We start from the raw sequence: 55,983 nt of genomic DNA, 5'->3' as shown, positions 1-55,983 counted from the left end.
CGGCTTCAAACCTGCGGCTGTTCATGCCGATCAGTTGCAACAGCAGGCATCGCATGATTTGGGACGAGCCGAAGCGTCGCTGGGAATTCTCGCGCTCCAGTGGTTCAAGCAGCGCTTCAATCGGCGCAAACCCGTCCCCCGGAAAACAGAAATCGAGGTATTCCTGAAACAGGAAAGACGCCAGTTCAGGTGCCGTGGAAAGTAGAACCTCCTCAAGGTCCAGCGGATCGACATCCAGGCCAGGCCGCAGGAACCGCTGCGCCATGTCGATGATGGCGTAGCGCGAACCTTCGGAATGGGCATTGACAAGCACGCGACAAGGCAGGATGAAACCGAGGCAAGCCCTGCAAAAAGCCGCCCCGTGCCGGCCACATTCTGCTCGGCATCGCCCTGGAGGCTGACCTGTATCTGGAAGTATTCATGCCGGTGCGGACGAACCAGCGGCGGACGCACGCATTGCGACCGGATGTCGAAGTCGAGGTGGTCGGCACGCTCGGACATGCCATAGGTCTTGATGTCGGTCATGCCCTGCGTTCGCTGGTCTGGCAACGGCCTGCGCCTCAGTGCGCCTGTTCCCAGTTCGGGCCAAAGCCGATCTCGGCCAGCAGCGGCACCTTCAGCGCGGCCACGCCGGCCATGAGGCGCGGAATCTCGGTGCGCACCCATTCGACCTCGGCCTCGGGCACCTCGAACACCAGTTCGTCATGCACCTGCATGATCATGCGGGTAGTCCGCTGTTCATCGTCGAGCACCTGCTGCACCCTGACCATGCTGAGCTTGATCAGGTCGGCCGCCGTGCCCTGCATCGGCGCATTGATGGCGGCCCGTTCGGCGCCGGCGCGGCGCGGGCCGTTCGGCGAGTTGATCTCGGCCAGGTACAGGCGCCGGCCGAACACCGTTTCGACATAGCCCTGCTCCTTGGCCAGCTGGCGCGTCGAGTCCATGTAGTGCTTCACGCCAGGGTAGCGCTGGAAATAGCGGTCAATGTAGGCGGCAGCGGCCCTGGTCTCGATGGCCAGGTTTTTGGCCAGGCCGAAGCTGCTCATGCCATAGATCAGGCCGAAGTTGATCACCTTGGCATAGCGGCGCTGCTCGCTGCTGACGGCTTCGAGCGCTACGCCGAACACCTCGGCGGCCGTCGCCCGGTGCACGTCCAGCCCGGCGGTGAAGGCATGCAGCAAGGCCTCGTCGCCGCTGATGTGCGCCATGATGCGCAGTTCGATCTGCGAATAATCGGCGCTGGCGATCACGCTGCCGGCGGGCGCCACGAAGGCTTCGCGCACGCGCCGGCCTTCAGCCGTCTTGACCGGGATGTTCTGCAGGTTCGGGTCGTTGCTCGACAGCCGGCCGGTCACGGCCACGGCCTGCGCATAGTGGGTGTGGACCCGGCCGGTGCGCGGCAGCGCCAGTTGCGCCAGCTTGTCGGTGTAGGTGCCCTTGAGCTTGGACAGGCTCCGGTGCTCCAGAAGCTTGGCGGGCAGCGGGTAGTCTTCGGCCAGTTTTTCAAGGACTTCCTCGTCGGTGCTGCGCGCGCCGCTGGGCGTTTTCTTGACCACCTTCATGCCCAGCTTGTCAAAGAAAATCTCGGCCAGCTGCTTGGGACTGCCCAGATTGAAGGGCTGGCCGGCGATTTCATACGCTTCGGTCTCCAGCTGCAGCAGGCGCTGGCCGAGTTCATGGCTTTGCCTCGCCAGCATAGTCGCGTCGATCAGCACGCCATTGCGCTCGATGCGGTAGAGCGATTCGCTGCTGCGCATTTCCAGTTCATAGATGAACAACAGTTTGTCGCTGGCCTGAACCTGCGGCCACAGCACGCGGTGCACGTCGAGCGTCTGGTCGGAGTCTTCGCATGAATATTCGGCCGCCTTGGCAATCTCGACCTGGTTGAACTTGATCTGGTTCACCCCCTTGCCACACAGGTCTTCGTAGTGGATGCCGCTGCGTCCCACGTGCCGCTCGGCCAGGCTGGACAGCCCGTGCGGCTTGTGCGCTTCGAGCACATAGCTTTGCAGCATGGTGTCGTGGGCATAGCCCTGCACCTCGATGCCGTGGTTGGCGAACACGTGGCGGTCGTACTTGACGTTCTGGCCGAGCTTGGCATGGGCCGGGTTTTCCAGCCAGGGCTTGAGGCGCGCCAGGACTTCGTCCATCGGCAACTGCACCGGCGCATCGGGGTAGTCGTGCGTCAGCGCAATGTAGCCGGCCTCGCCGGGCGTGACGCTGAAGCTGATGCCGACGATCTGCGCCCGCATCTCGTCAAGCGAGGTGGTTTCGGTATCGACCGCCACCAGATCGGCCGCTTCGATTTTTGCCAGCCAGGCGTCGAACGCGTCCCAGGTCAGGATGGTGTCGTAAAGCAGGTTGCTGGCGCGCCCGGCCGGCGGCGCGTCAAGCAGCGAGGCTTCCTTGTCCTTGACTTCGTCGTCGTCAAACAGCCCGGGCGAATCCGCAGGCGCCACCTTGGGGCGCGGCTTGCGGCGCTCGGCACCACCGACCAGTTCGGGCGGCGTGCTTTCGACGTCGATCTGGCCGGCCAGCCCCTTAAAACCGTATTTAAGATAAAAAGTCCTCAACGCGCTTGTCTGCTGGGCGCCTATAGCTACTGATTCCATAGCAGGCAGGCCATCGACGTATTCGGCCAGGTCACAGTCTTTCTTGATGGTCAGCAACTCGCGGCCCTTGGGCAGCCAGTCCAGCGACTTGCGCAGGTTCTCGCCGACGATGCCCTTGATCTCATCCGCGCGCGCGACCAGCGCATCGAGCGAGCCGTATTCGAGCAGCCACTTGACGGCGGTTTTCGGTCCGACCTTGGGAACGCCCGGCACGTTGTCCACCGCGTCGCCGACCAGCGTCTGGTAATCGACCATCAGGCGCGGCGGCACGCCGAACTCGGCCTCGACGCCGGCCAGGTCACGGCGGCGGTCGTTCATGGTGTCGATGACGGTGATGTGCTCGTCGACCAGCTGGCTCAGGTCCTTGTCGCCGCTGGAGATGATGACCTCGATCTGCTGGGCAGACGCCATGCAGGCCAGCGTGCCGATCACGTCGTCGGCCTCGACGCCGGGCACGGCCATCACTTTCCAGCCGAGCAGTTGCACCACTTCATGGATCGGCTCGACCTGGCTGCGCAGGTCGTCCGGCATCGGGGAACGCTGGGCCTTGTACTCGGGATACAGCGCATCGCGAAAGGTCGGGCCTTTGGCATCGAACACGCACACCGCGTAGTCGGCCCGCACGTCCTTGCGCAGTTTTTGCATCATGTTGACCATGCCGCGGATCGCGCCGGTGGCCGGGCTTGCCGGGTCGCCAGGGTTGACGCGCAAATCGGGCATGGCATGGAAGGCGCGGTACAGGTAGCTGGAGCCATCGACCAGCAGCAAGGTTTTTTTGTCAAGGGTCATAGGGCGAGATTGTCGGGGATATCGGCCAGATGCTTGTGGCCCGGGAGCGCCGCCCTGCGGAGGCCTTTTGGCAAGGGTTTGGGGCTGGCCTTCAAAGACCATTTTGCAAGGAGAAATGCCCTTTTATTCCTGCCGGGGCCAGGCTTCGCACGCCTACAATGCAGGCATGAAAACCGCTCTTCGCCTTCTCTTTGTCGCTGCCCTTGCAGCGCTGCCGCTGGCTGCGGCCGTGGCTCAGACGCTGGCACCCGCCGAGGCAGGGGTCCGGGAAAAACCAGCCCGTCCCGACAAGAAGATCGAGCGCATCCGCACCGAAGATGCCGGCACCCGCATCGACGAGTTGCGCGTCGGCGGCGAAACCCAGCAAATCACGGTCCAGCCCAAGACCGGCGGCGCCGCCTACGAGGTCAAGCCTGCCGAAGGCGCCCGGGGCACGGCACCTGCGGCCACCAGCAACGACACCAACGGTTCGCGCGTCTGGAACGTGCTGAAGTTCTGATTTCGAACTCCCGCCTCCTTTCTTTTTTCCAGCACAGGGCTCAGTTTCACGCATGGCCGTATTCACCGAGGTCTCGTTTGACGAGGCTGCAGCGTTCTTGCGCTTTCTAGATTTGGGTCAACTGCAGCACCTCAAGGGCGCATCAGGCGGCATCGAAAACACCAACTACTTCGTCGATACCGATCAAGGCCAGTATGTGCTGACGCTGTTCGAGCGCCTAACGTTCGAGCAGTTGCCGTTTTACCTGCACCTGATGAAGCACCTGGCGACACGCGGCATTCCCGTGCCCGACCCGGCGCCCGACGCCAAGGGCAAGCTATTGCACCGACTCAAGGGCAAGCCCGCCGCCGTGGTGAACAAGCTGCGCGGCCACAGCGAACTTGCGCCCACGCCAGCCCATTGCGCCGGGGTAGGCGACATGCTGGCACGCCTGCACCTGGCCGGCCTCGACTATGAGCGCCAGCAGCCCAATCTGCGCGGCCTCGCCTGGTGGAACGAAACCGTGCCGGTGGTGCTGCCCTGCCTGAACGAAGACCAGCGTAGCCTGATACGGAGCGAACTGGCGTATCAAAACCATGTTGCCGCGTCGTCCGCCTACCGAAGCCTGCCGCGCGGCGTCATCCATGCCGACCTGTTTCGCGACAACGTCATGTTCGACAACGGGCAGCTCACTGGCTTTTTTGATTTTTACTTTGCCGGCTGCGACACCTTTTTGTTCGACATCGGCATCTGCCTGAACGACTGGTGCCTTGCGCTGGAAACTGGCAGGCTTGACACGGCGCGCGCCGATGCCTTCATGGCGGCCTACCAGAAGGTCCGACCCCTGACGGCGCAGGAACGCACGCTGCTGCCGGCCCTGCAGCGCGCCGGCGCGCTGCGTTTCTGGGTGTCGCGGCTGTGGGATTTCCACCTGCCGCGCGATGCCACCATGCTGAAAGCCCATGACCCGGGCCATTTCGAGCGCGTGTTGCGCGAACGGCTGGCACAGCCCTATCTTTTGTAGTCCCACGCCATGAAATTGAATATTGTTCCTGCCCGCACCGGCCTGACCTGGGTCAAACTGGGCATCACGACCTTCATCCGGCAGCCGCTGGCCATGGCGGGCCTGTTCTTCATGTTCATGGCGATGCTGTCGGTCGCCACGCTGGTGCCCTTCATCGGCGCGGCCCTGGCACTGGCGCTGCTGCCCGCCGCCACGCTGGGCCTGATGGCGGCGACCCAGGAAGCCACCAAGGGCAAGTTCCCAATGCCGTCGATCCTGGTCAGCGCCTTTCGCGCGGGCCAGCAGCGCCTGCGGGCCATGATGGTGCTGGGCGCGCTGTATGCCGCCGGTTTCCTGGCGCTGATGGGCATTTCTGCGCTGGTCGATGGCGGGCAGTTTGCCAGCCTGTACCTGGTGGGCGGAAAGATCACCGAAGAGCTGGTCATGCAGGACAGCTTCCAGATGGCGATGTGGGTGGCAATGGCGCTGTACCTCCCGCTGTCGCTGCTGTTCTGGCATGCGCCAGCGCTGGTCCATTGGCATGGCGTGTCGCCGGTCAAGAGCCTGTTTTTCAGCGCCATGGCCTGCTACAAGAACTTTGGCGCCTTCACCATTTTTGGTCTGGCCTGGACCGGTGTGTTCGTGCTGGCGGCCATCGCAGTGTCGCTGATTGCCACGCTGCTGGGCAACCCGATGCTGGCCACCGTCGCGATGTTTCCGGTGGCGCTGGTGATCGTCGCCATGTTCTTCACCTCGATCTACTTCACCTTCCGCGACTGTTTCTCGGAAACGGACGAGCCGCTTCCCGACGAACACGCCTGATTCCAAAGCGTCCGGCGCTAAATCACCGTCAGCTTGGCGACGCTCAGCGCCAGCCATTTCACGCCATGCCGGGTGAAATTGATTTTTGCCCGGGCGTCATCACCCGTGCCTTCGAGCATTTCCACCCGGCCTTCGCCAAACTTGGCATGAAACACATTCGTTCCGCTTTTCAGCCCATGCGAAGGCGTGCTCTTTTGCGCGGGCACGGGCGGGCCGGCCAAACGCTCCGCGCTGCCGGTGTTTGAAGCAAATACGCTGCTTGCCCAGTCGGCACGGCCACTGCCCGCTCCTGAATTGCCAGCACCACCCCGGTTTCCCGAACCTGCGCCCAGGCCGGAGGAAAACCCCTGCTGCTTAGGCGTGATCCATTTGAGCGCCGCCTCGGGCAGTTCGTCATAAAACCGGCTCTTGGCGTTGTAGCGCGTCTGGCCATGCAGCATGCGGGTCTGCGAATGGCTGAGGTACAGGCGCTTTCTGGCGCGCGTGATGGCGACATACATCAGCCGGCGTTCTTCCTCGATGCCGCCGGCGTCGCTCAAGGCGTTTTCATGCGGAAAGATGCCATCTTCCAGCCCCGTGATGAACACGCAGTCGAATTCCAGCCCCTTGGACGAATGCACCGTCATGAGCTGCACCGCATCCTGGCCGGCCTGCGCCTGGTTGTCACCGGCTTCCAGCGCGGCATGGGTCAGGAAGGCGACCAGCGGCGACAGCGTTTCGCCGGTCTCCAGGTCAGGCGCCAGCCCTTCGGACGAAGGCTGCTCAAACACCGGCGCGTTCAGGTCCAGCCCCTGGCTGGCAGGCGACTGGCTCAAGTCGGCGCCCAGTTCATCGACCGGCAGCGCCACCGCATCCCGGCCAAAGCCTTCATGGCTGACGAAGGCTTCGGCAGCATTCACCAGTTCGGCCAGGTTTTCCAGCCGGTCCTGGCCGTCCTTGTCGGTTCTGTAATGTTCCTCCAGGCCGCTGTGCTGCAGCACGAGTTCAATGATTTCGCGCAGCGTGGCGCCTTCCGTCTGCTCGCGCACCACATCAAGCCTGGCGACAAAGGCACCCAGGTTGGTGCCGGCCTTGCCCGGCACGGCGCTCACGCCGTCATGTAGCGAACAGCCCGAGGCGCGTGAAATGTCCTGCAGCTGCTCAATGGTCCGGGCGCCAATGCCACGCGGCGGAAAGTTCACCACGCGCATGAAGCTGGTGTCGTCGTTCGGGTTGTCAAGCAGGCGCAGGTAGGCCAGCGCATGCTTGATTTCGGCGCGCTCGAAAAATCGCAGGCCGCCATAGACACGGTAAGGAATGGCGGCATTGAACAGCGCGGTTTCCATCACCCGGCTTTGCGCGTTGCTGCGGTACAGCAGCGCAATTTCCTTGCGCTCGGTACCGTCCTGCACCAGTTGCTTCACCTCATCGACAAACCACTGCGCTTCGGCAAAGTCACTGGCCGATTCATGCACCCGAACCGGTTCGCCCGGCCCGGCCTCGGTGCTCAGATTCTTGCCCAGGCGCTTGGTGTTGTGGCTGATCAGTTCATTGGCTGTGTCCAGGATATTGCCGAAGCTGCGGTAGTTGCGCTCCAGCTTTATCTGGTGCGTGACCTCGAACTCGCGCACGAAGTCGGCCATGTTGCCCACGCGCGCGCCGCGAAAGGCATAAATGCTCTGGTCGTCGTCGCCGACCGCCACTACCGAGCCGCCCGGCATGCCCTGCACGCCGTGCCCGGCCTCGTCGCCCTGCCCGGCCAGCATCTTGATCCAGGCATATTGCAGCTTGTTGGTGTCCTGGAACTCGTCGATCAGAATGTGCCGGAAGCGCCGCTGGTAATGCTCGCGGACCGGCGGGTTGTCCCGCAGCAGCTCGTAGCTGCGCAGCATCAGTTCGCCAAAATCGACGACACCTTCGCGCTGGCACTGCACTTCGTACAGCGCGTAAATCTCGGCTTTCTTGCGGCTGTCTTCGTCACGCACCGGCACGTCCTTGGCGCGCTGGCCGTCTTCCTTGCAGGCGGCAATGAACCACTGCAGCTGCTTGGGCGGAAAGCGCTCGTCATCGACATTGAACTGCTTGCACAGCCGCTTGATGGCCGACAGCTGGTCCTGCGTGTCCAGGATCTGGAAGGTCGAGGGCAAATTGGCCAGCTTGTAGTGCGCCCGCAGGAAGCGGTTGCACAGGCCGTGAAAAGTGCCGATCCACATGCCGCGCACATTGATCGGCAGCATGGCCGACAGGCGGGTGAGCATTTCCTTGGCCGCCTTGTTGGTGAAGGTCACCGCCAGGATGCCGCTGGGCGATACCTGACCGGTCTGCAGCAGCCAGGCGATGCGCGTGGTCAACACACGCGTCTTGCCCGAGCCGGCGCCCGCCAGGATCAAGGCATGCGTGGCCGGCAGGGTGACAGCCGCGAGTTGCTCCGGGTTGAGGTTGTGCAGCAGGGGCGATGGGGGCAATGAGGAAGAGGCTTCTGAGAACATCGCTTATTGTAGAAAGTCCCTTGCCGGCCGGCTGGCCTGCTTTTTATCGGAAGGCTACTTGGACGCTTCCAGAATCACGTCCACATGCCGGTTGGTCGACCGGCCCTGCGCCGTGTCGTTGGACGCAATCGGCCGGGTGTCCGCATAGCCGGTCGCCCGCATACGGCCCGCCTCGATTCCCTGGCCCTGAAAATGGCGCACCACACTGGCAGCCCGGCTGGTGGAGAGTTCCCAGTTGGACGGAAAGCGCTCGGTCTGGATCGGCATGTTGTCCGTATGCCCCTCGACCACGACGCGGTAGCCAGGGGCCTTGCCCAGGGTCGGTACGAGCCGGCTCATCACACTGCGTCCCGCCTCGCTCAGCGTCGCCTCGCCTGAGTTGAACAGCACCTCGCTGCTGATGCGAAAGCTGACCGTTCCCTTGTTCACAATCACCTCGATGTTCTTGTCCAGAGGGTCCAGCGCCAGACTCACCAGCACATCAGTTTCGGGCGGCATTTCGGGCTCGGGCACAGGCTCGGAGCTCGCCGGCAGCATCGGCACCGGAAGCGGTATTGGTGCGGCGCTGCCGGGAATGCCGATAACCGGGATGGCGCCCGATGCCGGCAAATGCCCCGTTGCGGCCGGTCCGTTGACAGGAACCCCGTGCGCGCCGGAACCGGCAAAGGCCAGCATCACCACCATCATCACCAGCAGCAAGGTGATGACATCCAGATACGTCAGGAGCCAGCCCTCTTCCTCGGCGACGGGGGCGGTTTCGAGGTGCCAGCGCGCAAAGCGGCCCTTGCGCAGCTTTGCACTCGCCCCCGCAGGCTTGGTCGGCACGGGTGGAGGCAGCACCCTGGAACGCGGTGCCTGCCTGTCGCCGTCATTCCTTTGCTCACCGGCCGGCGGTGCGCCCGGGCTGTCGTGAAGCGACATGTCGATGTATCCGGCCCTCGCCATGCTCAACGGGCCGGACCGGGCACCACCACCCGTTTTTTGCCATTTTTCCCGGGCAGCCGGCCGTCAAAGATTTCATCCTCGTGATGCGCCATGAAGGACTTGAGCGTTTCGCGCATGAGCGCCGGGCTGCGCCGCTCGCACATCATCGAGATGCCCTGCAGCACCATGTTCATCAGCACCACCCGGGTTTCAGTGCGGCGCTCCAGCTTGACCGCCACGGGCTTGAACACCAGGTTGGCCAGCAAAATGCCATAAAACGTGGTCATCAGCGCGACCGCGAGCTGCTGGCCGATGGCCCGCATGTCGCCGCCCAGCAAACTCATCAGGTTGATCAGTCCGACCAGCGTTCCGAGCATGCCAAAGGCCGGGGCAAAATTCGCCATGACGCGAAACAGCTGCGCTTCGGCAGCCTCGCGCGCGCGCAGGCGTGAGATACGCCACTGCATCAGGTCCAGGATGTCGTCTTCCGGCGTCTGGTCAATCACCAGCTGCACCCCCGTTCGCAAGAAGGGGTTGGTGACGTTTTCCAGCGCCCGCTCAACCGCATGCAGGTCGCCGTTGATCCACAGCTTTGAAATCCGCACCAGTTCGTCGATGTCGTTCTGCGTGTACATGCGCTCATTGCGCATCACCGTGGCCATCAGGTTGAACACCCGGAACACCTCCTTGAGCGGATAGCTCAGGAATGTCGCCGCCAGCGTACCGCCCAGCACAATGCCCAGGCTGGGCCAGTCGACGTACATGCGGGGATCGTCGGCCGAAAAAAACAGCACGATCCCCAGCAGCAACACGCTGGCCAGCATGCCGATCAGCGTGGAAGGGTTCATCCGCTTGACCATGGGCGTGGGCGCTCAGGCCTGAAGCTGGCGCTTGCAGGCAACCGGCGCAGGGCTTTGCAGCGCAGGCCAGCAAGATGTGTCAAAAACAAGAATGATGGCGCGACTCCTGAAAACATACCCCAGTTTAAAAAGCCCCTGACCAATCCTTTGTGCCCATGACAACCCTTTCAACTCCTCTCTTCGCGCAATTGCTTGTTGCGGCGGCCCTGGCCGCTTCCCTGTCTCCTGCGCGGGCGCAGTCGTTTTGCGCCAGCGATGGCCAGAGCCGGCCGGTCCAGCTCATGGAGCGTTTCATCAATGCCGACTGCGACACCTGCTGGACTGACCCGGCCACACCAGTGCCGGCAAAAAATGCCGTCGTGCTGGACTGGGTCGCACCGGGCGGCAAGGGCGACGACGCGCCGCTGTCGGCCGTGGCCACGCGCGATGCGCTGGTCCGACTGGAGACACTCAGGCAAGGCGTGCCCGCCAGAAGCCAAACGCTTGTGCATGCGGCCAAGGGCATCCAGGGTGCGGGGCTGCGCGTGGCCCACGGCTTGCCCGTCGCCGACTACCTGGGCGCCTCCATCGAACTCAGGCCGGTATCGCCGACAGCCAGGCAGCCCTTGACCGCCTGGCTGGCGCTGGTGGAAACCCTGCCGGCCGGCCTTGAAGGCTCGCCCGTGGAACGAAATCTTGTCCGAAACGTGCTTTCGCGCAATTGGGACGGGCGCAATCAGCTATTAAAAAGGGAGCAAAACAGGTTATTTGAAAGCCGCTCCATGAGCATTGCCCCGGGGGCAAATTCGGATCGCCTGCGCGTCATCGGCTGGGTCGAGGATGAAAAGGGCCGCGTGCTGCTGGCGGCGCAATCACGTTGTATCGCACCTTGAAGCACCCGCCAAGCAAGGATATTGCGGCCAATGCCATTCAGCGGGCCGCCAAGCCCCTAGAATCAGTCACCGGGCCCAAGCAATTGCGCCCGGTTTTTTTTTGGAAGTTTCACACTTGCGGTGAAGGTTCTACCAAAAACCGGCCAGTCCAAGCGCCTCCTGTTCATCAACAACAGTCTCTTGTCTAGAGCTTGGGGAAAATCATGGAAATATTCGACTACGACAACATCCTGCTGCTGCCGCGCAAATGCCGTGTGGAAAGCCGCTCTGAATGCGATGCCAGCGTGACGCTGGGCGCGCGCAGCTTTCGCATTCCGGTGGTGCCGGCCAACATGAAGACGGTGGTCAACGAAGACATTTGTGTCTGGATGGCGCAAAACGGCTACTTCTACGTGATGCACCGCTTTGACCTGGACAACCTGCAGTTTGTCCGCGACATGAAGGCGCGGGGCGCGTATGCCTCGATCTCGCTGGGCGTGAAGCAGCCCGACTACGACACCGTTGACCAGCTGGTGGCCGAAGGCCTGGCACCGGAATACATCACCATCGACATTGCCCATGGCCATGCCGACACGGTGCAGAAAATGATCCGCTACCTGAAGGACCAGCTGCCAGAATCGTTCGTGATCGCCGGCAACGTCGCCACGCCCGAGGCGGTGATTGACCTGGAAAACTGGGGGGCCGATGCGACCAAGGTCGGCATTGGCCCCGGCAAGGTCTGCATCACCAAGATGAAGACCGGCTTTGGCACCGGCGGCTGGCAGTTGTCGGCGCTCAAATGGTGCGCCCGCGTGGCGACCAAACCCATCATTGCCGACGGCGGCATCCGCGAGCATGGCGACGTTGCCAAGTCCATCCGCTTTGGCGCGACCATGGTGATGATCGGCTCAATGCTGGCGGGCCTCGAAGAAAGCCCGGGACAGACAGTGGAGGTCGATGGCCAACTGTTCAAGGAATACTACGGCAGCGCCTCGGACTTCAACAAGGGCGAATACAAGCACGTCGAAGGCAAGCGCATCCTGGAGCCGATCAAGGGCAAGCTGGTCGATACGCTTCGCGAAATGGAAGAAGACGTGCAAAGTGCCATCAGTTATTCAGGCGGCACCCGGCTGATGGACATCCGCAAGGTCAACTACGTGATTCTGGGCGGCAAGAACTCCAACGAAGACCTGATGATGTGAACCAGGCCGCGCGGCGTTTCAGCGGCGTGGCACCTCAAGGCCGAGCAGTTCAAACGCCAGCCTGTGCAGGCGGTGCGAAGGTTCTGTCAAGGCTTCAAGAATGCTGAAATGGTTCAGACCCGGCAGCGATTCGCAAACCGGTACGGTTTCAAGACCCCAGGCTTGCTGGATCAGCCGGTTCTGCCGGAGGAACTCATCGCTTTCGTCGCCCCCTGCCACGCTGAAAAGCGTGCCTTGCGGCGGACGCGGCAGCAACACGGGGCTGGCTTGCCTGACCTGCCCGGGCGTCAACTGCAAATCCTGGAGGAATGGCGTCTGACGAATCGGCGCCAGGTCGTACAGGCCCGAGATCGACAACGCATTCTTGACCAGGGCTTGCGGCAAATCGGGCGCATGCGCTGACCAGTCGCACGCCAGCAGCATCGCAGCCAGGTGTCCGCCCGCAGAATGGCCGGCCACCGTGATGCGCGCAGGGTCACCCCCCTGCCCGGCAACATGCCGCCACGTCCATACCAGCGCCTTGACTATTTGCCTGACAATGTCCGGAATCGTCACCGCCGGGCACAAGGCGTAGTTGAGCACCACGACGCAGGCTCCGGCCTGTGCGAACGCGGGCGCAATGAAGGAATGATCAGCCTTGTCCAGCGCACGCCAGTAGCCACCATGGATGAACACCAGCACCGGCGCGCCTTTGCCCTGGCTGACGCCGTTGGCCGGAAAAATATCCAGTGTTTCTGCAGGCTGCTCGCCGTAATCCACGTCAAGCTGACAAGGCAGCTGTTGGCGCGCACTTTGCGAGTCCGTCGCCCAGCGCGTGAAGTGTGCCGCATGACCCGGCACCAGCAGCCGGTTGTTGTACATGCTGTCCAGCCATTGCGGATTCCACGTTTGTGCTTCGTTGTTCATGGGTGTTTTGTTTGAGGGTCTACGAAAACCGTATCTTGGCACAGGTCTTTTCCGGAGCGCCAAAAAAAGGCCGCTGCGCACCTTTCGGTGGGCAGCGGCCTTTTGGCTTGCGGGCTGATCAAAAAATAATCAGCAGCTCACACCATGCTCAGTCGCGGAAAGGCTTGGTGAACTTACCGCCCGGCTTTTTGGCCGCATCGCGTGGCACGAACACCTTACCGGCGGGACGGGCAAAAGCAGGCTTGCGGTCTGCAAAATCACCACGGGGCGCAAAGCCTTCGTTGCCACCGCCAAAGTTGCCACGGTCTTCACGCGGTGCAAAGCCGGCGTTGTTGTTGCCACCGCCAAAGCCGCGGTCATCCGGGCGACGGGCGTTGCGGTCATTGAAGCCCGAACGGTCGGCGTAGTTATTGCCCTGCGGCGCTGGAGGACGGCCCTGGAAAGCACCACCACGGTCATCACGGTTGCCGCCGAAGCCGCCACCGGAATTGCCGCCAAAGCTGCCTGCATTGCCGCCGCCAAAACCGCCACCGGCTGGCTTGCGGCCGCCGAAGCCGCCACGGTCGCCGCCACCGCCGCCGAAGCTGCGGCCGCCACCGCGGTCATCGCGGCCACCACCGAAATTGCCACGTGGACGCTCGGACGTTGGCGCGAAACGCTGCTGGGGCTCCAGACCGGGAATCGTGCTGGCCTTCAGGTTTTGCTGTGTGTAGTGCTCGATGTCCTGGATCTTGCGACGATCGCGGAATTCGGCAATCGTGATCGCCTGGCCTTCGCGGCCGGCACGGCCGGTACGACCAATGCGGTGAACGTAATCTTCGGCTTTCATCGGCAGGCCGTAGTTGATGACGTGGGTGATGGTCGGAACGTCCAGACCACGGGCAGCCACATCGGTCGCTACCAGAATCTGCACACGGCCGTCACGGAACGCCATCAGGCGACGGTTGCGCAGGCCCTGGCCCAGCGCACCGTGCAGTGCCACGGCGCTGAAGCCTTCTTGCACCAAATCATTGGCCAAGCCGTCACATTCCACCTGCGTGCAGGCAAAAACGATCGCCTGGTTGATGGTGGTGTCGCGCAGCCAGTGGTCCAGCAACTTGCGCTTGTGGGTCATGTTGTCGGCCCACAGCAAAGACTGGGTGATCGACGCATGTTTTTCGTGCGGCGAGTCAATCTCGACACGCTGTGGCTGACGCATCACGCGGGTGGCGAGTTGCATGATGCGCGGCGCAAACGTGGCGCTGAACATCATGGTCTGCTTGCGCTCGATGGTGAGCTGGTTGACTTCAGTCAGGTCGTCGGCAAAGCCGAGGTCGAGCATACGGTCGGCTTCGTCAACGACGAGGAATTGCACCTGGTCGAGCTTGATCTGCATGCTGCGCTGCAAGTCAAGCAGACGGCCGGGCGTGGCCACGACGAGGTCGGCGTTTTGCAGCTTGGCAATTTGCAACTGGTAAGGAATACCGCCAACGACGTTGGCAACGCGCAGGCCGCGGCAATGGCGAACCAGGTCGATCGCGTCAGCACAAACCTGTTGGGCCAGCTCACGCGTTGGGCACAAGATCAGGGCGCCAGGGGTGGCGGCCTTGAAGTTGCGCATATTGGTCGGGTCCTTGCGCTTGGGCTTTTTCATCGGCGCTTCACCGCGGGCAACCGCTTCGGCGCTCAGGCGTTCGAATTCGGCACGTTCAAAACGCTCGGCTTCTTCCTGCTGTTTCAACAGGGTGTGCAGCACGGGCAACAGGAACGCAGCGGTCTTGCCGCTACCGGTCTGGCTAGAAACCAGCAGGTCGGTGAATTTGGGCGCTTTCGGGTCGGCGTCCAGGGCTTGCATGGCCTTGGGGATGGTGGCCAGCTGCACCGAGGTAGGTTGGGTAAAGCCCATGTCGGCAACTGCTTGCAGCAGTTCCTTGGCCAGGCCGAGCTTCACAAAGCCGTTAGGCTCGGCAACAACGGCTTCCAGCGAGGTTGCCATGGCAACGGGCTCGTCGGACGAGAAATCGGGAATCACGTGGATGTCCAGATCGGAGATGGTTTCGGTATTGTCGGACGCAAAGTCGCCGCGAGTCTCAAAAGAGTCAGTCATGTTTTCTTCTCACTAATCCCCTGTCCGCTTCGTTTGTGGCGAATGAACAGGAAACTCCACCCCCGCGATGCGGAAGGCTTCGTTCATGGTTAATAAAACATCAACCATCAAACGAATATACGGACCAAGAGCAGAATTGCCTTGATACGGTGACTCTGAAAATAGAGTCCAAAAGTGTGAGGTAGATGTACAAATGCGGTTGGCACGGCGTGCAACTGCAAGCCCGCTATTATGGCATGGTTTGCGGGTTTCTACCAGTTACCCTTAATGAATCAATGTTACTACCGTTCATCGTCAAGTCAAAAAGTGAGTCCGGACAGGCGAATCAACTATATTTTCAAGAGCAACGATTGCCTGCCGGCTATGCGCAAAATGCCGGAAAGCTAGGAGTTACTTCAAAAAATGCTCACGGTAATGCAGCAATTCGTCAATCGATTCATGCACGTCAGCCAGCGCCGTGTGGAGTTGCCGCTTCTTGAACGCGCTGTACACCTCGGGCTGCCAGCGCTTCGCCAGTTCCTTGAAGGTACTGACATCGATATTGCGGTAATGGAAAAAAGTTTCCAGCCTTGGCATGTACTTGACCAAAAAGCGCCGGTCCTGTCCGATGGAGTTGCCGCACATCGGCGCCTTTCCTTTAGGAACGTACTTTGCCAGGAAGGCGAGCAATTGCACCTGGGCATCTTCTTCGTTCAACGTGCTGGCCTTGACCTTGTCGATGAGGCCGCTGCGGCCGTGCGTGCCCTTGTTCCACTTGTCCATCTGCTCCAGCAAGGCGTCGGACTGGTGGATGGTCAGCACCGGGCCTTCGATGCGCGGCGTGAGTTGCGGGCCGGTCACGACCACGGCAATTTCAATAATGCGTTCCTTTTCCGGGTCCAGCCCGGTCATTTCGCAGTCCAGCCAGACCAGGTTCTGGTCAGATTTCTTCAATAAGGGTTCAGTCTCTAACATCTTGCGATTCTCGCCTATCGCCTAAACTCATCCCCATGATTGACCCCTCTTTTGTATTCACACTGCTGTTCACAGGCCTGCTCATGCTCGGGCTGCTGACGAAGTTCTACCTGGCCACGCGGCAGATTCGCCATGTTGCACGGCATCGAAACCAGGTGCCGGCCGCTTTTGCTTCCACCATCAGCTTGCCCTCGCACCAAAAGGCGGCGGACTACACGATTGCCAAGACACGCCTGGGCATGCTGGAAATGGCATTCGCCGCTGCACTGCTGATGGGCTGGACGCTGTTGGGCGGCATTGACACGTTGAACCAGGCCTTGATGCGCTCGGGCCTGGCCGACTACGGCGCGCTGGTGCCTCAACTGGCGCTGCTCGCTGCATTCGGCCTCGTCAGCGGCCTGCTCGACCTGCCGTTCACGCTGTACAAGACTTTTCGGCTTGAGGAGCGCTTTGGCTTCAACCAGATGACGCTCAAGCTGTGGCTGGCCGACCTGGTCAAGTCCACCATCGTTGGCACGGTCATCGGCCTGCCCATCGTGGCGCTGATCCTGTGGCTCATGGGCAGCGCAGGTACGTTGTGGTGGCTGTGGACCTGGGTCGCATGGATGGGCTTCAACCTGCTGGTGCTGGTGCTTTTCCCGACGGTGATTGCGCCTCTGTTCAATAAGTTCAAGCCACTAGACGACGAAGCGCTGAAGGCGCGTGTCACGGCGCTGATGCAGCGCTGCGGCTTTGCCGCCAAAGGTCTGTTTGTGATGGACGGCAGCCGGCGTTCGGCGCATGCCAATGCGTACTTCACCGGCTTTGGCGCAGCCAAGCGGGTGGTGTTCTACGACACCTTGCTCAAGCAGCTCAATCCGGCGGAGGTCGATGCCGTGCTGGCGCATGAACTGGGCCATTTCAAGCACAAGCACATCATCAAGCGCATCGGCGTGATGTTTGCCATGAGCCTGGTGGGGTTTGCACTGCTCGGCTGGCTGTCCACCCAGGTCTGGTTTTACACCGGACTCGGCGTGCGACCCAACCTGACGGGCAGCAACGACGCGCTGGCGCTGCTGCTGTTCCTGATGGTCGTTCCGCTGTTCAGCTTTTTTATTTCCCCGCTCATGGCGCTGTCGTCGCGCAGGCACGAGTTCGAGGCGGACGCCTACGCCATCTCGCAAACCGACGGCGGGGACCTGCAAAGTGCCCTGCTCAAGCTCTACCAGGACAATGCCAGCACGCTCACGCCAGACCCGGTGTTTGTGAAGTTCTACTATTCCCATCCGCCGGCCTCCGAGCGGCTGGGACGCATGGCCCCCATGACCCCTTCTCCTGAAAGCGCTGCCGCATGAGCAACCCGATCCATCAAAACCGACGCGCCCTGAGCGCCACCGAAATCGTCACCCATTTGAGCAAGCTCAACGGCGAGCAGGCCCTGGGCTGGCGGCTGATCGAGGGCGCGCTGGAGAAAACCTACAAATTCAAAAACTTTTACGAAACCATTGGTTTTGTGAATGCGGTGGCATTCATTGCCAACGCAGAAGACCACCATCCCGACCTCGAAGCCAGCTACGGCCAGTGCAAGGTGCGTTTCAACACGCACGATGTCAAGGGCATTTCCGTCAGCGACTTTTTCTGTGCGTCGAAAGCTGACGCCTTGCTGGCTTGAGCAAGCCCTTGCGTTCGGCGCGTGCCAGCGAAACGACGCCTGCAGGCACACAATCGGGTCTGGTGGTGGCCGGCTTTGGCCGCCATGTGATGGTCGAAACCGAATCCGGCGAGCGCGTGATCTGCCATCCCCGCGGAAAGAAAAGCCAAGTGGTCGTTGGCGACCGCATTCGCTGGCTGCCGTCTCAGGACGAAGGCACCATCGAAAAAATCGAGGAGCGCAGCAACCTGTTCTACCGCCAGGACGAAATGCGCACCAAGTCGTTTGCCGCCAATCTGGACCAGGTGCTGATCCTGATCGCGGCAGAACCCGAATTCTCCGAAAGCCAGCTGACGCGCGCCCTGATCGCGGCAGAAGCCGAGCGCATCAAGCCCATCATTGCACTGAACAAGAGCGATCTGGCCGAGCCCTTCGGCCGGGCCTGGGCCAAGCTGGCACCCTACCGGACCATGGGCTACCAGATGCTGCCACTGGCGATCAAGCCAAAAGCCGCGACGGCGCCTGAAGATGCGGAGCAGACCCGAGAATTGATGGAACTTTTGAGCAGAAAGAAAACCCTGGTGCTCGGCCCGTCCGGCGCCGGCAAAAGCAGCCTGACCAACCTCCTGGTGCCGCAGGCCAAGGTGTTGACCGCCGAGATTTCGCAGGCGCTGAACTCCGGCAAGCACACCACCACCAGCACGACGCTTTACTGGGTCGATGAAGCCAGGACGACGGCGTTGATCGACTCGCCGGGCTTCCAGGAATTCGGCTTGCACCACATCGACCCGATGCAACTGGCCAACTACATGCCCGACTTCAAGGCGCATGCGCAGGACTGCAAGTTCTACAACTGCACCCACCTGCATGAACCGGGTTGCGGCGTTATTTTAGAGGTCAAATCCACCGTTTCCGCAAGCAGCATCAGCACTAATCGCTATCGTTTGTATAGCGAACTGTTTGCAGAGCTTTCACAGACCCGGTATTGAAAAAGGCAAGCGGCTGTCCGGCTATCCCAGCAGCCGGGCCAGCGTCAGCAGCGCCAGCAGCACCATCCACAGCACCACAGAACGCCAGACCAGGCCCACGACGCTGCGAAGGTGGGCCACCTCGGGCTCGCGGCAGGTCGCTGGTGCCGTGACGGCGGCATCGTCAATATCGGCCAGTCCACCCACCTCGAATTCCTGCGAGACAGTGGCGACCAGCACGGGATTGAGTGCCGCGCCTCCAAGCTGCACATTCACCGCGCCCGAAGTAGCAGCCAGGATCAGCCCGTCGTTGCGGCCGGCCGTGGCGAGGGCTGCACCAGTGGGAAAGCGTTGGGTGTAATTGCGCCACGAGTCGATGGCATCCTCAAAACTGCCGACCACGGCAAAGCCCAGCGACGTGATGCGCGAAGGCACGAAATCAATGTTGCCCCAGACAAGGTTGGCCACATGCTGCAGGGCCGGGCTGGCGCCCTCCCCCGGCGTTCGGCTCTTGTAGCTCCAGTAGCGTGCGACAAATTCGCTCATCCGGTAAAGCACCGCACCGGCGGGTCCGAATCCAAAAGCGGCCAGCACTGAAAACCAGCCGAGTACGCCAAACACATGGCGGTGTGCGGCAAGCACTGAATATTCGATCACATGGCGAACGATTTCGCTGCGCGGCAGTTCGCTGGCATCGACCTGACGCCATTCGGCCAGCAATTCGCGGGCCAGGTCTTCGTTGCCGTCGTCCAACGCATTGCGAATGTCGGTGAAGTAATGGCTGAACTGGCGGAAACCCAGCGTGACATACAGGACCGCCACGCTCCAGGCAAAGGCCAGCAAGACATTGACCTGCCACAGCAGCCAGTGCACCAGCAGCGTCAGCAGCGTGGGCACCATGACGGCAAAAACCCAGGTGATCCATCCATGATGCGGCTTGCCAGCATCCAGGCTGCGGTGGCCCCAACGCGCCCAGCCCAGGAAAGTGGCATGAATCCAGTTGCCGCGGGCCAGGGGACGGGCCTGCTCCAGGATCAGTGCAAACAAAACGGCAAAAAAGCTCATGGCAAATCATAACGGACCCCCACGGTCGCCCACTGCGTATGGCTCCCTGCCCCCGAGGGGGCTGCTGCGCCTGCGGCCCTTGCTGGTATTGAAAGCCCCATGGGCACTTTGGCGCTATTGCTCCCCGCTGCGTTTGGTTTGCTGCCATGCGGAGGTGGGGAGTTCAGGCGCTGAGAAAACGGTAGAAGTTTCGCAGCATGCCCGCCGTTGCACCCCAGATGTAGCGTTCCGTGATTTCACTGCCCGCCGTCTGGCTCATCGGATCACTGTAAGGCATGGACAGCCACTGACGCAGCACGCCGTTGAACTCTGTTTCATGGCGCCGGTGGTGCGCAGGGTTCATCAGAAACCTGAGCGGCACTTCAAACACATCGGCCACTTCTCCCGGGTTGGGATGCAGCTGAAAGCCCGGCCTGACCAGCGCCACCACCGGCGTGATGATGAAAGCTGAACCCGTGACATAGGTCGGCAAGGTGCCCAGCACCTCGACATGGTGGCGCGGCAAGGCTATTTCCTCATGCGCTTCCCGCAACGCGGTATCGACCGCGTCCTGGTCGGTGTCGTCGGTGCGGCCGCCCGGAAAGGCAATCTGGCCTGAGTGCGTGGACAGGTTGGTCGAGCGCTCGGTCAGCAACAGCGTGAGTTCGTCGCGCATCACCAAAGGCAACAAGACTGCAGCCAGCGCTGGCGTCCGGCCGGAGAAGCTCGTTTCCACGCTGTGCTCGGGCACCCACATCGGAGGATGCCTGAAACGGTCACGCAGCGCTTGCGGCGTGAGCCGATCAGGGGCGACGCCAGCCAGGTGGCTGTCGATGCCCAGCACGGGAATGGAACGCGGATCAAAAACTGGCAAGGAAGAGGACTTGACGGGTTTCATGGCGGGACAGGATAACAAGCATAAAAAAAGCCGCTCGTTAAAGCGGCTTTTCGAAAGCGACAGGTGCTTGACAGGTGTTTTTACACAGCCTGTGCGGGCTCCACGGCCTTGAGAGCCTTGACAGCCTTGACGCCCAGCTTTTCCTTGATACGTGCCGACTTGCCGCTGCGGCTGCGCAGGTAGTACAGCTTGGCACGGCGCACATCACCCTTGCGCTTGACTTCAATCTTGGCAATCAGCGGGCTGTACACCTGAAAGGTGCGCTCGACGCCTTCGCCATTGGAGATCTTGCGAACGATGAAGCTGGAATTGAGGCCGCGATTACGCTTGGCAATCACGACACCTTCAAAAGCCTGCAAACGCTTGCGCGTACCTTCAACCACGTTCACGCTCACGATGACGGTGTCGCCAGGCGCGTAAACCGGAATGGTCTTGTTCAAGCGGGCAATTTCTTCCTGCTCAAGAGTCTGAATCAGATTCATGATTTTTCCATCTAACTAATTTCGCTCATGCACGCGCTGCGCTAAAGACCGCAAATCCAGGGATTGATTCAAAAAAATCAAATGGTTGCAGTGGCCGCCAGAGGATCGAAAAGCCTATGATTATAGCAATTCAGACGTCCGGGACAGGATTTTTTGGAAAATTAATCAGGAAAGCTTCGTCACCCTTGCTCAGGTATCCAGCCCTGCGTGCTGCACGGACCAGTTCGGGTCGCTGGCGCTGCGTGAGGGCCAACCGCTGCTCGCGCCGCCAGCGCTCGATGAGCGAATGGTTGCCGGACATCAGAACCGGTGGCACGGATTGGCCACGCCAGGCTTCAGGGCGGGTGTAGTGCGGGCAGTCCAGCAGGCCATCGAGCGCCGGATTGAAACTGTCCATCTGGTGGCTGCCTTCGTCGTTCAGCACGCCCGGCTGCAACCGGGCGACTGCATCCAGCAGGGCCATGGCAGCGAGTTCACCGCCCGAAAGCACGAAGTCGCCCAGACTGATTTGAAGATCGACATGGGTGTCGATGAAGCGCTGGTCCAGCCCTTCGTATCGGCCACAGATCAGCACTGCGCCACTGCTGCCGGTTGACCAGCGCTCGACGCCGGCATGGGTCAGCACGTCGCCAACGGGAGAAAAAAGAACCGTGGGCGCATCGGGCGCAGCGCTGGCCAGCCGGTCGGCGCGCAGGCTTTCAAGGCAAAGCGTCAGCGGCTCGGCCAGCATGACCATGCCCGGGCCGCCGCCAAAAGGCCGGTCATCGACACGCCGGTAGCGGCCCTCGGCAAAGTCGCGCAGATTCCAGAGCCGGACCTCGACCAGGCCGGATTCATAGGCGCGGCGGGTCACGCCACTGGTCAGGAAGGGCGTAAAAATCTCGGGAAACAGGGTGATGACATCAAAGCGCATGAAAAACTACTTTGAAGGCCGGAGAACACGAAGAGCCGGATGCAGCAGGGCACATGGCCCTACAGCCGCATCAAGCGTCAATAATCGGGCTGCCAGTCAACGGTGATGCATTTGCCGGCGATATCGACCTTGTCGACATAGGCCGCGACAAACGGAATCATGCGTTCGGCTGCGGCACTGCTGCCGTCTTCCTGCGTGCTGCTGTACTCGATGCACAAGACCGACTGCGGACCGGTCGTCATCAGGTCGCGGACGCAGCCCAAGGCAACGCCTTCGCGGTTGACGACGTTCAGGCCTATCAAATCGACCCAGTAATATTCATCGGACGAAGCGGCTGGAAAGCTGCTGCGCGAAAGGAATATCCGGGCGCCGCGCAAGGCTTCGGCAGGCGTGCGGTCATCAAGACCGGCAAACTTGACCACTACCGAGCCGGAATGGATTTTGGACTCGTCCACCTTGAGGGAAACGGTACCGGAGAAAAGACTGAAACCGGGCCGGAACTTGGCGTCGGGCGCCTGCAGGTACCAGGTTTCAGCGGCAAGAAGCGCTTCCGGGTCGTTGCTGTGGGGCAGGACCTTGAGCCAGCCCTTGACACCCCACGCATCCAGAATGCGCCCGACCTCAATCGCATCTTCAGGCAGCTTTGACGGTGTCAAACCCGCAGACGGTTGAAGGCCAGGCATCATTGAAAAGCAGCTAAATCAGGCTGCTGCGACGTCAGCAGGCAGCTCAGCGGCAGAAACTGCAACCGAAGCGCCACCTTGCTTGATCAGGCGCAAAACGGTCGGCGACGCTTGGGCGCCAACGCCGATCCAGTGGGTCAGGCGGTCCTGCACGATGCGCAGGCCTTCTTCGCCGCCTTTGGCAATCGGGTTGTAAAAACCGATGCGCTCGATGAAGCGACCATCGCGGCGAACGCGCTTGTCAGCCACAACGATGTTGAAAAATGGACGGTGCTTAGAACCGCCGCGTGAAAGCCGGATGACGACCATGATTTATCCTTGGGTGGCGGGGTAAAAATAACCCCAGTATTCCTGCAGCGCTTGAGACACACGACATGGCCACCCGGCCAGCGAAATGCTGCAAAGCCTGCGATTATAGCTTGCGCTCCAGGTTGCTTCGCGTGCCAGGCCGTTTTCCATGGAAAATCCTTCCCCTGATCGATGCCGCCAATGGCAAGACCGAAAACTTCTTCTCTTTGTTATGCATGCCACTCCTACGTCCCAGCCGCGACGAAGACATCGCCGCCATCACCGCCATTTATGCCCACCATGCCCTGCACGGCACCGGCACTTTCGAAGCCAATCCACCCAGTGCCGGCGACATGGCGGCCCGACGTTCAGATGTGCGGTCCAAAGGCCTGCCCTATCTGGTGGCCGAACAGGACGGAAAGATTCCGGGCTTTGCCTATGGCAACTGGTTCAAGCCGCGTCCGGCCTAACGGTATTCGGTCGTGGACTCGGTTTATTCTTGCGCCAGGTCTGGACCGCAAGGGCCTGGGCCGTGGCCTGCTGGACGAACTCCTGGCGCGTTGCGAAGCGGCGGGAATTCGCAAGGTCATGGCCATCATCAGTGATTCGGCCAATGCCGGGTCGCTCGGCGTTCACCTTGCGCTGGGTTTCAGGCGGGTTGGCATCGTCGAGGCCTGCGGCTGGATATTCGGCGCCTGGCGCGATATCGTGATCATGCAAAAGACCCTTGGACCTGGCCGTTCAGAGCGGCCAGCCGAGCTCCCCGCCCCATAATCCAGCCCATGCATTCACCCCATCAGAAAAACAAAACACTCGCCGCCTGGCTGGCCTTCATTGGCGGCCAATTGGGGCTGCACCGCTTTTACCTGTATGGCTGGCGGGATCTTTGGGCCTGGGCGCATCCCCTGGTCGCGGCATTGGGCTGGTGGGGAGTCCACAGGGTGCAGTCATACGGCCAGGACGACCACATGGCCTGGGTGCTGATTCCCCTGCTGGGTTTCACGCTGGCGGGCACGGCGCTGACAGGAATCTATTACGGCTTGATGGCGTCTGAGAAATGGAATGTGATCCACAATCCTGCCTCGACCGATGCGCGCGCCGGCAATACCAGCTGGCTGACAATTGGCGCCGTTGTGTTTGCCTTGCTGTTTGGCACCATCTCACTGATGTCGAGCATTGTTTTCAGTTTCCAGCGCTACTTCGAGTACCAGGTGGAAGAGGCGAGAAAAATCAGCCAGTAGCGCGACCCAATAGTCCGACTTCAAGGCGTCCTGGCACAGCCGCGACACCTTTGGCGAGAATCTAGCACATGACATCCTTCCGCACCCCCAAAGACCGCTGGCTCAGCGCTGCACTTGGCCGCATTGAGGCTGACTTCCAGCGCAGCGCCGACACGCACCTGATTGCCCTGCCGCTGCCGGAATTTGCGGCACGGGGCGTTGACTTTTACCTCAAGGACGAATCGACGCACCCGACCGGCAGCCTCAAGCACCGCCTGGCGCGGTCGCTTTTTTTGTATGCGCTGTGCAATGGCTTCATCCATGAATCCTCGACCATCGTCGAGGCGTCCAGCGGCTCCACGGCGGTAAGCGAAGCCTACTTTGCCCGTCTGCTGGGCCTGCCTTTCGTGGCCGTGATGCCGCACAACACCTCGCCTGAAAAAGTGACGCAAATCACCTTCTATGGCGGGCGCTGCCACTGGGTTGACAGCGCCGCACAGGTGCATGAGGCAGCCCGTCAACTGGCCATTGACACCCAAGGCCATTACATGGACCAGTTCACCTACGCCGAACGCGCCACCGACTGGCGCGGCAACAACAACATTGCCCAGAGCATGTTCAGCCAGATGGCGCATGAACGCCATCCGGTGCCGCGGTGGATCGTGGTGGGCGCCGGCACGGGCGGCACCAGCGCCACGATAGGCCGCTATGTGCGCTACCAGCGCCACGCCAGCCAGCTGTGCGTGGCCGACCCGGCCGGCTCGGTCTTTGGCGAATACCACCGCACCGGCAACGCCCATCTGACGGGCGCAGGCTCGCGCATCGAAGGCATTGGCCGGCCACGCGTGGAAGCCAGCTTCATCCGCACCGTCATCGACCGGATGCTCGAAGTGGCCGACACCGACTCGCTGGCCGCCATGCAAGCGCTTGGCCAGCTGCTGGGCCGTCGCGTCGGCCCGTCCACCGGCACCAGTTTTTTTTGCATGCTGACGCTGGCCCACGAGATGCTGGCACGCGGCGAGCAGGGCTCGCTGCTGTCGCTGCTGTGCGATTCGGGCGAGCGCTACCTGCCGACTTACCACGACGCCGACTGGGTACTTGACCAGGTGGGCAATTGCGCAGCGCCGCGTCAGCGCATCGAGCGGCTGATGCGGCCCGTGCTGGAGTGCTGACATGGGCGCCAATCCGACCGTCTGCCTGCCAATGCCGCCCCGCAGCGCGCTGCGCCGCCGCCTTCTGATGGCCAGCGTGGCAGGACTGGGCGGCGCCGCCTTCAACACGCCCGTTCTCGCCCTGCCCGCCAAAACGCTGGTGTTCCCGCGCGACCGCGGAGCGCACCCCGACTTTCGCACCGAATGGTGGTACATCACCGGCCAAGCCAGCACCGACGCAGCCAGCCCGCGCCGTTTCGGTTTCCAGCTCACCTTCTTTCGCTCGCGTGTCGACGGCACGGCGCAAATGACATCGAACTTTGCCGCACGGCAACTGGTTTTTGCGCACGCCGCCGTGACCGATGTGCAGGGTAGCAAGCTCTGGCACGACCAGCGCATCGCCCGCGAAGGCTTTGGCGTGGCGTCGGCCAGCCAGCAAGACATGGCGCTCAAGCTGCGCGACTGGACCTTGACCGCCAATGGCCCGCGCTACGCCGCCGAACTGCCGGCCACCGACTTTGGCCTGAGCTTGCAATTCGAGGAAACGCAAAGCGTGCTACTGCAAGGCAAGCAAGGCCTGTCGCGCAAAGGCCCCGAAGAAAAACAGGCCAGCTACTACTACAGCCAGCCGCAACTGGCCACGCACGGCCGGCTGCAAATCAAGGGACAGACGTTTGAAGTCAGCGGCAAGTCCTGGCTGGACCATGAGTGGAGCGAAGAAATCCTCGCCCCGGGCGCGGTGGGCTGGGACTGGATGGGCATGAACCTGGACGACGGCGGCGCCCTCACCGCCTTTCGACTGCGCGACAAAGCCGGCAATGCCATCTGGGCCGGCGGCTCCTGGCGCTCCGCCAGCGGCGAGTTGCGCATTTTCAACGCCAGCGACGTCAGCTTCAGCCCCCTGCGGCACTGGACCAGCCCGCTCACGCAAATCAGCTACCCGGTGCGGTGGCGCGTGCAAACGCCGGCAGGCACCTACACCGTGAAAGCGCTGCTCGACAACCAGGAACTGGACAGCCGAAACTCCACCGGCTCGATTTACTGGGAAGGTCTGAGCGAGTTGCTGGACAGCCAGGACCGGCGCGTGGGGAGCGGGTATCTGGAGATGACGGGGTATGGCCAGGCGCTGCGGATGTGAAGACGATCTGGCCGGTGCCGGCCATTGACGGAAGGCCGCTTGCGTGTCTGGGTGCAGTTGACGTGCGGACAGGTTACGCAAACCAACGGCAGCATGGGGATCAAAGCGGGGGCTGCCGCAGCCAGCTTTGCAACGGCAGTGCACCATCGACTGGCTTATTTCCAACAGAAGACCAAGTTGTGACGGGTACTGCTTCATTGCGGGTAACGAGCGGGGGCGCCAGCACCTCCATGATCATGCGCAGCCTGACGAGGAAGTGAAACGGTAAACACCGTACCCCGTTCTTCAGTGGACTCAGCCTTGATGGTGCCGCCATGCGCCTCAGTGACTTCACGTGCGATGAACAGGCCCAGGCCCAAGCTGCTGTTTGCCGCGCCCTTTTGCTGCCCATCTTTCACTGCAAGCTGAATCATCAGGTCAAAGATCGCGTCCTGGGAGGCTGCGGGAATGATCGGTCCCTGGTTGGACACTCGCACGGAAATGGTTTCCTTTTCGCGCCGAACAATGATGGTGACGGGATTGGCGCCGTCGCGGTACGGGGCGGCGTTGTTGAGCAGGTTTGAAAACAGCTGCTGCAATTTCGGTCCGTCAAGGACGGCCTCAGTGTCGCCCGAGGCTTCGAGCGCGAAGGGGCACTTCGGATTCACCCCTACGCTGCTGGTCAGGACCGCACCGCTACAAACCACACCCCAGCATGGCTTGGCGCAACGCACGACAATCCAAACCCATGAAAGCCCTCCACACCATTGCCCTGTCCATGCTCGATCTGGTCTCGGTCCGCGAAGGCGGCACCGTGGCCGATGCGCTGGCGATTGCCCTGCGCACCGCGCAGCATGCCGAGCGGCTAGGCTTCAAGCGTTACTGGCTGGCCGAACACCACAACATGGCCGGCATTGCCAGTTCGGCGACTGCCGTGCTGGTCGGCCACATCGCCGGCGGCACGCACACCATCCGCGTGGGCTCGGGCGGCGTGATGCTCCCCAACCATGCGCCGCTGGTGGTGGCCGAGGCGTTTGGCACGCTGGCCGAGTTGTACCCGGGGCGCATCGACCTGGGCCTGGGCCGCGCGCCGGGTACCGACCAGGCCACGATGCGGGCGCTGCGGCGCGAACGCACCGAAACGGCAGACGATTTTCCGCAGGACGTGGCCGAGTTGCAGCGCCTGCTGGGGCCGGTGCGGCCCGGCCAGCGGCTGATTGCCATGCCGGGCGCGGGCACCCATGTGCCGATCTGGCTGCTGGGCTCCAGCCTGTTTTCTGCGCAGCTGGCGGCCGAGCGCGGCCTGCCCTATGCGTTTGCCTCGCATTTCGCACCGCGCCTGCTGCTGCAGGCGATTGGCTTGTACCGGCAGAATTTCAAGCCATCCGCCACGCTGGCCAGGCCGTATGTGGCGATCGGCGTGCCGCTGATTGCCGCGCCGACCGACGAGGAAGCTGATTTCCTGGCCAGCAGCACCTACCAGCGGGTGCTCGGCATCCTGACCGGCGCCAGGGGCGGCCTGCAGCCACCGGTGGAGCATTTCCTGGCCCAGCAACATCCGCAGGAGCGCGCGGCCATCGGCGACTTCCTGGCCGCTGCCGTGGTGGGTGGCCCGGACACGGTGCATGAAGGCCTGAGTGCGCTGGCGCAGGCCACGGATGCCGACGAATTCCTGCTGGTCTGCGACATCCACGACCCGGCCTTGCGGCTGCGCTCGCTGGACATTGCCGCTGCCGCGCTGCAAGCCGTGGCAGCCTGATGGCCTGAGCAGAGGCTGTCGGCCAGCCGGCGTCTTTGCTACGTAATTAATAGCTTCATCACAATTCAGGACAAGCGGAAACAGCATTTTTGATGCTAAAAATCCGTTGGCCGCAGGGCTGCGCTGCCGCTTCGCCGGCGGTCAGTGCGCACCGGCGGCCGCGTCGGCACTGCCCGCGCCCGCAAGCGTCGGCCGCGTCAGGTAGACCAGTGGAATCAACAGCAAAAAGATCAGCGCCGAGGCATAAAACACGTCGTTCGCGGCCAGCATATAGGCCTGCTGGTCCACCAGCCGGTTGATGGCGCCCAGCCCCTGCTCGGGCGACAGCCCGGCACCGGCCAGGCCCGACAGCGCACTGTTGGCCGCCACACTGCCGGTGTTGACATATTCACTGAGCTGCGCATGGTGCATGGCGGCGCGGTTCTGCCAGACAGTGGTGGCAATCGAGGTGCCGAAGGAGCCGGCCAGGATACGCACGAAGTTGGACAGTCCCGAAGCCGCCGGAATCCGGTCATACGGCAGGCCCGACAGCGTGATGGTGACCAGCGGAATGAAAAAGCAGGCCATCGCCACGCCCTGGATAAGGGTCGGGATCAAGATGGTTTTCATGTCGGCCTGGGTGTTGAAGTTCGAGCGCATCCACAGCACCAGCGCAAACACGGCAAACGCCGCTGCGGCAAAGCGGCGCGGGTCGGTCTTGCCAATGTTCTTGCCCACCAGCGGCGACAGCAGCAACGCCATCACGCCCACTGGCGCCAGCACCATGCCGGCCTGCGTGGCGGTGTAGCCCATGTGCTGCTGCAGCCACAGCGGCAGCAGCACCACATTGCCGAAAAACAGGCCATAACCGACTGACAGCGCGAGCGCGCCGGCCCAGAAGTTGCGCCTTTTGAACAGGCTGAGGTCCACGATCGGATGCTCTTCAGTCAGTTCCCAGATCACAAAGGCGATCAGCCCGACCAGCGCAACAATGCCCAATGCAATGACTTGGCCGGAATGAAACCAGTCCAGTTCCTTGCCCTTGTCGAGCATGATCTGCAACGCGCCGACCCAGATTACCAGCAGCGCCAGGCCAATCGAATCGATGGGCAGCTTGCGGGTCTGGCTTTCTCGGTTCCTGAAAATGCGCCAGGTGATGAAGGCCGCGCCAAAACCCACCGGAATGTTGATATAGAAAATCCACGGCCACGAAATGTTGTCGGTGATCCAGCCGCCCAGCAGCGGCCCCATGACCGGCGCGACCAGCGTGGTCATGGACCAAAGCGCCATCGCCGTCCCGGCCAGCGCTTTCGGATAACTGGACAGCAGCAGCGCCTGCGACAGCGGAATCATCGGACCCGCCACCAGCCCCTGCAACACGCGGAAAAAAATCAGCATGGTCATGTTCGGCGCCAGCCCGCACAACCAGGACATGATCACGAACAGGACGATGCTGGTGGTGAACAGCCGGACCTGGCCAAACCGTTGCGACAACCAGCCGGTCAGCGGCACGGCAATCGCGTTGGCCACGCCAAAGCTGGTGATGACCCAGGTGCCCTGGGTCGGGCTGACACCCAGGTCACCCGCAATGGCCGGCAGCGACACATTGGCAATCGACGTGTCGAGCACGTTCATGAAGGTGGCAGCCGACAGCGCCAGCGTGCCCCACATGCGGGCCGAGCCACTCAGCGGCGGCGGTGGAAGAAAATCAGTTGCGGAGGGGGTTACAGACGCCATGAAAGCCTTGACGGAAGGTTATGGAAAACAGGTCTGCTCAATGCGGCAACGCAGCATGTCCGCCGTCAAGTGACGAAGAAACCAACGCTGAAACGTCGGTTTTGACAGCCTTGCCCGACTTGACGGCCCGTCCGGAATTCGCGGCAATCACGCGCCTGACTTCCTCGTCGCCGGCATCGTCCTGGGTGGCAAACGCCTGCGTGTGCGAGTGGGCGGCATCGCGTGGCGCGTCAGCCAGCGCCTTGCCGTCCTTGTTGCTGATATCGACTTCGGCCTCCATCGACAGACCGACCCGCAGGGGATGTTCGGCAAGTTGCGCCGGCTCCAGTGCGATGCGCACCGGCACGCGCTGCACCACCTTGATCCAGTTGCCGGTGGCGTTTTGCGCCGGCAGCAGCGAAAACGCCGCGCCGGTGCCCACGCCCAAGCCGGCCACGGTGCCGCGGTAGTCCACCTTCTTGCCGTACAGGTCGGCCACCAGCGTCACCGGCTGGCCGATACGAATATCGCGCAATTGCACTTCCTTGAAGTTGGCGTCCACCCAGACCTCGTTCAGCGGAATCACCGCCATCAGCGGCATGCCGGCGGCTACCCGCTGACCAAGCTGTACCGTGCGCTTGGCAACATAGCCATCGACCGGCGCGTTCAGGGCGGTGCGCTGGGAAGCCAGAAAAGCCTCGCGCACCTTGGCCGCCGCCACTAGCACGGCGGGATGCTGCTCGATGGTCGTGCCGTCGGTCAGCGCCTGGTTGCTGGCAAGTTGCTCGCGCGCGGCCACGACGCCAGCTTGCGCCGCTGCCAGCGCGCTTTTGGCATTGGCCAGTTGCGTCTGCGCATGGCCAAGCTCTTCCTTGGACACTGCGCCATTGCTGACAAGCGACTGGCGGCGCGCCAGGTCGTCGGCAGCGCGCGCGATGTCGCTGTTGGCCTTGCCCACCTCGGCATTGCGCAGCGCAATCTGCGCGGTCAGCGAACCGTTGTTGGCATACACCGTGCGCGCCTGGCGCACCGCCTGGGCCAGCGCGGCTTCGGCCTGGTCCAGCGCCACTTTCGCATCGGCCGGGTCGAGTTGCACCAGCGGCTGACCGGCCTTGACGAAGTCAGTGTCGTCAGCCATCAGCGCCACGACGGTGCCGCCGATCTGCGGCGTGATCTGGATGATGTTGCCCTGCACATAGGCGTTGTCGGTCGACTCGTAATGGCTGGCCACCAGGTATTCGTAAGCCGCCCAGCCCAGGCCGGCGACGACCACGATGCTGGCAAGTGCCGTCAGCGCCTTCTTGCGTTTGGGGTTGCCCGCCTTTGACTGGGCCGGCGCGTCCGGACTGGTCGAAGCGGGGTTAGCGGGGTTCGCTGGGCTGGCTGGGTTAGTGGGAGAAGCGGAAGAAGCAGGAACTTGGGGTGCGTTCATGGTGTCGTTCAATGTGTGTTGGAAATGGCTTGCGTGGCTGCAGTGCTGTTGAAAAGCGCCTGGCCAAAGCTGTTTTATTGGTCAGACAGGCCGTTTGCGCTTACGGAGCTTGCGCTGACAGCTATGATTTTTGAATTTTCTTGCGCAGCAGGCATTGACCCGGACGCATAACCGCCACCCAGTGCGCGAATCAAGGCCACCTGCGTGTCGAGCGCCCTGCCCGCCAGGTCAACACCCAGCCGGCGCTGGGCCAGCACACTGGTTTCTGCCGCCAGCACATTCAGGTAATTGCCCAGCCCGGCCTTGTAACGCTGCACGGCGATGTCGTAGGCACTTTCGGCCGCGTCCTGCGCCGCGTGCTGTTCGGCCTGCTGGCGGCTGATGGTTTGGGAAGACGCCACTTGATCGGCGACATCGCGCACCGCGTCGATTACGGCGGCGTTGTAGCTTTCGACTGCGGCATCCAGATCAGCCGTTTTGCCGCGCAGGTTGGCCCGCAGCCGGCCGGCTTCAAAAATCGGCAGGCGTATGGCCGGGCCGACGCCCCATTGCTGGCTGCCCGAGTTCAGCAGATTGCCCAGGCCAATACTGGAAAAACCGGCAAAAGCGACCAGGTTGATGTTTGGGTAAAACTGGGTTTTGGCATTTGCCACGTCACTCGACGACGCCTCGACGCGCCAGCGCGCAGCGGCAATGTCGGCGCGGCGGCCCAGCAGGTCAGCCGGAATCACTGGCACAAGCGCTACATTTTTAATAGCTTCTTGTGCTGATGGAATAAGCGCAGAAGCAGTATTTGATTGTCCAGTCAGTGCGTTGAGCGCGTTGCGCGTCAGCGCCATCTGTTCCTGGATAACCTCCAGCTGCAGGCGCGCCTCGGGCAGGCTGCCTTCGCTCTGGCGCAACTCCAGCCGGGTGTCGAGGCCTGCATTGACACGGTCGGTGACCAGCCTCAAGGTTTGTTCGCGCTGCGCCAGCGTGCGGCGGGCCACAACGGCCTGCTCGTTCAGCCGAACCAGTTGAAAGTAGCCTCTAGCGACCTGGCTGGCCAGCAGCACGCGGGCCGCTTGGGCATCGGCTTGGGCAGCCTTGGCACTGCCCAGTGCAGCATCGAGCGCCGCCCGGTTCTTGCCGAAAAAATCCAGCTCCCAGCTGGCGGCCAGTTGCGCCGTTCCGCTGTCGCGGACCGAACCGGCCAGCGGCGGCGGCACCGCGCCGTTGGCGGTGTAGCGCTGGCGCGTCACATCAAGCTGGCCATTGACCTGCGGCAGCATGGCGGCATTTGCCACTTCCGTGACGGCTTGCGCACGCGCCAGGCGCGCTTGCGCCAGCTTCAAATTCGGGCTGCTTTCAAGCGCCTGGGCGACCAGGGTGTTCAACGTTTCGTCGCCAAAATCACGCCACCATTCGGTCGCTACCGTTGTTTTCAGCTGAGGCTGTGCTTGGGCAACGACCGTGCGCAGTCCGAGCGACGCAGCATCGCGAAGGCTTGACTGCGGCGCAATGCCCGACATGTCGGCGCACCCGCCCATGCCGGTGGCAATCAGGCCGGCGGCCACCACGCCGGCGGCAGACACCAGCGCCATGCGCACCGAGGCGCGCCACACAGGCAAGGCAGTCTGTCCGGGGATGCACGCCAGGTCGGTGCAGGCCTGTGCGCGTTCTTCGCCACAGGAGTCTTGGGGTTTATTTGTCATTTTTTTCTGTCAATACGTGCAGGGTTTGCGCCGTGTCCAACATGCGGCGCAAGTAACTTTTGAGGATTTCCCATTCTTCGGCCGAAAAACCGGCCAGCAAGGCGTTTTGCACACCACACAAAACCGCAGGAATCTCCTGAGCTGCCGCGCGTCCTGCATCGGTGAGCTCCAGGTTGACCACGCGCCGGTCATCTGACGACCGGATGCGGCTGCACAGTTGCTTGGCTTCCAAACGGTCCAGCAACCGCGTCATCGAACCGGCGTCAAGCTCGCATTGGCGCGCCAGTTCGGCGGCTGTCGAAGCGCAGCCCATGTAGAGCTTGAACATGGGCACCCATTGCGCATTGGTCAGGCCCGAGGGTTCGAGCTCGCGCTCGACGCCTTGCGCGACCAGGGAAATGATGCGCCGCATCATGTAGCCGATGCTGTCGTCGGGCGTGTAGCTTTCTGCCCGGTAGAAATCGGCCGGCGGGCTTGTGGCGGCGTCACCGCTTGGTGTGTGCTTTTGCGTTGAGTCCATGGGCTGAATAATACTTGCTTGAGCAACTATTGTCAAGCCTGTGTTTGCAATGCCAAGCTTTAAAGTTAAAATAGCCTGTATGGCTACTTCCACCGCGACTCCCCTTCCCTCCAGCACTTCAATGCTTGCCAGTTCGCCACCCGCCAAGGGATCGCCCCGGTCGCTGTCGGGGCTGGTCCCGTTTCTGCGGCCGTATTCGGGCCGCATCGGGCTGGCGGTGCTTTTCCTGGTCATGGCCGCCGTGGCGACACTGGTGTTTCCGCTGGCGCTGCGCGGCCTGATCGACGGCGGCATGGGCGCGGCCGACAAGGGCGAGCAATTGATGGCGCTTCGCACCCATTTTTTCGAGTTGTTTGGCGTGGCTGCCGCGCTGGGGCTTTTTTCAGCGGGTCGCTTCTACACCGTCAGCTGGCTGGGCGAGCGCGTCACGGCCGACATCCGCAATGCGGTGTATTCGCATGTGGTGCGGCAAAGCCCGGAGTTTTTTGAAACCACGCAGACCGGCGAGGTGCTGTCGCGCCTGACCGGCGACACCACGCTGGTGCAGACGGTGGTGGGTTCGTCGCTGAGCATGGGCCTGCGCAATGCCGTCATGGGCGTGGGCGCGCTGGGCATGCTGGTGGTCACCAACCCCTACCTGATGGTGCAGGTTCTCGGTGCGCTGCTGCTGATCGTCGCACCGTCGGTGTGGTTCGGGCGGCGTGTACGCAAGCTCTCGCGCGCCAGCCAGGACCGCGTGGCCGACTCCAGCGCGATTGCCGCCGAAGTGCTCAATGCCATTCCGGTGGTGCAAAGCTACACCGCCGAAGACCGGGAAGCGGCACGTTTCGACCGGTCCACGGCCGATGCCTTCGCCATCGCAGTTCGCCGCACCAAGGCGCGCTCGGTGCTGGTGGCGTTCATCATCATCGCCACCTCGGCGGCCTTGCTCTGGGGCCTGTACCAGGGCACGCAAGCAGTGATGCGCGGCGACATCTCTGCCGGCCACCTGGGCCAGACCGTGGTCTATGTGATCATCCTGGCCAGCGCGGCGGCGGTGCTCGGCGAAGTCTACGGCGACCTGTTGCGCGCGGCAGGCGCCACCGAGCGGCTGATGGAACTGCTGGACAGCCAGTCCCCCGTCACTTCACCTCCAAATCCGCTTGCTGCGCAGATTACACGGGCAGGGAGTGCTATTAAATTTGAAAACGTCACGTTTCACTACCCGTCCCGGCGAACACAGCCGGCGCTGGTTGATTTCAGCCTGAGCGTGGCGCCGGGTGAAACCATCGCCATCGTCGGCCCCAGCGGCGCGGGCAAGAGCACGGTATTCCAGCTGCTGCTACGCTTTTACGACCCCGCTTCAGGCCGGATTGAACTTGACGGCGTGCGCACCGCCGACATGTCACTGGAAGATTTGCGCGGACGCATCGGACTGGTCCCCCAGGATGCGGTGATTTTCTCGACCAGCGCCCTGGAAAACATCCGCTACGGCAAGCCGGACGCAACGGACGAGGACGTCAAGGCCGCAGCCCGGGCCGCGTTTGCCCATGAATTCATCAGCGCGCTGCCCGAAGGCTTCGACACTTTTCTGGGCGAGCGCGGGGTGCGCCTGTCCGGCGGCCAGCGCCAGCGCATCGCGATTGCGCGGGCGATGCTGAAAAATTCGCCCCTCCTGCTCCTCGACGAAGCCACCAGCGCGCTGGACGCCGAAAGCGAGCGCATGGTGCAGGCAGCGCTCGAATCCGCCATGAAGGACCGCACCACGCTGGTGATTGCGCACCGGCTGGCCACAGTCAAAAAGGCCGACCGGATCGTCGTGATCGACCATGGCCGCATCGTGGAGCAGGGAAGCCATGAGCAGCTGATGACCGCCAACCAGGTCTATGCCCGGCTGGCTGCGCTGCAGTTCGTAGCATAAAAACCTGCGCAAGGTAAGGCCGATGTGCGTGGTATCGGCGCCTTTCATGGGACAGACGAAGACGCGCTGCCTGACCTAAATTGGAGCGAGTACCTGCATACGCTTTGCGCCATGCAACCTTCCTACACCATCACCGGGCAGCAAGCAATCCATGAAGCCAGCGTTTCACGACATCGACGAACGTACCAACCTGACATCGAACAACAAGTTCGAGCTGCTGCTGTTTCGCCTTGGCGAGGCGGCCAATTCAGGGCAAAGGGAATTGTTCGGCATCAATGTGTTCAAAGTGCGTGAAATCCTGGTCATGCCGCCCGTCACCAGCATGGCCAATTCCTCTCCCCACGTCATGGGCGTGGCGAATGTCCGGGGACAGATCATCCCGGTCATCAACCTGCCCGCAGTGGTCGGCTGCACGCCGACGAATGGCCTGGCCATCTTGCTGGTGACCGAATTTGCCCGCAGCACGCAGGCCTTTGCGGTCGAGGAAGTCAGTGAAATCGTCCGGCTGGAATGGCAGCAGGTGCTCTCGGCCGAAGGCCAGGGCGGCGGCCTGGTGACCAGCATCGCCCGGCTCGATGGCGATATCGAAAACACACGGCTGGCACAGGTGCTCGATGTCGAGCAGATCCTGCAAGACGTCATGCCGCCTGAAAAGCAGGGCACCGTTACGGCGCCTGGTGTGAAAGTGAACCTTCCTCCAGGCACGATTGTCCTGGCAGCCGATGATTCCGCCCTGGCCCGGTCGATGATCGAGCAAGGCTTGGCGGCCATGGGCGTTCCCCACATCATGACCAAAACCGGCAAGGAGGCCTGGGACCGTCTGCAGGCCATCAACACCCAGGCCCAAGCCGAGGGCAAGACTGTGCACGACAAGGTCGCCCTGGTCCTGACCGACCTGGAGATGCCTGAAATGGATGGCTTCACCCTGACGCGCAACATCAAGAGCGATGCCAGATTCAAATCGATTCCCGTCGTCATCCATTCCTCGCTGACAGGCGCGGCCAATGAAGGCCATGTCAAGACCGTCGGCGCAGATGCCTATATTGCCAAGTTCGCCGCTGACGAACTTGCCGCCACCCTGCTTGAGGTCTTGTCGAGCCGCTAGATGCCAAGCGTCGGCACAGGCAGGCGTTGCAGCGGATTTGGCGTGCACTTTTCACAACTATGCATTTCATGCATAACCATACATAAACTAGGCCTTGGACAGTCGGGTTTGCGCGCTCTAAGCTGCGCCACCTCCATTTGTTTTCACAAGGACTTTTCATGTCACCAACCTCCGCCGAAGGCGAAAGCGCAATCGCACCGGCCTCCGCCGTTCCGTCCTATCTTCAGGCCGACAACCTCGGGCCGTGGGGCAACTACCTCCAGCAGGTAGACAGGGTCATTCCACACCTGGGCAATCTGGCGCGCTGGGCCGAGACCCTCAAACGGCCCAAGCGCATCCTGATTGTCGATGTACCAATTCATATGGACGACGGCACGGTGGCGCACTTTGAGGGCTACCGCGTGCAGCACAATGTCTCGCGCGGCCCCGGCAAGGGCGGCGTGCGCTTTCACCAAGATGTCACGCTTTCGGAAGTCATGGCGTTGTCGGCCTGGATGTCGGTGAAGAATGCGGCGGTGAACGTGCCCTACGGCGGCGCCAAGGGTGGCATCCGCGTCGACCCGAAGAAGCTCTCACGGGGCGAACTCGAACGCATGACACGCCGCTACACCAGCGAGATCGGCATCATCATCGGCCCCAACAAAGACATACCGGCGCCTGACGTCAACACCAACGAGCAGATCATGGCCTGGATGATGGACACTTATTCCATGAATACCGGCTCCACCGCAACCGGCGTGGTCACGGGCAAGCCGGTCGATCTGGGCGGCTCACTGGGCCGGCGTGAAGCCACCGGGCGCGGCGTGTTCACGGTAGGCACGGAAGCAGCACGGCACATCGGGCTGGACATTGCCACGGCGCGGGTTGCAGTGCAGGGTTTTGGCAACGTAGGCGGCGTGGCCGGCAAGTTGTTTGCCGAAACGGGCGCACGCATCGTTGCCGTGCAGGACCATGGCGGCACGATTTTCAGTGATGCCGGACTGGATGTTCCAGCGCTGCTGCAGCATGTGGAAAACACGGGTAGCGTCGCCGGCTTTGCCAATGCCGATGTCATCGCCGACGAAGAGTTCTGGAGCGTTGACTGCGACATCATGATTCCGGCGGCGCTGGAGCAACAGATCACCGCCGCCAATGCCGGCCGCATCAAGGCCCGCATGATCATCGAAGGAGCCAACGGTCCGACCACACCGGCGGCTGATGACATCCTGCAGGAGCGCAATGTCCTGGTGGTGCCCGATGTGATCGCCAATGCTGGCGGCGTGACGGTCAGCTACTTTGAATGGGTACAGGATTTTTCCAGCTTTTTCTGGGACGAGGACGAGATCAACGCACGCCTCGTGAAAATCATGAAGACCGCTTTTGCCGCCGTCTGGCAAGTCGCACAGGAAAAAAAGGTCAGCCTGCGCACGGCCACCTTCATCGTGGCCTGCCAGCGCATCCTGCATACGCGCGAGCTGCGCGGCCTGTACCCCTGATCGGGGCCGGGGGGTTACAGTCGACAGACGGGTAATCTGTCTTTCGACTGTCTTTTGATGCCTACTGCAGGGTTTCCTTGAAAGCGGCGAGCATTGGAAGCGGAATGACGTGAATCCCCTCCTCCAGAAGTTCCACCGCTTCGCGCGCGCTGGCCTGGCCGCGAATGCTGCGCGCTTCGACTTCCCCATAGTGCATGCGGCGTGCTTCCTCGGCAAAGTGTGGACCCATGTCTTCAGTTGCGGCCACCACCTGGCGCAGGGCGGTCAAAAAGACGGCCTGTGCCGTCAGGCCGATTTCCGGCAGCGTGCCTTCTGCCTGGCCGATGCGCGCCTTTTCGCCTTGCAACAGAAGATTCCCGCTGGTTGGGGAAGGCGTTGCCGGATCCGCACGGTTTGAATCGGATTCAGGGGCATGGTGCCCGCCAAAATTGAGCCGGGGAGCACTGGGCATTTTTTGAATGTCGGTGTCGGCACACAGGGGACAGGCCATCAGGCCACGCTGTTGCTGGTCCTGGAAGTCATCCTCGGACCCGAACCAGCCCTCGAACGAATGCAGATGCGGACAACGGAGATTCAGGACTTTCATGGGCGCAGTATGGCAAGACCGTTGGCGCTATGCTGTCTGCCATTCCAATGTCCATGCGCCCGACAGCATGTTGGACAACCACAGCATCCCCGTGAGCGTCTTGGCATCGGTCACCCAGCCGCTGGCGCACCACTTCATCAGTTCTTCTGGCGTGGCGCTGAACACCTCAAGAAATTCGCCGCTGTCAAGTTGTTGCTCGCCCGGCGTCAATCCCCGTGCAAACCAAATGTCGATGAATTCGGTGGAATAGGCAATGGCTGGATGCAAGACGCCTGCCTTGGCCCATTCACGCGCGGTATAGCCCGTTTCTTCCCGCAGTTCGCGTCTTGCACATTCAAACGACGACTCGCCGGCATCTAGTTTTCCCGCAGGAAACTCAATCATCACGGCATGGAGCGGATAGCGGTACTGGCGCTCCAGCACCACCTGTCCGTCATCCAGCAGGGCCACGATCATCACGGCACCCGGATGCACCACGTACTCGCGGGTGGTGTGCCGGCAATCGGGAAGACTGACCGTATCACGGCGGATCTGAAGAAAGTTGCCGACAAGGATTTCATCCGAACTGAGTTTTTTTTCAGCCAGGTGCGAATCGTCGACGGCCCCGCTCACCCCGGCATCGGACAGGTTCGTCATGGTCGGTGTTTAAAAAGGTAGCGGTAGGTGAAGCCGGGAAAGGCAAACGTCAGGAAAAGAGTTCCCGTGATGGCATAAAACTCCCAGCCCTGCGGTGCAATCTGTCCGTTTCGCTGCTCAAGATACAAGCCCACGCCACCCACCACCAAGTACCAGATCAGCAATTCTGCCAGCCGGACAGCCAGGTTCTTGGGCGAATTGAGCGCATGCACGACAAACAGCCGGTTGCTGAAAAACGGCATGTTGGCCATCAACAAGGCCAGCATCAACACCAGCCATACCGACGCGGTCTGGTTCAAACTCACACTCCGAGCGAGTTGACGATGCTGTTGATCGACTGGGCGCAAAGCGTCATCAGGCCGCCCGGTGCAATACCCAGTGCCAGAAGCAGAGCACCATTGATGGCCAGCACAATCCGCGCATCAGCCGGCGCATGAATCGGTTGCGCATTGTGGAGATGCGGTGCGTCAAAATACATGACCTTGATCACGCGCAGGTAATAGAAGGCACCAATCAACGACATCATCACGGCAAAGACGGCGAGCACCAGATAGCTTGTCTGGCCTGACGAAATCAAGGCCTGCAGCACACCCAGCTTGGCGTAAAAGCCGACCAGTGGCGGCAATCCGGCCAGGGAGAACATGCTCATCGCCATGACACCCGCGTACAAGGGGCTGCGCTGGTTCAGGCCCGAAAGATCGGTGATTTCTTCGGACTCGTGGCCGGAGCGGGCCAGCAGCAAGATGATGCCAAAGGCGGCGAGTGTGGTCAGCACATAGGTCAAGGCATAAAACATGGCGGCGCCGTATGCCGATTCCGTGTTGAGCTGGTTGCCATTGACAACGCCCGCCAGCAGACCCAGCAACAGGAAACCCATCTGGGAAATGGTCGAAAACGCCAGCATGCGCTTGAGGTTGGTCTGTGCAACAGCAGCCAGATTGCCGATTAGCAAAGACCCAATGGCCATCAATCCCAGCATCTGCTGCCAGTCAATAGCCAGCGGCAGCAGGCCTTCAACAAGCAGACGAATCGTCATGGCAAATGCTGCCAGTTGCGGTGCACCGCCGATAATCAGCGTCACAGCAGTGGGTGCGCCGTGGTAGACGTCAGGCAGCCACATGTGAAACGGCACCGCGCCCAGTTTAAAAGCCAGTCCCGCGACAACGAAAACCAGACCAAACACCAACACCTGATGTTTGACCTGCCGGCTGGCGATGGCATTGAACACTTCATTGATGTTGAGCGAGCCCGTAGCACCGTAGAGCATTGAGAAGCCGTAAAGCAGGAATCCCGAAGCGAGTGCGCTAAGCACGAAATATTTCATGGCCGCTTCGGTTGCCTGCGCGTCGTCCCGGCGCAAGGCGACCAAGGCATAACTGGACAGCGCCATCAATTCCAGGCCCATGTAGAGCACCAGAAAGTTATGGCCTGAAATCATCACGAACATGCCGAGCAAGGAAAACAGGCTCAGCGTGAAGAATTCGCCGCCACGCAGCATGTCGCGGTCGGCAGCATAAGGCCGGCCATAGACGATTGTAACCATCAGGGCAACGCTTGCAAAGCATTTCATCCAGCTGCCCATAGGGTCCACCACAACCATGTTGCCGAAACCATAAAATACCTGACCACCGAGTGCAGTGTTGGCTTCCATGATGGCCACCACGCCAAGCGTCAGCAGCGTCAATGCATAGGTAAGCGAGCGCCGTGGCGTCTTGACGCCCAGGTCGACCAGCGCGATGACACAGGACATGACCAATAAAACAAGTTCGGGATAAACCGCGATCCAACTGAGTTTGTCAATCATCTGAATTCTTTGAGTTTTCTTAGTTCAGTTTCGAAAGCGCAACATGCCTTAGCAAGTCAGCCACCGACGTGTTCATCACATCGGTAAACGGCTTGGGATAAATGCCCATATAGAGCACTGCAACCGCCAGCATCGCCAGCATCAGGAACTCGCGGTTATTGATATCGAGCAATTTCTTGACCTTTTCATTCGTCACAGGGCCAAGATACACACGCTTGTACATCCAAAGGGTATAAGCCGCGCCCGAGATCAATGCCGATGCCGCCGCCATGCCGATCCAGAAATTCGATTTGACTGCGCCCAGGATCACCATCCACTCTCCCACGAATCCCGCGGTGGCTGGCAAGCCACAATTGGCCATGGCAAACAGTAGCGCGAAGGCTGCAAACTTGGGCATGGTGTTGACCACGCCACCGTAGCTTGCAATCTCGCGCGAATGCACACGGTCATACAGCACGCCAATGCACAGGAACATGGCGGCGGAAACAAAACCATGTGCAATCATTTGGACAATGCCACCCGAGACGCTTAAGTCGTTGAACAGGAAAAAGCCGAGCGTCACAAAGCCCATGTGCGCCACCGACGAATACGCCACAAGCTTCTTCATGTCACGCTGGACCAGCGCCACCAGGCCCACATAAATCACGGCAATCAGCGAAAAGGCAATCATTAACCATGCCCACTCGCGCGAAGCATCGGGCACGATGGGCATCGAAAACCGCAGGAATCCGTAGGCGCCCAGTTTGAGCATGATCGCCGCCAGCACGGCAGAGCCGCCGGTGGGCGCTTCGACGTGGACATCAGGCAGCCAGGTATGCACCGGGAACATCGGAACCTTCACAGCGAAAGCTGCAAAGAACGAAAAGAAAAGCAGTGTTTGCGCCGAACCCGACAAGGGCAGCTTGTGCCATGCCAGGATATCGAAACTGCCGCCCGACTTGTTGTACAGAAAAACCAGTGCCACCAGCATCAGCAACGAGCCGAGCAGCGTATACAGGAAAAACTTGAAGGCTGCATAGATCTTGTTTGGTCCACCCCATATGCCAATGATCAGGTACATCGGAATCAGCGTGGCTTCAAAGAAGACATAAAAAAGCATACCGTCCAGCGCAGCAAACACGCCGATCATCAGGCCGCTCAAGATCAAAAATGACGCCATGTACTGGTTGACACGGGTCGTGATGGATTCCCAACTGGCGATGATGACCACCACGTTAATAAATGCCGTCAATAGCACAAACCACAGTGAAATGCCGTCCACACCCAAGTGGTAGTTCATGTTGAAACGTGGAATCCAGCTGCTTTTCTCAACGAATTGCATGGCCGAGGTGCCCAATTCGAAACCTGCATACAAGGGCAACGTGACCAGAAAACTGACGATGGCGCCGATCAGTGCGATCCAGCGAACGGTGCGCGCCTGACTTTCCTTACCCAAGGCCAATAAACCGACACCAAAAAAAATCGGCACCCAGATGGCGAGGCTCAACAATCCCATTTTTCTCTTCCTTCTTCTTCTTCTAGATTGTTTTTATCGGTTGAGCCAGACGAAATACGTCATCAACACAAAGATGCCAGTAATCATGCCAAAGGCATAGTGATAGATATAACCCGACTGCAGGCGCCTGACCATGCTGGACACCCACCCAACGAGTTTCCAGGAACCGTTCACGAGCGCGCCGTCAATCAGGATCTGGTCGCCTACCTTCCAGAACACGGTGCCGAGTCCGCGCATGCCGCGGGCAATGACGTTTTCGTTGAACCAGTCCAGGTAGTACTTGTTTTCAAGCAGCTGGTAGATGGGACTCAGGTTGCGTTTGACAGCTGTGGGCAAGGCAGGATTGACCATGTACATGTAGTAGGCCAGCACGACGCCAGACAGGGCAAGCCAGAAGGGAGGCGCTGTCAAGCCATGAGTTGCCATCTGCACGGGTCCATGAAACAGCGCGGCCAACTCTTCCATGGCGGGATGCCGCTCCAGATTAACAAAAATCGCACCCTTGAAAAAGTCACCGAACAGCATCGGCTCAATCGTGAGGAAGCCAATGATGACCGATGGAATGGCCAGCAAAACCAGTGGCAAGGTCACTACCCAGGTTGATTCGTGGGGTTCGTGGTGCTCATCGTGATGGCCGTGGTCGTCATGCGCATCATGGTGGGCATCGGGATTCTGGTCGTACCGCTCCCTACCATGAAACACAAGAAAATACAGTCGGAATGAGTAGAACGCCGTCACAAAAACGCCTGCCAGCACTGCGAAATAAGCAAAGCCACTGCCCCAGAGGTGGCTCTCGGCCACGGCTTCGATAATGCTGTCCTTCGAATAAAAACCTGAGAACAATGGCGTTCCAATCAGGGCCAGTGAACCCAGCAGGAAGGTGATCCAGGTGATCGGCATGTACTTGCGTACGCCACCCATCCAGCGAATATCCTGGTTGTGGTGCATACCAATGATCACCGAGCCGGCCCCCAGAAACAGCAATGCCTTGAAAAATGCATGCGTCATCAGGTGAAACACCGCCACGGAGTAGGCCGATGCGCCCAGCGCTACTGTCATATAACCCAACTGCGACAGCGTGGAATACGCAATGACCCGCTTGATGTCGTTCTGGATGATGCCCAGAAAGCCCATGAACAGTGCGGTGATAGCACCAATCACCATGATAAAACTCAAAGCGGCATCGCTAAGTTCAAACAGCGGCGACATTCGGGCCACCATAAAAATACCAGCCGTCACCATGGTCGCTGCGTGAATCAGCGCCGAGATCGGCGTTGGACCTTCCATGGAGTCAGGCAACCAGACATGCAAGGGGAACTGGGCCGACTTGCCCATGGCGCCAATGAACAGGCAAATACAGATCACGGTGATCAACATCCAGCCAGTGCCGGGAAATGTCAGCCTGGAAAGCTCGTCGGCTTTTGCAAAAGCTTCGCCATAGTTCAGAGTGCCTGCGTAGGCAGCAATCAGCGCAATCCCCAGAATGAAGCCAAAGTCACCGACCCGATTTACCAGAAAGGCCTTCATGTTGGCAAAAATAGCGCTGGGTTTGTTGAACCAGAAACCAATCAACAAATACGAGACCAGGCCAACGGCTTCCCAGCCAAAGAACAGCTGCAGCATGTTGTTGCTCATTACCAGCATCAGCATGGAAAAGGTGAACAGAGAAATATACGCAAAGAAGCGGTTGTAGCCTGCATCTTCTTCCATATAGCCGATGGTGTAGATGTGCACCATAAGCGAGACAAAAGTAACGACGCACATCATCATGGCGGTCAGACCGTCCACCAGAAAACCGACTTCCATCTTTAGGTTGCCCACCGTCATCCAGGTGTAAAGCGTTTCATTAAACCGCGCACCATCAACGACGACACTTTGCAGTGTCATGGCCGAAATGATGAAGGCTACAAAAACACCCAGAATGGTCAGGGTGTGCGAGAGACGGCGTCCTATCCAGTTGCCACCAAAAGTGGTTCCCAGAATCCCAGCCAGCAGCGCGCCAGTCAGAGGTGCCAGCGGAACGGCCAGCAACGTTGATGCAGAAAGGGTTTGGCTCATCTTGTTGTTAACCCTGAAGCGTGTTGAGATCGTCGACATTGATACTGGACTTGTTGCGAAACAGCAGCACCAAAATAGCCAGACCAATGGCAGACTCAGCCGCTGCGACGGTCAGTATGAAAAATACAAATACTTGGCCAGCCATGTCATTTAGGTAATACGAAAATGCCACGAAATTCATGTTCACGGCCAGCAGCATCAGCTCAATGGCCATGAGCAGCACGATCAGGTTCTTTCGGTTCAGGAAAATGCCAATGACCGACAGGGCAAACAGCATGGCGCCTAGTGAAAGAAAATGTCCAAGCGTGAGCATCATTATTTTTTTTCCTCTACAGATGCGGCGGATACGATGTCAGACACAGCAACGACAGACTTCATCTTGACCAGTCTGATACGGTCTTGTGCTTTCACACGAACCTGATCTGACGGATTGATTCGCTTGGAATCTTTGCGCTCGCGCAAGGTCAAAGCAATGGCTGCAATAATGGCAACTAACAAAATCACGGCAGCAATTTCAAGCGGATAGATGTATTGCGAATAGAGTACCTTGCCCAATTCTTTGGTGTTAGAAACTTGGGCCGCAAGATCGCTGGTTACAGATAATGAAGCGCTTTTTGGAGGCTCACGAAAACCGCCCATCACCACGTACGACATTTCCAGGGCGATGACAACGCCCACCGTGCCGGCCAGCGGAAAATGCTTCCAAAAACCCTTGCGGGCACTGTCCAGGTTGATGTCCAGCATCATCACCACGAAAAGGAAAAGCACCATCACAGCGCCTACGTAAACCAGTACTAGTGTGATCGCCAAAAACTCGGCTTTAAGCAAAATCCAGATGGCCGCTGCCTGAAAAAATGCAAGTACCAGAAAAAGGGCAGCGTGCACCGGGTTGCGGGCTGTAATGACGCGAAACGCTGCAAAAAGCAGTATCGCAGCGAACACATAAAAAAGACCTGTTTTAGCGTCCATGTTGAAGGAAATTCTTTCTACTAACAAAGGCGGACAATGGAGCGAGGAATCTCACCGGTATTTGGCATCTGCTGCGCGATTTGCAGCAATTTCACTTTCGTAGCGATCACCTACAGCCAGCAGCATCTCTTTGGTGAAGTACAAGTCACCTCGTTTTTCGCCGTGATATTCCAAAATGTGTGTTTCAACGATGGAATCGACCGGACAGCTTTCTTCGCAAAAGCCGCAAAAAATGCATTTGGTCAGGTCAATGTCGTAGCGTGACGTTCGGCGGCTGCCGTCTTCACGGACATCTGATTCGATGGTGATCGCAAGCGCAGGGCATACAGCTTCGCAAAGCTTGCAGGCAATACAACGCTCTTCTCCATTTTCATACCGGCGCAATGCATGCAGGCCACGAAAACGCGGGCTTAATGGGGTTTTTTCTTCAGGAAACTGAATTGTGATCTTGCGGCTGAACATGTATTTTCCGGTCAAGGCCATGCCCTTGAGCAGTTCGGTCAACATGAAGCTTGAAACAAAATCCTTAACGGATGCGACAGCAGACATGACTTTTTCGCCTATTTCCAGATGTTGTAAGAGGTCTGCATCCAAGCCCCAACGACCACCAGCCAAACCAAGGTCACAGGTATGAAGATTTTCCAACCTAGACGCATGATCTGGTCGTAGCGGAAACGCGGAAAGGTTGAACGAACCCATAGAAAAATCGTGACGACCACAAAGGTCTTCAGACCCAGCCAGATCCAGCCTGGAATCCAGTTGAACAATGCATGGTCTATCGGCGACAGCCAACCACCGAGGAACAGGAGCACGCAAAGAACAGATACCAGAATCATGTTGGCATATTCAGCCAGGAAGAACATGGCAAAAGACATGCCCGAATATTCCACCATGTGACCGGCCACGATCTCGGATTCGCCTTCCACCACGTCGAATGGGTGACGGTTGGTTTCAGCCAGACTGGAAATGAAATACACGACGAAGATAGGCAGCAAAGGCAACCAGTTCCATGACAGGAAAGTCAGACCCCGACTGGCGGCCATGCCGGAGCCTTGGCTCATGACAATATCGGTCATGTTCAAGCTGCCGGAAACCATCAGCACCACCACAAGGCAAAAGCCCATTGCGATTTCATAGCTCACCATTTGGGCCGATGCGCGCATTGCACCCAAAAATGCATACTTGGAATTTGAAGCCCAGCCAGCAATGATGACGCCGTAAACTTCCAGAGAAGTGATGGCCATGATAAACAGCAAGCCGGCGTTAACATTGGCCAACGCCACATCAGGGCCAAACGGAATCACCGCCCAGGCTGCAAGTGCAGGCATGATGGTCATGATAGGACCCAACACGAACAAGCCCTTGCTGGCTGCTGTAGGAATGATGATTTCCTTGGTCAACAGCTTGAGTGCATCGGCAATCGGCTGCAGCAGGCCGAATGGTCCGATGCGGTTAGGACCAAGGCGAACCTGTGTAAAACCAATGGCTTTTCTTTCCCATAAAGTGAGGTAAGCCACGCACCCCATCAGCGGTGCCAGCACTGCAACAATCTTGATAAACACCCAGAGTACCGGCCAGACAGTGGCCGGCCAGATCCCGCCCATCAAGCCTTGCCCCGTCGCATACATTCCATCAGTCATGCGCCCGCCCCTTCAAAACTTGCAGCCTTGCGCGCATCGGCTGTCAACTGCAACGAAGTGGCACGTCTGACCAACCCGTCGAGTTGGTAAATGCTCGCCACCACTGGTGCAGGGCCGCTCACGGCAGAGACATCCACCCCGTGCTGGATTGCATTGCCCAGTCGATCTGAAGCAATGTGACTGGCATCCGCATCACGAATGCTCTTGAGCACATCGCTTGACGATTCAAAATTGAAGCCTGGCAAACCCAGCAAGTTGGCCAATACGCGCAAGACTTTCCATGCAGGACGCGTTTCCCCATTGGGCTTGACCACTGCATGAAAACTCTGGATACGACCTTCAGCGTTGATGAAGGTACCTGGTGTTTCCGTAAAAGGAGAAATCGGCAACATCACATCGCTGAAACTCATGTTGGCCTTGAAAGGACTTAAGGTGACAACCATCTGTGAAGAATTCAGTGAAGCTTTGGATTGAACACCGGGAGCCGAATCGAATTCAGGTTCGTTGTTCAGCAAGATTACGGCCTTGAGTCTGCCATCGAGCATCTGGCCTGCATTCAACCCCCCGTTGCCTGGGAGTGCATTGACGAATTGTGCGCCAACGGTATTGGCAGCTTCAGTCAGGTAACCCACGCTGGCGGCGCATTGCTCTCCTATCCAGTTGGCCAGTGCAAGCAGACTGGAAGCATTTGCATGATGCGCAGCGGCATTACCCAGCAGGATCGCTTTGCGCTCACCACTCATCAAAGACAGTGCTATTGCTTTTGCCGTCTCAGTGACTTCGCCGGAAACGGGTGCGATCACGCCCTTTTCAACAGCGATTGCCGCGGCAACATTGGCCAGCGATTGCGCCCAGTTTTCAGACGACGCTAGCAGAGCGTTGGAGACAGGCATCGCCCATGCATCCGTTAAGGGCAGTTCATTCAGCGAATTAACCGTACTGAGCACACAGCCATTTCGGACCGACTGCCTGATACGCAGTGCAAACAAGGGATGGTCCTTGCGCAGGTTGGAGCCAACTACCAGGACGCGCTGCAGTTGCGACAGTGAGGCAATGGAAGTGCCAAGCCATCGAACCAAAGATGATGAGGTGAAATCTGCATTGCGCAAGCGATAGTCAATATTTTCGCTGCCAAGGCCACGCATCAGAGAAGATGCCAGATGGAGTTCTTCCAGCGTGCTGTGAGGGCTTGCCAGTGTGCCAATGCTGTCGACACCATACTCTGATTTGATTTGTTTTAGTCCATTGGCGACATATTCAAGTGCAGTTTGCCAGTCAACCGTTTTCCATTCACCGCCCTGCTTGAGCATGGGGCGAGTTAGTCTGTCATCGGTATTGAGGGCTTCGTAGGAAAACCGGTCACGGTCTGCAATCCAGCATTCGTTGACGGCTTCGTTTTCAAGCGGCAGCACGCGCATGACTTTGTCATGCTTGACTTGGACGATCAGGTTGGCACCTGTCGAATCGTGAGGACTGACCGACTTGCGACGCGACAATTCCCAAGTGCGGGCGCTGTAACGAAACGGCTTGCTGGTCAGTGCGCCCACCGGGCAAAGATCAATCATGTTGCCGGACAATTCCGAGTCCACTGACATGCCCACAAAGGTTTCAATTTCGGCATGCTCACCACGGTGCGACATGCCCAACTCCATCACGCCGGCCAATTCCTGGCCAAAGCGAACGCAGCGGGTGCAGTGGATGCAACGGCTCATTTCCTGCATAGAAACCAACGGTCCCACATCCTTGTGGAAAACCATGCGCTTTTCTTCCTGATACCGGGATTCACCAGCGCCGTAACCCACAGCAAGATCCTGCAACTGGCATTCCCCGCCCTGATCACAAATCGGACAGTCCAGAGGATGATTGATCAGCAGAAACTCCATCACTCCTTTCTGGGCTTTGATGGCTTTGTCGTTCTTGGTGTGCACGACCATGCCTTGTGTGACAGGTGTAGCGCATGCAGGCATGGGTTTAGGCGCCTTTTCCACATCGACGAGGCACATGCGGCAGTTGGCGGCAATGCTCAGCTTCTTGTGATAACAGAAATGCGGAATGTAGGTACCTGCTTTTTCAGCCGCATGCATCACCGTGCTGCCTTCAAGCACCTCTACTTTCTGGCCATCCAGTTCTATTTCAACCATATTTTTTTCTTTCCGCAGTTCAGGCTTGTGCCGCAGTGCGACTGATCGACTGAACGGTACTTGGATTCATGGCAGCTGGTGATTCACTTTTTGGAATCATCGCTTCAAATTCATGTCGGTAATGCTTGATCATGGCGCGCACCGGCATGGCTGCGGCATCACCCAAGGCGCAAATCGTTCGCCCCTGAATGTTGTCTGCTACCGAATTGAGCAGGTCCAGATCACTGGCACGGCCAAGTCCGTTGTGAATGCGGTCCACCACACGCCACAGCCAGCCCGTTCCTTCGCGACATGGCGTACATTGACCGCAGGACTCATGCATGTAAAAGTATGAAAGACGCTTCAAAGACTCGACCATGCAGCGGGAATCGTCCATCACGATCACTGCCCCGGAGCCCAGCATGGATCCAGCTTTGGCAATCGAGTCATAGTCCATGGTGCATTCCATCATGATCGCCGCAGGCAACACCGGCGACGATGATCCACCTGGAATCACAGCCTTGAGTGTGCGACCCTTGCGAATACCGCCAGCCAGTTCCAACAGCTTGGCGAACGGCGTTCCCATCGGGACTTCATAGTTTCCAGGCAATTCAACATCGCCGGAGACCGAATAAATCTTGGTGCCGCCATTGTTCGGCTTGCCGCACTCAAGGTAGGCTGCGCCACCATTGCGGATGATCCACGGCACGGCAGCAAAGGTTTCGGTGTTGTTGATGGTGGTGGGCTTGCCATACAGCCCGAAACTGGCCGGAAACGGCGGCTTGAAACGCGGTTGGCCCTTCTTGCCTTCCAGCGACTCCAGCAGAGCGGTTTCTTCACCGCAGATATAGGCCCCGAAACCATGCGACGCATGAAGCTGGAAATTGAAGCTGCTACCCAGAATACCGTCACCCAGCAAGCCTGCAGCACGAGCTTCAGCTAGCGCTGCTTCAAAACGCTGATAAGTGGCAAAAATTTCACCGTGAATGTAGTTGTAGCCGACGCTGATACCCATGGCATAAGCAGCAATCGCCATTCCTTCGATCACGCTGTGCGGGTTGTACTGCATGATGTCGCGGTCTTTGCAGGTGCCTGGCTCGCCTTCATCCGAATTGCAGACCAGATACTTCTGACCCGGGAACTGGCGTGGCATGAAGCTCCACTTTAGTCCGGTCGGAAAACCCGCACCACCCCGGCCTCGCAAGCCGCCGGCCTTGACCTCGGCAATGACTTGGTCGGGCGTCAAGCCGGCGCCACCATCCAGGCCAAGAATCTTGCGCAACGCCTGATAGCCGCCACGGGCTTCGTAGTCGTCAAGGCGCCAATTACTACCGTCAAGATCGGCAAGGATTTGCGGATTGATATGTCTGCCATGAAAGCAGGACTGCACGCCAGTGGCTGAAAATTGCGACAGCACGGACTCAGCAATTGCGTTTTCGCCGGAATTTAATGAAAGCGTCATAGACTTAAGCCTTCGCCAATTTGAGACCATCAACAAGCTGGTCCAGTTTTTCGTTGCTCATGAAGCTGCACATGTGGATGTCGTTCACCAGCATCACCGGCGAATCGGCACAAGCACCCAGGCATTCAGACTGCTGAAGCGTGAACAAGCCGTCTGCCGTGGTTTCACCCATCACGATACCGAGTTTTTGCTCAAGATGGTGCAGCGCCTTGGCGCCGTCACGCAACTGGCAAGGCAGGTTGGTGCAGACATTGAACTTGTACTTGCCCACTGGGCGCTGGTTGTACATGTTGTAGAAAGTCGTGACTTCATGGACCGCAATTGGCGCCATGCCCAAATACTCGGCTACCAGCCTTTCGCTTTCAGCACTGACAAAGCCCTGTTCCTGCTGCACGATCTGCAGGCAGGCCATGACAGCCGACTGCTTCTGGTCAGATGGATACTTTGCAACTTCGCGGTCAAAAAGCGCTTGAGTTTTTTCAGAAATCATTAAAGAAGTCATACGGTTAGCGATCAATTTCACCAAACACGATATCCATCGTGCCAATCACCGCCACGGCATCGGCAATCATGTGACCGCGGGCCATTTCATCCATGGCCGCAAGATGGGAAAAACCAGGTGGACGGATCTTCAGCCGGTACGGCTTGTTGGCGCCGTCACTGACGATATAGATACCAAACTCACCCTTGGGATGCTCGACGGCGGCATAGGCCTCGCCTTCTGGCACGTGAAATCCTTCAGTGAACAACTTGAAATGGTGAATCAGCTCTTCCATGTTTGACTTCATGGATTCGCGGTTCGGAGGCGCCACCTTGTGGTTGCTGGTGATCACCGGGCCGGGGTTGACACGCAGCCAGTCCACGCACTGCTTGATGATGCGATTGGACTGGCGCATTTCAGCGATACGCACCAGATAGCGGTCATAGCAGTCACCGGTTTTACCCACCGGAATATCAAAATCCATGTGCGCATAGACTTCGTAGGGTTGCTGTTTGCGCAAATCCCAGGCAAAACCCGAACCTCTGAGCATGGGTCCTGTAAAACCCAGATTCAGTGCGCGCTCGGGCGATACCACGCCAACACCGACCGTACGCTGCTTCCAGATGCGGTTGTCAGTCAACAGGGTTTCGTACTCATCAACCAGTTTGGGGAACTTGGCCACGAAGTCATCGATGAAGTCGAGCAATGATCCCTGGCGGTTTTCGTTCAGGGCGTCGATTGCCTTGGCATTGCGAATCTTGTTGACCTTGTACTGCGACATGCTTTCCGGTAAATCGCGGTATACGCCACCCGGGCGGAAATAGGCCGCATGCATGCGGGCGCCGGATACCGCCTCGTACATGTCGAAAAGCACTTCACGTTCACGAAAACAATAGATGAGCATGTTCATCGCGCCGCAATCCAGTCCGTGCGCGCCGAGCCACATCAGATGATTCAGCAGGCGGGTTATTTCGGAAAACATCACGCGGATGTATTGCGCGCGAATCGGAACATCAACGCCGATCAGTTTTTCGATGGCAAGGCAGTAAGCATGCTCATTGGACATCATCGACACATAGTCGAGCCGGTCCATGTAGGGAAGAGACTGGATATAGGTCTTGCTTTCGGCCAGTTTCTCGGTTGCACGGTGCAGCAGCCCAATATGCGGATCAGCACGCTGGATCACTTCTCCGTCAAGTTCAAGGACAAGGCGCAAAACGCCATGGGCTGCCGGATGCTGGGGTCCAAAATTGAGCGTGTAGTTTTTAATTTCAGCCATGTCGTATTTCTTGCAAGAACTGCCTACTGAGGACCGCCGTAGTTTTCCTCGCGGATCACACGTGGAATCATTTCGCGGGGCTCGATGGTGACAGGCTGGTAAATCACACGTTTTTGCTCGGCGTCGTAGCGCATTTCCACATGACCAGTGGTTGGAAAATCCTTACGAAACGGATGCCCAATGAAACCGTAATCTGTCAGAATGCGGCGCAGGTCGTTGTGACCCTCGAAAACGATGCCAAAAAGATCGAAAGCTTCGCGCTCGAACCAGTTGGCCGAACTCCAGATGCCGTTGACCGAATCGATGACAGGGAAATCGTCATCAGGACAAAATACCTTTAGTCTTACCCGCTGATTGAGGCTGACAGACAGCAAGTGGGACGAAACGCAGTAACGCAGTCCGTCATATTGACTGTTTTTGTATTCGGAATAGTCCAGACCGCAAAGGTCCATCAGTTGCTCAAATTTGCAGCCAGGCGCATCGCGAAGCAGAGTTGCTGCCGCCAGATAGTCCACAGGCGCCACAGTTACCGTGATTTCTCCAAGAGCAATTTTGACGGTTTTTGCTTTGCTACCCAACACGGATGCAATAATTTCACCCAGCTGGGAGATTGAAACAGGATGTGAGGACAATGACATCAAGCTCTCGCAATCGTGTTGGTACGGCGAATTTTCTGCTGCAACTGGATGATGCCGTAAAGCAGTGCCTCGGCGGTTGGCGGACAACCAGGCACATAAACATCCACCGGCACGATACGGTCACAGCCACGAACGACGGAATAGCTGTAGTGATAGTAACCACCACCATTGGCACACGATCCCATGGAAATAACCCAGCGCGGCTCGGCCATTTGGTCGTAAACCTTGCGCAGCGCGGGACCCATCTTGTTGCACAGGGTACCGGCAACAATCATCAAGTCGGACTGTCGCGGACTGGGCCGAAACAACATGCCGAAACGATCAATATCGTACCGTGCAGCACCCGCATGCATCATTTCCACGGCGCAGCAAGCCAGACCAAATGTCATTGGCCACAGCGAGCCGGTCTTGGCCCAGTTGACCACCGAGTCATAGCTCGTGGTCACGAAACCTTCTTTGAAAACACCTTCAAGTGACATCCCTGTACCCCTTTTGAAAAGCCCTTTTCAAGGCTTTTTCTTATTCCCAGTCCAGCGCACCTTTTTTCCACTCATAGACAAAGCCGACGACCAGGATACCCAGAAAAACCATGACCGACCAAAAACCAAGCGGACCAATTTCCTTGAGCGAAACCGCCCAAGGAAACAGAAAAGCAATTTCAAGATCGAAAAGGATGAACAAAATGGCGACCAGGTAGTAGCGCACATCAAATTTCATGCGGGCGTCTTCGAAGGCCTCGAAGCCACACTCATAAGGAGAATTTTTTTCGCTGTCGGGTCGAACAGGCCCTAGCAAACGACCCATGACCATCGGCAAGATGCCGACACCTACTCCCACCAAAATAAACAACAAAACAGGAAGGTATTGGTCGAGATTCATCGTGGGTTTCAACTTCTGAAAAGCCACCCGCACAGAAAACCATGCAGATTGCCTGCACGGCTTGTACGAGTTTACCGTTTGAGCCGAAAGCAGCCACTGGGGCGCTGCTGCCGATGCTAATCATCTGGTGCGGACGGCGAGACTCGAACTCGCACAGCTTTCGCCACTACCCCCTCAAGATAGCGTGTCTACCAATTTCACCACGTCCGCGGTACTTGCTTTGCCTGGATGGCATGAGGAAACTCTTCGGCTTTTGCTTTCCAGACAGACTCAGAGTTTACCCTGAAATCGCCAGGCTTTTACCCTGATGTCCTGGCTTTATGGTCTTATTTCGTGGGGATTTGAGCCGCGCCAGATGCTGGCACGGCAGGGGCTGGAGGAACTGCCACGTTGGCGGGAGCAGGTACGGTAGTGCCAGGAATCTGGGCTGCGCCTGATGCCGCAAGAGCAGGCGCCGTGACGGCTGCGCCTTCCAAAACGCTTGATCCGGAACGGGGTTGTTGCGCACCCCCAAAATAGGCCAGCATTAACGTGCAGGCAAAAAACAGAGCCGCCAGGATGCCGGTACTACGCGACAGGAAATTAGCGCTTCCGCTGGCACCAAACAAGCTTCCGGAGCCGCCGCTGCCAAATGCTGCACCCATGTCGGCTCCCTTGCCATGCTGAACCAGGATCAGGCCCACCATGCCCAGCGCCGAAAGCATTTGAACAGCCAGCACAGCAGTCAATAAAATATTCATGATTATTCCTAATTTAATAGCAAACTACGCCCGTCAAACCGGCGCAGAAGCAATGATTTTCAAAAAATCCAGGGCCTTGAGCGAAGCGCCGCCTATCAGCCCGCCATCGATGTCCGGCTGGGCCAGCAAAGTCGCGGCATTGGCTGCGTTCATGCTGCCGCCATACAGTATCTTGATACGGGATGACTGATCGGTCGCCGCTTTCAGTTGGCCCCTGAGCACCGCATGCACGGCCTGGGCTTCTTCCGGCGAAGCCGTCTTGCCCGTGCCGATGGCCCAGACCGGCTCATAGGCCACCACCACTTCGCTGATGCAGTGCCCGTTGGCATGGATCACCGCCGCAAGTTGACGCTTCACGACTTCTTCAGTACGACCAGCTTCACGCTCGGCCAGCGTTTCACCCACGCAAACGATAGGCGTGATGCCTGCTGCTAGCGCGGCCCTGGCCTTTTCAGCCACGAGCGCATCGGTTTCGGCATGGTACTGGCGTCGCTCTGAATGGCCGACGATGGCGTAGCGGCAACCCAGTTCCTTGAGCATGGCAGCACTGACCTCGCCGGTGTACGCGCCCGAACCCTGAGCAGACACGTCCTGCGCGCCCACGTCCAAAGCCGACAGTGCCGGGTAGTTCGATTTCAGGGAATGAAGCTGCATCAAGTACGGGCTGGGGACGCACACGGCCACTTCGCAGGCCTGGCCTTGTGCCAGCCCTGCAGCAAGGGCCGCCAGCAGTTCTTCATTGGCAGCCATGCTGCCGTTCATTTTCCAGTTTCCAGCAATCAGCTTTTTCATAAGGTTCTTTGGGTGTTGCCTTCTACTTCTACTTACCAGGTCAGGACGATCTTGCCGATGTGCCGGTTCGATTCCATCAGGGCATGCGCGCGGGAAGCGTCGGCTGCAGCAAAGGTGCTGTGAACCACGGGCTTGATCGCCCCGCTGGAGATCAACGGCCAGACTTTTTCCTTCAGCGCCGCGGCAATGGACGTCTTGAATTCCAGCGAACGCGGCCGCAGGGTCGATCCGGTAATGGTCAGCCGCCTGCGCAGCACCATTCCGGCGTTGAACTCAGCCTTGACCCCTCCCTGCACGGCAATGATGACGAGCCGGCCATCCTCGGCCAGGCATTCGACTTCACGCGCGACGTAACTGCCGCCGACCATGTCGAGGATGACATCAACGCCTTGCCCTTTCGTCAGCTTCTTGACTTCCTCGACGAAATCACTGGTTTTGTAATTGATCGCATGGTCGGCACCCAGGGCCATGCAGG

Annotated in this window: 54 protein-coding genes, 1 tRNA gene and 1 pseudogene (1 of these 56 running past the window's edge); 16 read left to right on the top strand and 40 right to left on the bottom strand. The window is 59.5% G+C overall.

The window, feature by feature from the left end; translation table 11 throughout:
* Window positions 1-30 precede the first annotated feature (30 nt).
* Window positions 31-525: a hypothetical protein gene (locus IWX85_RS20205; protein WP_231379433.1), complete on the bottom strand. Its 495-nt coding sequence runs from the start codon at window positions 523-525 to the stop codon at window positions 31-33.
* Window positions 526-560: 35 nt separating this feature from the next.
* Window positions 561-3,401, bottom strand: a complete 2,841-nt coding sequence (gene polA, locus IWX85_RS00575; RefSeq protein ID WP_196868385.1) for a DNA polymerase I — start codon at window positions 3,399-3,401, stop codon at window positions 561-563.
* 166 nt (window positions 3,402-3,567) lie between these two features.
* Between polA and IWX85_RS00570 the strand changes: the two genes are divergently transcribed.
* The 3 genes from IWX85_RS00570 to IWX85_RS00560 are packed head-to-tail and all read left to right on the top strand — an operon-like array spanning window position 3,568 to window position 5,704.
* Entirely contained in the window at window positions 3,568-3,900 is a 333-nt protein-coding gene (locus IWX85_RS00570) for a hypothetical protein (protein WP_196868384.1), read from the top strand.
* A gap of 52 nt (window positions 3,901-3,952) precedes the next feature.
* On the top strand, window positions 3,953-4,903 hold the full coding sequence (locus tag IWX85_RS00565) for a homoserine kinase (RefSeq protein ID WP_196868383.1): 951 nt from the start codon (window positions 3,953-3,955) through the stop codon (window positions 4,901-4,903).
* A 9-nt stretch (window positions 4,904-4,912) separates the two neighbouring features.
* On the top strand, window positions 4,913-5,704 hold the full coding sequence (locus IWX85_RS00560) for a BPSS1780 family membrane protein (protein ID WP_196868382.1): 792 nt from the start codon (window positions 4,913-4,915) through the stop codon (window positions 5,702-5,704).
* A 17-nt stretch (window positions 5,705-5,721) separates the two neighbouring features.
* On the opposite strand, the gene IWX85_RS00555 is transcribed toward IWX85_RS00560, so the two are convergent.
* The 3 genes from IWX85_RS00555 to IWX85_RS00545 form a co-directional block, all read right to left on the bottom strand.
* The gene (locus tag IWX85_RS00555; RefSeq protein WP_370584148.1) at window positions 5,722-8,148 is read right to left on the bottom strand and encodes a UvrD-helicase domain-containing protein; all 2,427 of its coding nucleotides are present in this window, start codon (window positions 8,146-8,148) and stop codon (window positions 5,722-5,724) included.
* Between the two features lie 78 nt (window positions 8,149-8,226).
* Window positions 8,227-9,117, bottom strand: a complete 891-nt coding sequence (locus IWX85_RS00550; RefSeq protein ID WP_231379432.1) for an OmpA family protein — start codon at window positions 9,115-9,117, stop codon at window positions 8,227-8,229.
* 2 nt (window positions 9,118-9,119) lie between these two features.
* Window positions 9,120-9,944, bottom strand: coding sequence for a motility protein A (locus IWX85_RS00545; protein ID WP_036813668.1), 825 nt, complete (start codon window positions 9,942-9,944; stop codon window positions 9,120-9,122).
* Between the two features lie 167 nt (window positions 9,945-10,111).
* Between IWX85_RS00545 and IWX85_RS00540 the strand changes: the two genes are divergently transcribed.
* The gene (locus IWX85_RS00540) at window positions 10,112-10,828 is read left to right on the top strand and encodes a hypothetical protein (protein WP_036810445.1); all 717 of its coding nucleotides are present in this window, start codon (window positions 10,112-10,114) and stop codon (window positions 10,826-10,828) included.
* A gap of 203 nt (window positions 10,829-11,031) precedes the next feature.
* Window positions 11,032-12,009, top strand: a complete 978-nt coding sequence (locus tag IWX85_RS00535) for a GMP reductase (RefSeq protein ID WP_036810442.1) — start codon at window positions 11,032-11,034, stop codon at window positions 12,007-12,009.
* An 18-nt stretch (window positions 12,010-12,027) separates the two neighbouring features.
* Here IWX85_RS00535 and IWX85_RS00530 read toward each other — a convergent pair whose 3' ends face one another.
* The 3 genes from IWX85_RS00530 to orn all read right to left on the bottom strand — a co-directional run bounded on the left by IWX85_RS00530 (window position 12,028) and on the right by orn (window position 15,955).
* Window positions 12,028-12,915, bottom strand: a complete 888-nt coding sequence (locus tag IWX85_RS00530; protein ID WP_196868379.1) for an alpha/beta hydrolase — start codon at window positions 12,913-12,915, stop codon at window positions 12,028-12,030.
* 148 nt (window positions 12,916-13,063) lie between these two features.
* Window positions 13,064-15,001 carry a DEAD/DEAH box helicase gene (locus IWX85_RS00525; protein ID WP_036810436.1) on the bottom strand — a complete coding sequence of 646 codons (1,938 nt, stop codon included), beginning with the start codon at window positions 14,999-15,001 and terminating at the stop codon, window positions 13,064-13,066.
* A 390-nt stretch (window positions 15,002-15,391) separates the two neighbouring features.
* A complete protein-coding gene (gene orn, locus IWX85_RS00520; RefSeq protein ID WP_036810433.1) occupies window positions 15,392-15,955 on the bottom strand; it encodes an oligoribonuclease in 564 nt (187 codons plus the stop codon).
* Between the two features lie 35 nt (window positions 15,956-15,990).
* Between orn and IWX85_RS00515 the strand changes: the two genes are divergently transcribed.
* From IWX85_RS00515 to rsgA, 3 genes are read left to right on the top strand one after another with little or no spacing between them, the layout of a single operon-like run.
* Window positions 15,991-17,289, top strand: a complete 1,299-nt coding sequence (locus IWX85_RS00515) for a M48 family metallopeptidase (RefSeq protein WP_196868378.1) — start codon at window positions 15,991-15,993, stop codon at window positions 17,287-17,289.
* Window positions 17,286-17,606 carry a 4a-hydroxytetrahydrobiopterin dehydratase gene (locus IWX85_RS00510; protein ID WP_036810426.1) on the top strand — a complete coding sequence of 107 codons (321 nt, stop codon included), beginning with the start codon at window positions 17,286-17,288 and terminating at the stop codon, window positions 17,604-17,606. Before IWX85_RS00515 ends, IWX85_RS00510 begins: the two co-directional genes overlap by 4 nt.
* A complete protein-coding gene (rsgA, locus tag IWX85_RS00505; RefSeq protein WP_036810423.1) occupies window positions 17,603-18,574 on the top strand; it encodes a ribosome small subunit-dependent GTPase A in 972 nt (323 codons plus the stop codon). Before IWX85_RS00510 ends, rsgA begins: the two co-directional genes overlap by 4 nt.
* Before the next feature lie 21 nt (window positions 18,575-18,595).
* Here rsgA and IWX85_RS00500 read toward each other — a convergent pair whose 3' ends face one another.
* The 6 genes from IWX85_RS00500 to rpsP all read right to left on the bottom strand — a co-directional run bounded on the left by IWX85_RS00500 (window position 18,596) and on the right by rpsP (window position 22,882).
* The gene (locus tag IWX85_RS00500; RefSeq protein ID WP_036810421.1) at window positions 18,596-19,618 is read right to left on the bottom strand and encodes a CobD/CbiB family protein; all 1,023 of its coding nucleotides are present in this window, start codon (window positions 19,616-19,618) and stop codon (window positions 18,596-18,598) included.
* A gap of 163 nt (window positions 19,619-19,781) precedes the next feature.
* Complete coding sequence (locus tag IWX85_RS00495; RefSeq protein WP_036810418.1) at window positions 19,782-20,495, bottom strand: CoA pyrophosphatase; 714 nt, start codon at window positions 20,493-20,495, stop codon at window positions 19,782-19,784.
* 80 nt (window positions 20,496-20,575) lie between these two features.
* Entirely contained in the window at window positions 20,576-20,977 is a 402-nt protein-coding gene (gene rplS, locus IWX85_RS00490; RefSeq protein ID WP_196868377.1) for a 50S ribosomal protein L19, read from the bottom strand.
* 130 nt (window positions 20,978-21,107) lie between these two features.
* Window positions 21,108-21,890 (bottom strand): tRNA (guanosine(37)-N1)-methyltransferase TrmD, encoded by a 783-nt coding sequence (gene trmD, locus IWX85_RS00485; protein WP_196868376.1) that lies wholly within the window; start codon window positions 21,888-21,890, stop codon window positions 21,108-21,110.
* Window positions 21,891-21,967: 77 nt separating this feature from the next.
* Window positions 21,968-22,576 carry a ribosome maturation factor RimM gene (gene rimM, locus IWX85_RS00480; protein WP_231379431.1) on the bottom strand — a complete coding sequence of 203 codons (609 nt, stop codon included), beginning with the start codon at window positions 22,574-22,576 and terminating at the stop codon, window positions 21,968-21,970.
* Between the two features lie 15 nt (window positions 22,577-22,591).
* Entirely contained in the window at window positions 22,592-22,882 is a 291-nt protein-coding gene (gene rpsP / locus IWX85_RS00475; RefSeq protein WP_036810413.1) for a 30S ribosomal protein S16, read from the bottom strand.
* Between the two features lie 215 nt (window positions 22,883-23,097).
* On the opposite strand from rpsP, the pseudogene IWX85_RS00470 reads away from it, so the two are divergent.
* The 4 genes and pseudogenes from IWX85_RS00470 (at window position 23,098) to IWX85_RS00455 (ending at window position 26,370) form a co-directional block, all read left to right on the top strand.
* Window positions 23,098-23,635, top strand: a pseudogene (locus tag IWX85_RS00470) (N-acetyltransferase family protein).
* A gap of 8 nt (window positions 23,636-23,643) precedes the next feature.
* Window positions 23,644-24,102 (top strand): TM2 domain-containing protein, encoded by a 459-nt coding sequence (locus IWX85_RS00465; RefSeq protein ID WP_196868375.1) that lies wholly within the window; start codon window positions 23,644-23,646, stop codon window positions 24,100-24,102.
* Between the two features lie 68 nt (window positions 24,103-24,170).
* Window positions 24,171-25,253, top strand: coding sequence for a PLP-dependent cysteine synthase family protein (locus IWX85_RS00460; protein WP_196868374.1), 1,083 nt, complete (start codon window positions 24,171-24,173; stop codon window positions 25,251-25,253).
* 1 nt (window position 25,254) lies between these two features.
* Window positions 25,255-26,370, top strand: a complete 1,116-nt coding sequence (locus IWX85_RS00455; RefSeq protein ID WP_370584147.1) for a lipocalin-like domain-containing protein — start codon at window positions 25,255-25,257, stop codon at window positions 26,368-26,370.
* A gap of 194 nt (window positions 26,371-26,564) precedes the next feature.
* Here the strand turns inward: IWX85_RS00455 and IWX85_RS00450 are convergent, their stop codons facing one another.
* A complete protein-coding gene (locus tag IWX85_RS00450) occupies window positions 26,565-27,017 on the bottom strand; it encodes an ATP-binding protein (RefSeq protein WP_196868373.1) in 453 nt (150 codons plus the stop codon).
* Window positions 27,018-27,097: 80 nt separating this feature from the next.
* On the opposite strand from IWX85_RS00450, the gene IWX85_RS00445 reads away from it, so the two are divergent.
* Complete coding sequence (locus IWX85_RS00445; protein ID WP_036810407.1) at window positions 27,098-28,108, top strand: LLM class flavin-dependent oxidoreductase; 1,011 nt, start codon at window positions 27,098-27,100, stop codon at window positions 28,106-28,108.
* A 141-nt stretch (window positions 28,109-28,249) separates the two neighbouring features.
* On the opposite strand, the gene IWX85_RS00440 is transcribed toward IWX85_RS00445, so the two are convergent.
* From IWX85_RS00440 to IWX85_RS00425, 4 genes are all read right to left on the bottom strand, one after another.
* The gene (locus tag IWX85_RS00440; protein ID WP_196868372.1) at window positions 28,250-29,824 is read right to left on the bottom strand and encodes a DHA2 family efflux MFS transporter permease subunit; all 1,575 of its coding nucleotides are present in this window, start codon (window positions 29,822-29,824) and stop codon (window positions 28,250-28,252) included.
* Window positions 29,825-29,861: 37 nt separating this feature from the next.
* The gene (locus tag IWX85_RS00435) at window positions 29,862-31,235 is read right to left on the bottom strand and encodes an HlyD family efflux transporter periplasmic adaptor subunit (RefSeq protein ID WP_196868371.1); all 1,374 of its coding nucleotides are present in this window, start codon (window positions 31,233-31,235) and stop codon (window positions 29,862-29,864) included.
* 74 nt (window positions 31,236-31,309) lie between these two features.
* On the bottom strand, window positions 31,310-32,818 hold the full coding sequence (locus IWX85_RS00430; protein ID WP_196868528.1) for an efflux transporter outer membrane subunit: 1,509 nt from the start codon (window positions 32,816-32,818) through the stop codon (window positions 31,310-31,312).
* A gap of 100 nt (window positions 32,819-32,918) precedes the next feature.
* Window positions 32,919-33,449 carry a MarR family winged helix-turn-helix transcriptional regulator gene (locus tag IWX85_RS00425; RefSeq protein ID WP_196868370.1) on the bottom strand — a complete coding sequence of 177 codons (531 nt, stop codon included), beginning with the start codon at window positions 33,447-33,449 and terminating at the stop codon, window positions 32,919-32,921.
* Window positions 33,450-33,570: 121 nt separating this feature from the next.
* Here IWX85_RS00425 and IWX85_RS00420 point away from each other — a divergent pair, with 121 nt between their 5' ends.
* The 3 genes from IWX85_RS00420 to IWX85_RS00410 all read left to right on the top strand — a co-directional run bounded on the left by IWX85_RS00420 (window position 33,571) and on the right by IWX85_RS00410 (window position 37,929).
* The gene (locus IWX85_RS00420; protein ID WP_231379451.1) at window positions 33,571-35,349 is read left to right on the top strand and encodes an ABC transporter transmembrane domain-containing protein; all 1,779 of its coding nucleotides are present in this window, start codon (window positions 33,571-33,573) and stop codon (window positions 35,347-35,349) included.
* Window positions 35,350-35,500: 151 nt separating this feature from the next.
* Window positions 35,501-36,454: a chemotaxis protein gene (locus tag IWX85_RS00415; RefSeq protein WP_196868368.1), complete on the top strand. Its 954-nt coding sequence runs from the start codon at window positions 35,501-35,503 to the stop codon at window positions 36,452-36,454.
* Window positions 36,455-36,612: 158 nt separating this feature from the next.
* Window positions 36,613-37,929, top strand: a complete 1,317-nt coding sequence (locus IWX85_RS00410; protein WP_196868367.1) for a Glu/Leu/Phe/Val dehydrogenase — start codon at window positions 36,613-36,615, stop codon at window positions 37,927-37,929.
* A 61-nt stretch (window positions 37,930-37,990) separates the two neighbouring features.
* Here the strand turns inward: IWX85_RS00410 and IWX85_RS00405 are convergent, their stop codons facing one another.
* The 21 genes from IWX85_RS00405 to IWX85_RS00305 all read right to left on the bottom strand — a co-directional run.
* Window positions 37,991-38,515 carry a DUF1178 family protein gene (locus tag IWX85_RS00405; RefSeq protein ID WP_196868366.1) on the bottom strand — a complete coding sequence of 175 codons (525 nt, stop codon included), beginning with the start codon at window positions 38,513-38,515 and terminating at the stop codon, window positions 37,991-37,993.
* A gap of 27 nt (window positions 38,516-38,542) precedes the next feature.
* Complete coding sequence (locus tag IWX85_RS00400; protein ID WP_196868365.1) at window positions 38,543-39,151, bottom strand: NUDIX domain-containing protein; 609 nt, start codon at window positions 39,149-39,151, stop codon at window positions 38,543-38,545.
* Window positions 39,148-39,450, bottom strand: coding sequence for a DUF2818 family protein (locus IWX85_RS00395; RefSeq protein ID WP_196868364.1), 303 nt, complete (start codon window positions 39,448-39,450; stop codon window positions 39,148-39,150). The genes IWX85_RS00400 and IWX85_RS00395 overlap by 4 nt, the downstream gene beginning before the upstream one ends.
* 2 nt (window positions 39,451-39,452) lie before the next feature.
* Window positions 39,453-40,955 (bottom strand): NADH-quinone oxidoreductase subunit NuoN, encoded by a 1,503-nt coding sequence (nuoN, locus tag IWX85_RS00390; protein WP_036810392.1) that lies wholly within the window; start codon window positions 40,953-40,955, stop codon window positions 39,453-39,455.
* A gap of 19 nt (window positions 40,956-40,974) precedes the next feature.
* On the bottom strand, window positions 40,975-42,450 hold the full coding sequence (locus IWX85_RS00385) for an NADH-quinone oxidoreductase subunit M (protein WP_036810391.1): 1,476 nt from the start codon (window positions 42,448-42,450) through the stop codon (window positions 40,975-40,977).
* 33 nt (window positions 42,451-42,483) lie between these two features.
* On the bottom strand, window positions 42,484-44,508 hold the full coding sequence (nuoL, locus tag IWX85_RS00380) for an NADH-quinone oxidoreductase subunit L (RefSeq protein ID WP_196868527.1): 2,025 nt from the start codon (window positions 44,506-44,508) through the stop codon (window positions 42,484-42,486).
* A gap of 7 nt (window positions 44,509-44,515) precedes the next feature.
* The gene (nuoK, locus tag IWX85_RS00375) at window positions 44,516-44,824 is read right to left on the bottom strand and encodes an NADH-quinone oxidoreductase subunit NuoK (RefSeq protein WP_036810385.1); all 309 of its coding nucleotides are present in this window, start codon (window positions 44,822-44,824) and stop codon (window positions 44,516-44,518) included.
* A complete protein-coding gene (locus tag IWX85_RS00370; RefSeq protein WP_036810382.1) occupies window positions 44,824-45,477 on the bottom strand; it encodes an NADH-quinone oxidoreductase subunit J in 654 nt (217 codons plus the stop codon). Before IWX85_RS00370 ends, nuoK begins: the two co-directional genes overlap by 1 nt.
* 51 nt (window positions 45,478-45,528) lie before the next feature.
* A complete protein-coding gene (nuoI, locus tag IWX85_RS00365; protein WP_029524391.1) occupies window positions 45,529-46,026 on the bottom strand; it encodes an NADH-quinone oxidoreductase subunit NuoI in 498 nt (165 codons plus the stop codon).
* Between the two features lie 11 nt (window positions 46,027-46,037).
* Window positions 46,038-47,117 (bottom strand): NADH-quinone oxidoreductase subunit NuoH, encoded by a 1,080-nt coding sequence (gene nuoH / locus IWX85_RS00360; protein WP_196868363.1) that lies wholly within the window; start codon window positions 47,115-47,117, stop codon window positions 46,038-46,040.
* Entirely contained in the window at window positions 47,114-49,258 is a 2,145-nt protein-coding gene (gene nuoG, locus IWX85_RS00355; protein WP_196868362.1) for an NADH-quinone oxidoreductase subunit NuoG, read from the bottom strand. The genes nuoH and nuoG overlap by 4 nt, the downstream gene beginning before the upstream one ends.
* A 19-nt stretch (window positions 49,259-49,277) precedes the next feature.
* Window positions 49,278-50,699: an NADH-quinone oxidoreductase subunit NuoF gene (nuoF, locus tag IWX85_RS00350; protein WP_196868526.1), complete on the bottom strand. Its 1,422-nt coding sequence runs from the start codon at window positions 50,697-50,699 to the stop codon at window positions 49,278-49,280.
* Window positions 50,700-50,703: 4 nt separating this feature from the next.
* Window positions 50,704-51,189 (bottom strand): NADH-quinone oxidoreductase subunit NuoE, encoded by a 486-nt coding sequence (gene nuoE, locus IWX85_RS00345; protein ID WP_036810376.1) that lies wholly within the window; start codon window positions 51,187-51,189, stop codon window positions 50,704-50,706.
* Between the two features lie 16 nt (window positions 51,190-51,205).
* A complete protein-coding gene (locus IWX85_RS00340) occupies window positions 51,206-52,459 on the bottom strand; it encodes an NADH-quinone oxidoreductase subunit D (RefSeq protein ID WP_036810372.1) in 1,254 nt (417 codons plus the stop codon).
* Between the two features lie 23 nt (window positions 52,460-52,482).
* A complete protein-coding gene (locus IWX85_RS00335; protein WP_196868361.1) occupies window positions 52,483-53,097 on the bottom strand; it encodes an NADH-quinone oxidoreductase subunit C in 615 nt (204 codons plus the stop codon).
* The gene (locus IWX85_RS00330; protein ID WP_011800826.1) at window positions 53,097-53,576 is read right to left on the bottom strand and encodes an NADH-quinone oxidoreductase subunit B family protein; all 480 of its coding nucleotides are present in this window, start codon (window positions 53,574-53,576) and stop codon (window positions 53,097-53,099) included. The genes IWX85_RS00335 and IWX85_RS00330 overlap by 1 nt, the downstream gene beginning before the upstream one ends.
* A gap of 40 nt (window positions 53,577-53,616) precedes the next feature.
* Entirely contained in the window at window positions 53,617-53,976 is a 360-nt protein-coding gene (locus tag IWX85_RS00325; RefSeq protein WP_036810370.1) for an NADH-quinone oxidoreductase subunit A, read from the bottom strand.
* Between the two features lie 125 nt (window positions 53,977-54,101).
* A tRNA-Leu gene (locus IWX85_RS00320) sits at window positions 54,102-54,186 on the bottom strand.
* A gap of 116 nt (window positions 54,187-54,302) precedes the next feature.
* Window positions 54,303-54,716: a preprotein translocase subunit SecG gene (secG, locus tag IWX85_RS00315; RefSeq protein ID WP_196868360.1), complete on the bottom strand. Its 414-nt coding sequence runs from the start codon at window positions 54,714-54,716 to the stop codon at window positions 54,303-54,305.
* Window positions 54,717-54,749: 33 nt separating this feature from the next.
* Window positions 54,750-55,508, bottom strand: coding sequence for a triose-phosphate isomerase (gene tpiA, locus IWX85_RS00310; protein WP_036810363.1), 759 nt, complete (start codon window positions 55,506-55,508; stop codon window positions 54,750-54,752).
* A gap of 32 nt (window positions 55,509-55,540) precedes the next feature.
* Window positions 55,541-55,983, bottom strand: the 3' end of a protein-coding gene (locus IWX85_RS00305; RefSeq protein WP_036810360.1) for an NAD(P)H-quinone oxidoreductase. It continues 544 nt past the right edge of the window; the window shows 443 of its 987 coding nt (coding positions 545-987); its start codon lies off the right edge, out of view; it ends in the stop codon at window positions 55,541-55,543.

Origin of the sequence: Polaromonas sp. CG_9.11, assembly GCF_015752225.1 — a bacterium.
Taxonomy (GTDB): domain Bacteria; phylum Pseudomonadota; class Gammaproteobacteria; order Burkholderiales; family Burkholderiaceae_C; genus Polaromonas.
Note: the sequence above shows the minus strand (reverse complement) of the source record. Positions and strands in the feature narration are given on the sequence as shown.

What these genes read in the sequence shown, in the direction of transcription:
- IWX85_RS20205 (WP_231379433.1), bottom strand. Translation starts at nt 525, where the DNA reads ATGACCGACATCAAGACCTATGGCATGTCCGAGCGTGCCGACCACCTC.
- polA (WP_196868385.1), bottom strand. Translation starts at nt 3,401, where the DNA reads ATGACCCTTGACAAAAAAACCTTGCTGCTGGTCGATGGCTCCAGCTAC.
- IWX85_RS00570 (WP_196868384.1), top strand. Translation starts at nt 3,568, where the DNA reads ATGAAAACCGCTCTTCGCCTTCTCTTTGTCGCTGCCCTTGCAGCGCTG.
- IWX85_RS00565 (WP_196868383.1), top strand. Translation starts at nt 3,953, where the DNA reads ATGGCCGTATTCACCGAGGTCTCGTTTGACGAGGCTGCAGCGTTCTTG.
- IWX85_RS00560 (WP_196868382.1), top strand. Translation starts at nt 4,913, where the DNA reads ATGAAATTGAATATTGTTCCTGCCCGCACCGGCCTGACCTGGGTCAAA.
- IWX85_RS00550 (WP_231379432.1), bottom strand. Translation starts at nt 9,117, where the DNA reads ATGGCGAGGGCCGGATACATCGACATGTCGCTTCACGACAGCCCGGGC.
- IWX85_RS00545 (WP_036813668.1), bottom strand. Translation starts at nt 9,944, where the DNA reads ATGAACCCTTCCACGCTGATCGGCATGCTGGCCAGCGTGTTGCTGCTG.
- IWX85_RS00540 (WP_036810445.1), top strand. Translation starts at nt 10,112, where the DNA reads ATGACAACCCTTTCAACTCCTCTCTTCGCGCAATTGCTTGTTGCGGCG.
- IWX85_RS00535 (WP_036810442.1), top strand. Translation starts at nt 11,032, where the DNA reads ATGGAAATATTCGACTACGACAACATCCTGCTGCTGCCGCGCAAATGC.
- IWX85_RS00530 (WP_196868379.1), bottom strand. Translation starts at nt 12,915, where the DNA reads ATGAACAACGAAGCACAAACGTGGAATCCGCAATGGCTGGACAGCATG.
- IWX85_RS00525 (WP_036810436.1), bottom strand. Translation starts at nt 15,001, where the DNA reads ATGACTGACTCTTTTGAGACTCGCGGCGACTTTGCGTCCGACAATACC.
- orn (WP_036810433.1), bottom strand. Translation starts at nt 15,955, where the DNA reads ATGTTAGAGACTGAACCCTTATTGAAGAAATCTGACCAGAACCTGGTC.
- IWX85_RS00515 (WP_196868378.1), top strand. Translation starts at nt 15,991, where the DNA reads ATGATTGACCCCTCTTTTGTATTCACACTGCTGTTCACAGGCCTGCTC.
- IWX85_RS00510 (WP_036810426.1), top strand. Translation starts at nt 17,286, where the DNA reads ATGAGCAACCCGATCCATCAAAACCGACGCGCCCTGAGCGCCACCGAA.
- IWX85_RS00500 (WP_036810421.1), bottom strand. Translation starts at nt 19,618, where the DNA reads ATGAGCTTTTTTGCCGTTTTGTTTGCACTGATCCTGGAGCAGGCCCGT.
- IWX85_RS00495 (WP_036810418.1), bottom strand. Translation starts at nt 20,495, where the DNA reads ATGAAACCCGTCAAGTCCTCTTCCTTGCCAGTTTTTGATCCGCGTTCC.
- rplS (WP_196868377.1), bottom strand. Translation starts at nt 20,977, where the DNA reads ATGAATCTGATTCAGACTCTTGAGCAGGAAGAAATTGCCCGCTTGAAC.
- trmD (WP_196868376.1), bottom strand. Translation starts at nt 21,890, where the DNA reads ATGCGCTTTGATGTCATCACCCTGTTTCCCGAGATTTTTACGCCCTTC.
- rimM (WP_231379431.1), bottom strand. Translation starts at nt 22,576, where the DNA reads ATGATGCCTGGCCTTCAACCGTCTGCGGGTTTGACACCGTCAAAGCTG.
- rpsP (WP_036810413.1), bottom strand. Translation starts at nt 22,882, where the DNA reads ATGGTCGTCATCCGGCTTTCACGCGGCGGTTCTAAGCACCGTCCATTT.
- IWX85_RS00465 (WP_196868375.1), top strand. Translation starts at nt 23,644, where the DNA reads ATGCATTCACCCCATCAGAAAAACAAAACACTCGCCGCCTGGCTGGCC.
- IWX85_RS00460 (WP_196868374.1), top strand. Translation starts at nt 24,171, where the DNA reads ATGACATCCTTCCGCACCCCCAAAGACCGCTGGCTCAGCGCTGCACTT.
- IWX85_RS00455 (WP_370584147.1), top strand. Translation starts at nt 25,255, where the DNA reads ATGGGCGCCAATCCGACCGTCTGCCTGCCAATGCCGCCCCGCAGCGCG.
- IWX85_RS00445 (WP_036810407.1), top strand. Translation starts at nt 27,098, where the DNA reads ATGAAAGCCCTCCACACCATTGCCCTGTCCATGCTCGATCTGGTCTCG.
- IWX85_RS00440 (WP_196868372.1), bottom strand. Translation starts at nt 29,824, where the DNA reads ATGGCGTCTGTAACCCCCTCCGCAACTGATTTTCTTCCACCGCCGCCG.
- IWX85_RS00435 (WP_196868371.1), bottom strand. Translation starts at nt 31,235, where the DNA reads ATGAACGCACCCCAAGTTCCTGCTTCTTCCGCTTCTCCCACTAACCCA.
- IWX85_RS00430 (WP_196868528.1), bottom strand. Translation starts at nt 32,818, where the DNA reads ATGGCGCTGGTGTCTGCCGCCGGCGTGGTGGCCGCCGGCCTGATTGCC.
- IWX85_RS00425 (WP_196868370.1), bottom strand. Translation starts at nt 33,449, where the DNA reads ATGGACTCAACGCAAAAGCACACACCAAGCGGTGACGCCGCCACAAGC.
- IWX85_RS00420 (WP_231379451.1), top strand. Translation starts at nt 33,571, where the DNA reads ATGCTTGCCAGTTCGCCACCCGCCAAGGGATCGCCCCGGTCGCTGTCG.
- IWX85_RS00415 (WP_196868368.1), top strand. Translation starts at nt 35,501, where the DNA reads ATGAAGCCAGCGTTTCACGACATCGACGAACGTACCAACCTGACATCG.
- IWX85_RS00410 (WP_196868367.1), top strand. Translation starts at nt 36,613, where the DNA reads ATGTCACCAACCTCCGCCGAAGGCGAAAGCGCAATCGCACCGGCCTCC.
- IWX85_RS00405 (WP_196868366.1), bottom strand. Translation starts at nt 38,515, where the DNA reads ATGAAAGTCCTGAATCTCCGTTGTCCGCATCTGCATTCGTTCGAGGGC.
- IWX85_RS00400 (WP_196868365.1), bottom strand. Translation starts at nt 39,151, where the DNA reads ATGACGAACCTGTCCGATGCCGGGGTGAGCGGGGCCGTCGACGATTCG.
- nuoN (WP_036810392.1), bottom strand. Translation starts at nt 40,955, where the DNA reads ATGATTGACAAACTCAGTTGGATCGCGGTTTATCCCGAACTTGTTTTA.
- IWX85_RS00385 (WP_036810391.1), bottom strand. Translation starts at nt 42,450, where the DNA reads ATGGGATTGTTGAGCCTCGCCATCTGGGTGCCGATTTTTTTTGGTGTC.
- nuoL (WP_196868527.1), bottom strand. Translation starts at nt 44,508, where the DNA reads ATGAGCCAAACCCTTTCTGCATCAACGTTGCTGGCCGTTCCGCTGGCA.
- nuoK (WP_036810385.1), bottom strand. Translation starts at nt 44,824, where the DNA reads ATGATGCTCACGCTTGGACATTTTCTTTCACTAGGCGCCATGCTGTTT.
- IWX85_RS00370 (WP_036810382.1), bottom strand. Translation starts at nt 45,477, where the DNA reads ATGGACGCTAAAACAGGTCTTTTTTATGTGTTCGCTGCGATACTGCTT.
- nuoI (WP_029524391.1), bottom strand. Translation starts at nt 46,026, where the DNA reads ATGTCTGCTGTCGCATCCGTTAAGGATTTTGTTTCAAGCTTCATGTTG.
- nuoH (WP_196868363.1), bottom strand. Translation starts at nt 47,117, where the DNA reads ATGACTGATGGAATGTATGCGACGGGGCAAGGCTTGATGGGCGGGATC.
- nuoG (WP_196868362.1), bottom strand. Translation starts at nt 49,258, where the DNA reads ATGGTTGAAATAGAACTGGATGGCCAGAAAGTAGAGGTGCTTGAAGGC.
- nuoF (WP_196868526.1), bottom strand. Translation starts at nt 50,699, where the DNA reads ATGACGCTTTCATTAAATTCCGGCGAAAACGCAATTGCTGAGTCCGTG.
- nuoE (WP_036810376.1), bottom strand. Translation starts at nt 51,189, where the DNA reads ATGATTTCTGAAAAAACTCAAGCGCTTTTTGACCGCGAAGTTGCAAAG.
- IWX85_RS00340 (WP_036810372.1), bottom strand. Translation starts at nt 52,459, where the DNA reads ATGGCTGAAATTAAAAACTACACGCTCAATTTTGGACCCCAGCATCCG.
- IWX85_RS00335 (WP_196868361.1), bottom strand. Translation starts at nt 53,097, where the DNA reads ATGTCATTGTCCTCACATCCTGTTTCAATCTCCCAGCTGGGTGAAATT.
- IWX85_RS00330 (WP_011800826.1), bottom strand. Translation starts at nt 53,576, where the DNA reads ATGTCACTTGAAGGTGTTTTCAAAGAAGGTTTCGTGACCACGAGCTAT.
- IWX85_RS00325 (WP_036810370.1), bottom strand. Translation starts at nt 53,976, where the DNA reads ATGAATCTCGACCAATACCTTCCTGTTTTGTTGTTTATTTTGGTGGGA.
- secG (WP_196868360.1), bottom strand. Translation starts at nt 54,716, where the DNA reads ATGAATATTTTATTGACTGCTGTGCTGGCTGTTCAAATGCTTTCGGCG.
- tpiA (WP_036810363.1), bottom strand. Translation starts at nt 55,508, where the DNA reads ATGAAAAAGCTGATTGCTGGAAACTGGAAAATGAACGGCAGCATGGCT.